Here is a 57,671-nt window from a genome sequence, read left to right on the forward strand (position 1 = left end):
TCATTCGATTCAGAGCCTTCATCAAAAAACGCAGAAACAAAATCAAAGAAGAAAACCCACATGATGAACCCAAAAATCCTGAAACAGTGAAGATTCTAGAAGATGTTATGAAACAAAGGAGAGGAGAATGATATTTGTATATATTATTATTAGTTTTAGCATCATATTCATACTACTTTCAATTCCTATCATCAATTTCATTTTTTTCTATATGGATAATCAATTCTCAAGAGTGGATAAAATTGTATTTATAGTTATTTTTATTGTCGGCTTATTTATTATTATTGTTGAAAAGATATATGATTATTATACGAGTGTCTATTCTATTTTATTCCATTATATTGTGTTATATTATGTCTATATAAAAATTAGATATGGATTTAAAAATATAAATCTCAATGAGATAAGCTTGATGATTTATATGAGTGCTTTTTTATTTTTTTTATGTTTTATTTGGATTCTACGCCTAGATGATGGTTCTCAGTTTATGTCTAATTACTACTTTTATACACCCTTCATAGTTTATTATTTACTATTTTCCATCAACATAATCATTCGAGCTAGAGCCTTCATCAACAAACGCAGAAACAAAATCAAAGAAGAAAACCCACATGATGAAGTCAAAAAACCTAGCTAGTATCTCTCCTAATATTGATTTAAAAATAAAAGAAAATCCTCTAGATTCAAACATTCATAGAACCTCTCCTAGTAATGATGCCTCTAAAGAAGTGAAGATTCCTACTAAATAAGAAGAATCCATCTTTGATAATCTGATTGGTCAAAAGACTATGGTTCACAATCTAAGCAGGAGAGAGCTTTTTGTGTATGACAAAAATATTTTTAAATCCCCTAAAGTGGAGATCTTTTTTCCATATCTTGGCATGATCGCGATATTCACATCCAAGCAGGAGGCAATTTTTTCGATACTCTGGTAGATGATAGGGAGTTTTTGTTTAAGTATTTATTTTAGATAAGTTGTTATTAGATTCACATATGTACTAACAGGCAATTTATAGAAGAATGGAGTAGCGAGAGTGAGCTAATAAGACTGTATATTTATTTAATTTCATATTTATTTCAGGGGATTTTATAGGATTAGGGATAAATCCCTAATAACTTTTAATGGCCTTTTTTAATATCTAAGGCAAATCTTCCTGAACCTAAAAAGATGATCGCCACAGCCCCAAAAAGATACCAAGCTTGAGGTTCAATAATCCATCCACCCATTTGATTGATTCCAAATATATTCCCGCCTGTAACCACAAAAATCGCTACTAGCATATTCAAAATAAGTATCACAGAAGCAATCCTAACTTGAAAACCAATGATAAGCATAATAGGTGCTAAAATCTCTCCTATATAAACACCATAAACAGCAGATCCTGGCATTCCCATAGCCTCAATCATACTCCTAACACCATCAACTCCATAGACCGCTTTATAAATGCCGTGAAATATCATCATTCCTCCAACATTTAACCTGAGTATCAATTTTCCTATATCTGAGAACATTTTTTATCCTTTAGTATTTCATATCTAGATATAGCATTATAGCGAGAAATATATCGGGGATATTAACAAAGGAGAATTTTTATGCTGTGTTCTATGGGGATATGCAAATGGAATTATCTTTATCTTTCATTCACAATAAAGGTACCTACAGAACAAACCTTGCCTTCAAATAAAATTTCATCACTCTGCATATCTAAATTTAATTTTTCTCCACTAGGAGGAACAAGAGTGCATTTCTTGGCAACACTATGATGAATATGTGCCATTGCAAAAACCGCTGCCATTCCTGTTCCACAAGCTAAAGTTATATCCTCTACCCCTCTTTCATAGGTACTAAGATAAATCTTTTGAGAATCTTCAATATAGGCTATATTCACATTTGCATCATATTTGTTACGTAAATCACAAAGCGTTTGATTTTTAATCTTTGGAAGCTGATTTGAGCTTGTAATAAAATGAACTAAATGAGGCACTCCTGTATCAATAAAATACCATTTACCTGGATAAATAGCACTTTCTATGTTGAACTCATCTATGATGGTATACTTTCCTAGATTGGTTTGAATATTGGCAAATTTTCCAATACCATCAGATTCTATAGTGCCTTTGAAATGAGCTTTTATCTCTCCTGCATCTGTAAGAAAAGTATGGCAAAGAGGTGCAAGAGAATTCTCATAAGCATAATAACACACGCACCTACTAGCATTTCCGCACATTTTTGCCCTGCTCCCATCAGAATTATAAAATTCCCACCGATACGCATATTTTAAATCAGGCAATACAACCACAAGACCATCTGCACCAATCCCATTATGCCTATCGCAAAGTTTTTTTGCTAACTGAGATCTATCTTTATGCTCAAAAGCACTGAATATCAAAAAATCATTCCCACTCGCACAATATTTGTGTAATATCATCATTTTCCTTCGCCAGATAGATAATCAACATAGATTTTAGCACAAAATTAAAATGGTTAAAGCAATCAAGGTATAATTGGCCACAAAAACAATAAAAGGATTTTTAAATGAATGCGGTATTAAAACTAGAAGCAAAGTATAACAAGATTGCAAACGAAAAAATGATGGAATGTCTTAAAAAATGCAATCAAGATGTTTTTGAAAAAGATATGGGATTGTATTTTAATTCCATAGCAGGTACTTTTGAACACGCTTTGGCACTAGGGGCTCATATATGCGGACGATATACTTCAAAAGAGCTTGATGGAAGGCTGATTGAATCTATAATGGATTGCGATGCACACATGCAACTCAAATCAGGATACAAGACAATGGAAAAAATGTTTGAATACAGATCTAAAGTAGATGAGTTTATGATTGCTTTTATTGAAAATAAATCCGATTTTACACAAATTGAAACACTAGAATTTCCAGGTGTAAAATTTGAAAAGCCCACTTATCAAATCATTCTTTCGTTTTTCACTCACGAGGTTCATCACAGAGGTCAGATTGCAGCAGCTCTTGATATGCTTAAAATCGAAAATGATTTTAATGGGATGTTGATAATTTAGTGCGTCCGATATACTTTTTTTGGATTGTCTTTGCTATCAGTCTTTATTGGATGGGGTATTTATACCAAGATTTTTTGATGAATCTTTTGATAGCCGCACTTTTGTGTGTGGCTAGTTATTGGCTCAAACATTTTTTTGAAAACTATATCAAAAGTAATTTTCTTACATCCATGTTATGCGTGTTGGTGCTTTTAGCATTTTTTATTTTACCGCTATACTTTGTGGTTCATCAAAGCATTGATTTTTTACGTCATTTAGAGCCTGATAGCTTCACAATCTTGATTGAAAAATTAAGAAATTTTACCTCTGGGATTTTTTCAAATTTTCCAACTTTAGATAAAAATGTAAATAAATTTTTCGCAAGTATCTCTGTGGATTCAGTGATGACTTACGCACTCACATTCAGTAGCTACATTGGAAAGTACAGCCTGAATTTTATTATGAACGCTGGTTTTATTGTGGTGTTCTTGTTTTTCTTTTTCTACTATGGCCACAAAATGTATGCCTATGTTGTCAAACTTTTGCCTTTTGAAAAATCTGAAAGTCAGGCAGTTTTTGAAGAGATAAATGGTGTTTTGCATATTGTATTTTTGACCTCAATTATCAATGTTTTGCTTCAAGGACTTGCTTTTGGGGTAGCGGTGATGTGGTTTGGATATGATGGATTCTTGCTTGGCATACTCTATGGACTGACTTCTTTGATACCCATAATAGGTGGAGCTCTCTTATGGATACCTATAATGGGTTATGAGATATACTTGGGCAATATAGGAGGTGGGGTATTTATAGGGCTTTATTCACTCATCTTCATAAGTTTTATCATTGATAATATCATCAAGCCTATCATTATCGGCATCATCAAACAAAAAATTTTAAAAACCCCTATCCAAATCAGTGAAATCTTGATTTTCTTTTCAATTTTAGCTGGTATTTCTACCTTTGGATTCTGGGGAATTGTTGTAGGGCCGACGATAACAGCATTTTTCATTGCACTCCTAAGGCTATATCAAGACAATTTTTCTTACAAGACTTAAAATCAAATCCTTCTTCATAACAAAAACCTTCGCTTTGATTTGATAATTTTATGTAGTTTTATGAAGAAATATTTTACAATTCTTGCATCTCTTCAAGAACACTTATTGAAAAAATGGAGAAATCAATGAAATTCTTAGAAAAATATTTTCAGCTCAAACAAAATCATACAACACTTAAAACAGAAGCTTTAGCAGGATTCACAATATTTCTAACAATGCTCTATATTATTCCTGTGGGTTCGCAAATTCTTTCTGAAGCAGGTATGCCAAAAAATGAGCTTATTACTGTAGTCTCGTTAGTGACAGCACTAGCAACATTACTCACAGGATTATGGGCGAATACTCCCGTTGCTATGAGTGTAGGAATGGGTCTAGTTGCGTACTTCACCTATGGTCTTGTTCAGGGAATGGGGCTGAGCTGGGAACAAGCGTTGGGAGCTGTATTTTTATCAGGAATCATTTTTATGATTATTTCTTTTACACGTATCAGGGTTTGGATCATGCAAAGCATTCCTAAAGATCTAAGATTTGCTTTATGTGCTGGTCTTGGAGCATTTATTGCAGCCATAGGATTGAAATCTTTAGGATTTATCACTATCACCTCATCAGGATTAATGACACTAGGAAATATTTCCTCGCCTCATATTCTAATTGGTATTTTTGGAGTTGTGGTGATGCTATTATTACACACACTCAAGATTCAAGGAGCTTTTATTATTGGAATATTGCTTTGTTCAGCAATATCTTGGATATTGGGCGATTCTTCATTGCCATCTAATATCTTTTCCTCTCCATCTTCTATTTCAGGTATTGCTATGAAATTTGATCTAATAGGAATAATGAACGTTGCACTCATACCTGCAATCATCGCATTACTTATCACCGATTTGTTTGATTCCTTGGGTACACTTGCAGGTGTGGGGGCAAAAGCAAAGATGTTTCAAGATGTCAGCGGAAAAGATAAAAAACTTGAAAAAACTCTTCAAGCTGATGCTATAGCTACAACCGCAGGAGCAATGTTTGGAGTCTCTACAACAACAGCTTTTTTAGAAAGCTCTGCAGGAGTTGCAATAGGTGGTAGAACTGGACTCACTGCTGTTTTTACGGCAATATTTTTTGCTCTCACTTTGTTTTTGTTGCCGGTATTTAGTGCTATTCCTGATTATGCGATTTATCCAACCTTGATTGTAGTAGGTGCATTGATGTTTTCAGAAATCAGGCATATCAATTTTTCTGATCTACCTGTCTGTATAGCAAGTTTTTTTACGATTATTTTAATGCCACTGAGCTCTTCTATCACTACAGGATTGGCAAGTGGATTCATTATTTATGTTCTGATGTGTGCGTTCAAAAGGCAATGGCAAAGAATCAATACAGGAGTGATAATCCTATTTGTCATCAGCTTGATACCTTTTATATTTCAGAGTTAAGATTTTATTGTATAAAATTGAAGGTTAGCAACCTTCTTTATTTTCAAATCACCTTGTGCATAAAGCTCTTTTAACAGCAATAAAGTCTGGGGCTCAAAAATACTTTCACACTCATCTAAACTTATAGGCCTTCTAGAAATAAACTCTAAAATCTCATCCTTAGAATATTTTTGATTCATTTGAGTGGGAGAACTTTTTCTATGAGGTAAAGAAACAAACATTTCTTTAAATTCTTTAGCTATCTCAGAAAGCTTATCATAACTAATTGCCTCTACATTGTAAGCAGGGGGTCTATCCACACTCCCTAAATCAATCCTACTCACATTGATATCCTTCAGAAATTCCACGATGGCATTGATATTTTTAGGCTTATCATTGATTCCATCTACAAGCAATACTTCAGCGACCAATTCGCCTTTATATTTGGAAGAAAAATCCTTAATGCCAGCCAATAAATCCTTTAAACTGATATTTTTATGAGGTCTATCAACACGTTTAAAGCTCTCTTCATCTGCCCCATCTAAAGAAAATTTCACTATATCAAACAATGCTAAAGCATCTTGCACACTAGGAACTCCAAACCTAGATCCGTTGCTTAAGATCAGAGTAGAAACTCCTTTTGGAATAAAAGGTTTGATAGTCTTCATAAAATCATACAAAAATGGATAAAGAGTGGGTTCTCCATTTGCTGTGATTGTCAAAACATCAATTTGAGGATTCTCTAAAAGTGCCAAATGGACGCTCTTGATAAGATCCTCTAATGTGATAATTTTTTCCATCTTTTCTTGTGCTTTTTGTCCAAGTAATTCACAATAAAGACAATCAAAATTGCACTGTTTCCCGCTAGGAGATAAATCAACACCTAAAGAGATACCAAATCTCCTAGAGATAACAGGCCCAAATACCACTTTGTTTATCAATTCACTTCAACTTTATGTTTGCACTTGATGCATTCGTGAATATGTTTGCCTCTATAAGTTCTATCACTCATCATATACCCGCATTCAGGGCATTTTACATCAATTGGCTCGTGATTGCAGATAAATTTACACTTCGGATAATTTCCACAACCATAAAAAGATCCTCTACGACTTCTTCTAAGCAATATATCTCCGCCACATTCAGGGCATTTTACATCTAAAGCCTTAGGAGCATTGGAAGAATTTTTTAAAGATTTAGTATTCTTGCAATCAGGATACCCGCTACAAGCTATAAATTCACCATTTTTCCCAAATTTTTTCACCATGGGTTTCCCGCATTTTTCACAAACTTCAGATATTTCTTCAGTGTCATTATTGCTTTCATCTGGTTTAATATACTTGCACTTAGGATACCCACTACAAGCTATAAATTCACCATATCTCCCACTTCTTTTTACAAGTTCTTTTCCGCATTTTGGACAAAACTCTCCTGTGGGAATAACTACTTTTTGAGAAGTAATATTGAGTTTGCCTTGAGAGATTTTTTCTATAAAAGGCTCATAGAATTCCCATAATACCTTTTGCCAATCCTCTTTGCTTTGAGCTATCTCATCTAGTTTATTTTCTAAAGAAGCACTGAATTTACAATCCACAATTTCATTAAAATGCTCCTCTAGCATCTCAATCACTTTAAACGCACTTTCTTGAGGAATGATTTGTTTTTTCTCAACAGTAATATATTCACGATTTTGCAAAAGAGATACCGTAGGAGCATAGGTACTAGGCCTACCAATACCCAAGCCTTCTAAGGTTTTTATCAATGAAGCCTCAGAATATCTAGCTGGAGGTTCTGTAGTATGCTTATTATTTTGAATGGATTCTAAAGTTATATTTGAGCCCACTTTGAGTTCAGGAAGCAACTTGTCCTTATCTTCATCGCCTAAAAGTTTATAATATCCATCAAAAATAAGCTTTCGACCATTTGCTTTGAATTCACCTTTACCACAAACAAAAACAATGCTCTGAGTTTCAAAAATTGCATCTTCCATCTGTGAAGCTAAAAAACGATTATAGATAAGAGTGTAAAGTTTATGCTCTTCGGGTTTGAGATAAGATTTTGCAAGTTCTGGTGTGAAAAAAATATCTGTGGGACGAATAGCTTCGTGAGCTTCTTGAGCAGATTTATTCTTGGTGCTGTACTGTTTTGGTTTTGAAGGGATATATTTTTCTCCAAAGTCTTTGAGTATTTTCTCACGAGCAGAGTCTTGAGCTTCTTTAGCAATATTGAGACTATCTGTTCTCATATAAGTGATAATACCCATTGCTCCATTATTGGTTTGAACGCCTTCATAAAGTCTTTGAGCAATACTCATGGTTCTTGTGGGAGAATAACCCAAAACATTTGAAGCACTTTGCTGCAAGGTAGAAGTCATAAAAGGAGGAGGAGTGGCAGATTTTTTTGGCTTTTTGGCAATTTCACCCACCTTATAAGGAGTATCTTTGAGAGCCTTTAGCATTTTTTCAGCAAGGGCTTTATCTGTAATACTTTGTTTTTTTATTTTATTGCCCTCATAAACACTCAATTCTGCTTGTATTCCATTTCCGAAAACAGCATCAATATTGTAATAATCAATAGGCACAAATGCTCTAATTTCCCTCTCTCTATCTAAAATAATCTTTAAAGCAGCACTCTGCACTCTACCAGCACTGAGTCCTCTACTTATTTTACTTGAAATAAGCCCACTTAGCTTGAAACCCACTATCCTATCTAAAAGCCTACGTGCTTGTTGTGCATTAACCCTATCCATGTCAATTTTTCTTGGAGATTTTAAAGCATTCTGTATGGCTGTTTTGGTTATTTCATGAAAAATAATACGCGGAAAAGTATCCACATCTTTACCAATAGCCTGAGTGATATGAAACCCTATTGCCTCACCCTCTCTATCTTCATCGGTAGCGATATAGGTAACTTTTGCTTTTTTTGCCAAAGCTTTAATCTTTTCTACAATCTCTTTATGATCTTTATCAATTTTATATTCAGGAATAAAACTCTCTTCTTCTATTTTTATCCCAAAACTAGATTTTGGAAGATCTCTTATGTGACCTTTTGAAGCAATGACCTCAAAACCACTGTCTAAAAAATTTTTGATGGTTTTTGCTTTAGCTGGGGATTCTACGATGATTAGATCTTTCATTGTTACTCTTTAATTAACTTGATGTTTTTGGCAATTTTAACACATTTTTGTTTTTTTGCTAGAAAATAATTTTGGAACATCTATTGCTTGTAATGACCAAAACAAATGCAAAGGATGCGATTATGAGTTTTAGGATAAATACAAACATAGCAGCACTTACCGCACACGCAGTAGGCATACAGAACAATAGAGACTTGGCGGGTTCTCTAGAAAAGCTTAGCTCTGGGCTTCGTATCAATAAAGCCGCTGATGATTCTTCTGGTATGGCTATTGCTGATAGTCTTAGAAGTCAAAGCGAGAGCTTAGGACAAGCGGTCAAAAACGCAAATGACGCTATTGGTATGATACAAGTGGCTGATAAAGCAATGGATGAACAAATTAAGATCTTAGATACTATCAAAACCAAAGCGATCCAAGCTGCTCAAGATGGTCAGACTCTAGAGTCTAGAAAAGCACTGCAAAGCGATATTCAAAGGCTATTAGAAGAACTAGATAACATCGCTAATACTACAAGCTTTAATGGCCAACAAATGCTATCTGGAAGTTTCTCAAACAAGGAATTTCAGATCGGGGCATATTCTAATACAACTGTAAAAGCCTCTATTGGACCAACAAGCTCAGATAAGATAGGGCACATTAGGATGGAAACCTCTTCATTTGATGGAATTGGTATGCAAGCTTCTGCAGCAGGGGGCAATCTTACTGAGGTTGCTCTGAATTTTAGGCAAGTTGATGGCGTTAATGACTATCAAATAGAAACCGCTAAAATTTCAACATCTGCAGGAACTGGTATTGGTGCATTAAGTGAAATTATCAATAGATTTTCAAACAAACTTGGTGTGAGGGCTTCTTATAATGTTATGGCCACAGGTGGTGTACCCGTACAATCAGGAACTATCAGGGGTCTTGTTATCAATGGTGTATCAATTGGAACCATCAATGATGTTCGTAAAAATGATGCTGATGGTAGATTAATGAATGCGGTCAATTCTGTTAAAGATCAAACAGGCGTGGAGGCATTTTTAGATATCACAGGCAGGATGAATTTGAAATCCAACGATGGAAGGGCTATATCTATTCACGCAAATAGTGCAAGTGGTCAAGTTTTTGGTGGAGGAAATTTTGCTGGTATTTCAGGATTCAATCACGCAATCGTAGGAAGATTAACACTCATAAGAACCGATGCTAGAGATATTATCATTAGTGGGGTAAATTTCAGTCACATTGGTATGCATTCCGCACAAGGTGTATCAGAATATACAGTGAATCTAAGAGCAATTCGAGGAGTATTTGATGCAAATGTTACTTCTGCTTCTGGGGCTAATGCCAATATTGCTCAAGCAGATCTCAACTGGAGAGGAATGGGAGCTGGGGTCACAAGCATCAAAGGAGCAATGGTTGTAATGGATATGGCAGATTCTGCTAGAACTCAGCTTGATAAAGTTCGTGCGGACATAGGATCTGTTCAAATCCAACTCGTCGCAACCATCAATAACATTTCTGTGACCCAAGTCAATGTAAAAGCAGCTGAATCTCAGATCAGAGATGTGGATTTTGCACAAGAATCTGCAAATTTCTCAAAATACAATATTTTGGCACAAAGTGGAAGTTTTGCAATGGCACAAGCTAACGCTGTACAGCAAAATGTCCTAAGACTTCTTCAATAATTCCTCTTAAAGGGGAATTATCCCCTCTATTTTTCAAGGTTATCTATGCAAAATATTTATGAAAAAAATTTTAATGCTATAAAAATCAAAGATCCTCTTTTGGCAATTTCTTTAGCAAACATCAAACCCAATGAAAGATTTGATGTTTTTATGGACAAAGATCCTGCGAATTTTAATATCATAGAAAAAAATTCTAGCACACCATTGTTTTTAGGAAAACCCCTTGAAGAGACGATGAAAAAAGTGAATGATTTTTCTAGTTATGTGCATTACCCATATTTATATTTTTATGGATTGGGAAATGGTGTATTTTATCGATTACTCTTAGGAAATCCCCAACTTAAGCGTATTGTCGTTATTGAACCTGAGATTGAGATATTATTTATTGTTTTCAATCTAGTTGATTTTACAGAAGAGATTTTGAGCGATAAGATTATATTTCTATACTCTAAATTTTGCACCTACCATATGATCAATTCGCTTTTTGAAATGGATAAAAAATCCAAGATTTATTCAAAAGTCTATGACTTGCACATTTTCAACTCTTATTATGAAGCCCACCAAGATGAAATACTCAAACTCAATCAATTCTTTATCAAAGCAATTGAACACGCCGTGATTAGCATAGGAAATGATACAAGAGATGCTATTATAGGTATCAAACAACACATACAAAATCTTCCTGATGTGTTGCGTTCTCCTACACTCATCAATCTGGTGCAAAATCTTAAAAATCAAGATACTGCTATCATTGTCTCCACAGGTCCTAGCCTTAATAAGCAACTTGAAATACTCAAAAGCATCGCACCTTTTGTTAGCATCTTCTGCATTGATGCTTCTTTTCCTATTCTTTATAAAAATGGTATCAAACCTGATGTTGTACTTTCACTTGAACGTGTTGAAGCAACAGCTCGTTTTTATTATGACACTCCAGAAGAAGCCCAAGAAGGAGTTGTATTTGCCATCACTTCAATTGTAAATAAAAGACTCAAAGAATCTATCACTAAAGGGACTAAACAATTTAGTTTTCGTCCCTTTGGCTACACTAATTTATTTGGTTTTCACGAGTATGGGTATTTGGGAATTGGTATGAGTGCAGCAAATATGGCCTATGAACTGATTGTCCATTCAAGATTTAAAAGATGCATTATCATTGGTCAAGATCTTGCTTTTGGAAATGATGGAAGCTCTCATGCCAAAAATGCCTTGTATGGAAGCAATGAAATCAAACCAAAACCTGAAAGTGAAAAAATATTCATAGAAAAATATGGTGGAGGAGGGAAGGTAGAGACAACAAAGGTTTGGAAATTATTTTTAGAGTTTTTTGAAAAAGATATTGCTCAAACTCCCTATAAACTTGAGGTTATCAATGCAACACAAGGAGGGGCGAGGATACATGGAGCCCTTGAGATGAGTTTTCAAGAAGCTATAAAACTAATAGACACGACCACTCCTAAAAAACCAATCAAACTAGTTTATCCAGAAAAAAGCCTAAGTGATAAAAATATCAAAATAGCCAGAGATAAATGTGAAGACATCATCAAATATGGCACTAAACAAAAAGCTAGAGTTGAAAAATTATTTCTAAAAGTAGCCAAATATACCGAAGAACTTGAGAGACTCAATAATGAGAATAAATTAGAAAAAATAAACTTCAAAAAACTAACCAAACTTTTAGATGAAATTGATGAGGTAAAAAAATTATTTGATGAAAAAAAATTTAATGACTACTTTGTGGATGCGATTCAATCTTATATCTTTCATCAAGAACTTGATATTGCAAAACTTCTTGTCAAAGATGTAAAAGATAAACTAGAAACTCAAGCTAAACAGATTGAATGGATCTATTTGCATAAATATTGGCTTTTCAGTCTTGCAGGGGGCATGGATTGTGTGATTGAGATCGTTAAAGAAGCACTAACGGACTGGGAAGAATAATCCCATCCATCAATTTGATAACCGTTATATGTTTAAATTCAGATCAGTTGCTTTAAAGCTGTTTCGATCGGAAGTTTATTGTCAGGCTCCACAACTCTTTCTCCAACCTCCTTACCATCTTTATAGAATATTAGAGTAGGAATTCTCCTCACCCCTAACTCCTCTTTGAGTTCTTCTTCAGCATCAATATTTATTTTGTAAATTCTTACTTTGCCTTCATAATCTTTTGAAAGTACTTCCATAATAGGTTCTATCTTTCGGCAATCTGGACACCAATTTGCTCCAAAATCTACTATAACTGCTCCTTGAGCAATTTCTTTTTCAAACCTTGTTCTATCAATAAGTTCTATCATTTTTTTATCCTTTTATGTTAAAAATTTTACCAAGAAAAAACCACCGAAAATTAGAGTAACGAATAATATCAACGCTAAGGTAAATGCTTTACCTCCAGAACTAAGGAACTTTTTCAAATCAACCTGAAGCCCTAGTGCTACCATCGCAAAGACTAAAGAAAGATTACAAATATAATGCAACACTTCCATAATATTTTTAAATACATCAGCAGAAATCACACCTAGAGCCAATCTAGGAAGATAAGAATTCACAATCACTAAAGCCAAAAAACCAAAAGCAAACCAAGGGATATGGAGTTTCCTGCGCCCGCCTGCCCTTGTATTGTGACTGATGATATAAGGAACGATGAGTAGCAAGGGCACAAGCAAAATCACCCTAATCATTTTGATGGTCACAGCAACACTCTGAGCCTCTGGAGAAATAGAACTTGATGCACCCACTACATTTGCAACTTCATGCACGGTTGCACCAATATAAATACCTTCTTGAGTATGATCTAAGGGTATGATGCCAATGTTATAGAGTATTGGATATAAAAACATTGCAATCAATCCAAATATAACGACTGTACCGACAGCAACCACTCCTTTATAAGGTTCTGATTTTATAGAAGATTCTAGTGCCAAAACAGCAGCAGCACCACAAACAGCACTTCCTCCACTCACAAGCATAGAAATCTCTTTATCTAGGCCTAAAAACCTCACACCAATATAGGTTCCTAAAGAAAAAATAATGATGACAACAACTAATGAAATGATAATACCATGTATGCCCACACTCAATATTTCAGTTAAAGTAACATTGAATCCATACAAAATAATCCCAAATCGAAGCAATTTCTTGGCACTAAAATTCACTCCATATTCAACAGATTTTCTAGTTCTCCTAAATATAGAAGAAGCAAAAGCCCCTATAATAACACCAATAAGAAGAGGAGAGAAATGTATCGCCTTGAGCAAGTCAATATTAGCAAAATAAAGGGAGGCAAAAGATATTGCCCCAACCAAAACAAGTCCATTAAAATAGCTACTTGTTATCATAGATCTTTTTAAATCTGACATTTTCTACCTTTAAAATAGATAACAATAACAGGCATTGTACTCAAACTAATAAAAAATAAACTTGAATCGAAAAAGTTTAATTGATTACTTCTTTAGATCTTTTACATCTTTTTTGGCATTTTTATCTAAATGAGATTGAAGCGTTTGGTAATTCTCACAAGAATCTTTATTTCCTAAATCACAAGCCTTTTTAAAATAATCCATCCCTTTGTTTATATCTTGATGAATCACCTTTCCTTCAGCATACAAAAATCCTAGATTTGAACAAGACAAACCTATACCAAGCTCACAAGCACGTTCAGAATAAGTGATAGTGTTCTGAATATCCCTATATTTACTAAAATACAAATCACTCGCATTAAAACATCCTGCACCATTCCCAAGATCACAGGCCTTTTGACACATTGGTAATGCCTTATCTCCTTGTGCATCATCTTTATAGAACGCACACGCATCTAAACAGCCATAAGCATTATTCAAATCACACGCTTTGGCAAATAACCCTGCAGATTTATCAAGATCTTGATCCACACCTTCGGCATTTTTATACATCACGCCTTCGCTATAACAAGCTTGAGAAAAACCTTTATCGCAAGAATTTTGAAAATTCTTCATCGCTTTTTTATAATCTTTTTTATCCCTATCAATCACTCCCATATTATAACAACCTGTTGGATTATCACCATTGCAGGACTTCTCAAATAAATCCTTAGCCGCTCCTAAATCTTTTTTAATATCTTGCCCTAGTGCATATTTAACACCTAAATTAGCACAACTCTCTAAATCACCCTCACCGCAGTTTAATTTCAAATTTGATATTTCCTGAGTATCTCCCTTTTCAGGCTTGATCGGATCTCCACAGCCATAAAAAAATACTCCTAAAACAAGCAGATTAAAAAATAATTTCTTCATATTTTTCCTTCTAGAATAAAGTTAATTAAAGACGTGATTATATATTGTTTTTACTGATAAAAGAATCTATTTTTCCTATTTTGCCCATAAATTGATGTAATTGTTTATATTCATCTTTATTTAGGAATCTAATCTTCCCTACTGGCAATGCATTGAGATTAATCCAGCCATAGCGAATGCGTCTTAAATCCATCACATCTGCTTTGAAGTGAGCAAAAAATCTTCGGAGTTCTCGATTTTTTCCCTCCATAATAGTAACCTTTAGTTTTGAAAAATGGATATCATTTTTTCCTATTTCATATCTAATAAATGGGGCAAAAGTCATTGAATAAATTTTACTTTTCTGATGTGCTCCAGTACTAGCATTCTCAATATGGATGCCTTCATTCATAGCTCTTATCATTTCTTCAGTAATTTTTCCATTTATCTTGATGATATATTCACGTTCAAGGTCGCTTTCCATTAAAGATTGAGCAACTTTTTTATTATCAGTGAGCAACAAAACTCCTTCAGAAGCAAAATCAAGTCTTCCGATAGGTACAAAATGCATATATTTTCCACCCAATGTATCATAAACAACTCGCCTACCTCTGTCATCTTTTTTGCTTACAAGTTCACCTTTGGGTTTATGATACACGATGACTGTGTATAGTTCCTCATCTTTAGGCTTGACATACTTACCATCAATGAAAACTCTCTGTCCTTCAAGCAAGACACTTTTAGTGTTTGCTTTGGTTTTTTCAATATTTACTCTTCCTTGCTCTATGAGAATATCAGCTTCTCTGCGAGAATATTTTGCATTATGTGAAATAAATTGATTGAGTCTCATTACATATCCATCCATTCAAATTCTTGTAAAATCTGCTTGATAGAAGTATCCACCTTAAATTTAGTAACCATCTTATAAAATTTTCCATCAATATAAGAATTTTTTTTATCTTTTAACATCACTGTTAGCTCCCTTTCGCCTGGATATTTTTGTGCTTCTGCTCCTAATTTTTCAAAAAAACTTGGCTGTATGCTTGTATCTAATACTATAGCCAAAGGACAAGGATAGAGATCATCTAGAGATTGTACTCTGGCTTCCATTAGATCCTGACGGTGATATAAGTCATTGACAGTTTCTCCTAGTAGTCCTGCTTCCCATTCCTCATTAGTAACATCTCTATACTTGAGTTTGACTTTTTTTGTTTGATTTGTTGCATTTTGCAAATCCATAATCTCCCACAATCTAAGCTCTATTTTTCCATCTCTTTCCTCAATTTTACATTTAAATGCAAGAGGAACAGATGTATCAAATTCTTCTAGTTCTTTTAGGTTTTTCTCAAACAACATCAAATTGATACTACTGTGCATATCTAGTATTTTTGCATATCCATAGGGTTTCCCACTTTTTTTGCTAATTTTTTTCTCAATATCGAGCACCTTGCCCACTATCATGGCATTTGAACCAATCTCTAGCAAATCTAACTCTGTGCTTTTAGCAACGCCTTTTATAGCCTTGATCTGATCTTTAAATTCTTCAAGTGGATTAGCAGAGACATAAAACCCTAAGCACTCATACTCATAATCTAGCAAGGTTTTCATATCATATTCAGGAATTTCTTCAAAATCAAGTGTGATGGTCTCATCTTGCTGCTCATTCCCAAAGAGAGAATCCTTCATCATTTCTCTAACTTTATCCCTATTTCTGCCTGCATCACATATCTTATCAATATTCTCTAGCATACTAGCTCTGCTGTATCCTAGATTATCTAAACTTCCAGATTTAATGAGTGGCTCTAAGATTCTTTTAGTGAATTTACTAGAATCAACTCTTGAAATAAAATCTTCTAAACTTTTGAATTCCCCTTGAGATTCCCTTAGCTCGATAATATTTTTCAAAGGTCCTTCTCCCGCACCTTTTATGGCTCCTAATCCAAAAATAATCCTCTTTTGCGATCCATTTTTATCGCTAAAATCCTCTACCCCAAAATCAAGTCCAGATTTATTCACATGTGGAGGGACAAGCTCTATTCCCATTGCTTTAATTTCATCAATATAATTGGCCACTGATTCGATTTTATTAGATTCACTTGTAAGCATTGCTGCCATAAACTCGTGCTCATAATAAGTTTTTAAATAAGCTGTTTGAAAGGTAATCATCGCATAAGCAGCAGAATGCGATTTATTAAACCCATATCCTGCGAATTTAACGATCAAGTCCCATAATTCTTGTGCTTTTAATTTATCAAATCCTTTTTTTTCTGCCCCTGCGACAAATTTTATTTTGTTATCTGCCATGATCTGAGCGTCTTTTTTACCCATTGCTCGACGAATCAAATCAGCCTCACCAAGCGAGAATCCACCGATGGTTTGGACAATCTGCATTACCTGTTCTTGATAGACGATAGTCCCATAGGTAGGTTTTAAGATAGGCTCTAATTCAGGGAACATATAAGAGATAGGTTCAAATCCGTGTTTTCTGTTTGCAAAATCATCAACCATTCCTGATTCCATAGGGCCTGGACGTCCTAAAGCGATGATCGCGACAATATCTTCAAAAGAAGAAGGCTGAAGCCTTTTATTGAGTCCTTGAAACATTCCAGATTCTATCTGAAATACTCCTAATGTATTCCCACTCTGAATGGTCTTATAAACATCTGGGTCGTTTTCATCAATACTCAAAAAATCAATATTTTTGTTATATCTTTTAGAGATGAGCTTGAGTGCATCATCTATCACGGTTAAAGTCTTCAATCCCAAGAAATCAAACTTTATCAAATCAACAGGTTCAAGATATTTCATTGAATATTGCGTTACAATCGCTCCATCCATCTTATCGCTTGTGTATAAGGGAACCTTATTCCAAAGCTCTTCATCACTATCTACCACAAGTGCGGCTGCGTGTTTTCCAGCATTTCGATTGAGTCCTTCTAGCATTAAAGAAAAATCCCAAACTTTCTTGGCAAGTGGATTGGTTTGAGTGAGTTCTTTGATTTTAGGTTCTAGATCCCAAGCCCCATTTGTATGTTGTCCATCTTTTTCATATCCTGCAAGTGTGATACCTAATTTATCAGGAATGAGTTTTGCCATTTCATCAGCTTCTTTATAAGGCATATTCAAGACTCTTGCAACATCCCTTACCACACCTTTGGCGAGCATTTTACCAAAGGTAATCACTTGAGCTACATTATACTTTCCATATTTTTCTATCATATACTCAATAATCTCGCCTCTTCGCCTTTGACAAAAATCAGTATCAATATCGGGCATTGATATACGTTCAGGGTTTAGAAATCTCTCAAATAGTAAATCATACTTCAAAGGATCAATATCGGTAATCTTCAGACAAAAAGCCACCAAACTCCCTGCAGCACTCCCTCTTCCTGGCCCTACAGGAATACCATTTTGCTTAGCGTATTTGATAAAATCCCACACAATCAGCATATAGCCTGGAAATTTCATATCATTGATAACTTTGATTTCCCTCTCTAGCCTATCTTTATAAATTTGATGCTTTTCTTCAGGGATGATTTTGAGTCTTTCTTCTAGGCCTTTTCTAGATTTGTGAGCAAAATAACTCGCATCATCAGACATACTAAGCCCTTCTAAACTAGCATATTCTTGTGTAAATTTGAATCTAGGTGGTGTGGGAGGATTATTTTTTTCATCTTTGAGATCAATTTCAAGATTGCATTTATCAGCTATTTCTTGAGTGTTTTGCAAAGCTTCTGGAATATCAGCAAATAGCCTTCCCATCTCTTGAGGGGATTTGATATAAAACTCTTTGACTGAATGCTTGAGTCTATCTTTGTCATCAAGAGTTTTTCCCATTGCTACACACATAGCTACCTCTTGGGCACTCGCATCTTCTTGATTGGTATAGTGAGTATCATTAGTGGCAATAAGTTTGATACCTGTTTGCAAGGATATATTTATCAATGCCTCATCAATAAATGCCTGATCAGCAATGCCATGTCTCATGATCTCAATATAAAAATCATCTCCAAAAATATCTTGATATTCCAAAGCAACATCTTTGGCAACTTCATAGCCCTTAGCACCAAATTTTATATTTCTAGGATTATTTGTATTTAACTGCCAACTCACTTCTCCTTGCAAACATGCTGAAGAACAAATAAGCCCTCTTGATCGCTCACGCAACATTTTTTTGTTGATTCTAGGATAATAATAAAAGCCCTCTATGAATGCCATCGAGCTCAAATACATTAAATTCTTATAGCCTTCTTCATTCTTTGCATACAGGCATAGATGAAAACGTTGTTTGGAATCCTTATTCTTCAAATCATCATTATTGTGCAAATAAGCTTCAATCCCAATAATAGGCTTGATGCCTTCTTTTTTCATCGTAGTGTAAAAATCAATGGCTCCAAACATATTTCCATGATCGGTCATGCTCACGCTCTTCATCCCAAGCTCTTTGATTTTTTTAGCAAGTATCTTGATTTTATTAGCCCCGTCCAGCAAGGAATATTCGGTATGTAGATGCAGATGTGTATAACTCATATTTTTTCCTTTTTAGGTTCCAAAAATAATGATATTTTTTGATGCAAATTATAATGACAACTTCATTTATTCTACCTGATATGAATTTGACAAGCTCCATAAATAATCAATAATAAACAAACAAAAACTTTAATATTTTTGATTATTTGGATTCAAAAGTATTTACTTAAGAAATTTTTAATTAGTTTTATTCTCAAAAAGGGTATAATAAGGAGAATCAAACTAAACAAACTAACGATAGGAGAAAAAATGAAAAAAGTAATACTTTTAGGGAGTGTTGTTGCATTTTGTGCCATTAGTGTATTTGGGGCAACCAATCAAGAGCTTATTTTAAAAGCAAAACAAGCGGGGTTAAAGCCTATTCCTACTGGAAAAAATTTGAGGGATTATCAAGTAAAAAAAGCCAAAGAAATTGATTTGGCTACAGGCTATAGTCCTAAAATGAGTGATGCACAAATAGAGCTTGGGAAAAAACTTTATTTTGACCCTAGGATCTCAAGCTCAAATCTAATTTCTTGTAACACTTGTCATAATCTAGCATTAGGTGGTGTGGATGTTGTTCCAGTGGCTATTGGGGAAAAGTGGCAGAAAAATCCTCATCATTTGAACTCTCCCACTGTATTTAATTCTGTTTTCAATGCGGTTCAATTTTGGGATGGTAGAGCACATCATCTAGGAGATCAAGCCCAAGGTCCTATACAAAATCCTGTAGAGATGGGAGCACAACCGAGTCTAGTGGTTCAAAAAATCACTTCCATTCCCGCTTATGTAGATGAATTTAAAAAAGCTTATGGAAATAAAGTAAAAATTGATTTCAAGCTCATCGCAGATACAATTGCAATGTATGAAATGACTCTAGTAACCCCAAGCCGTTATGATGATTTTATAAATGGCAATCCAAAAGCTTTAAGCAAAGCTGAACAAGAGGGGTTAAATATTTTTATTGATAAAGGATGCATAGCTTGTCATAACGGAATCAATCTTGGAGGCACGATGCAACCATTTGGCGTTATAAAACCTTATGAATTCGCAAATGTAGGTGATTTTAAAGGTGATGCTAATGGTATGGTAAAAGTTCCTACCCTCAGAAATATCACTGAGACAATGCCCTATTTTCACAATGGCCAATATTGGGATGTCAAAGACGCGATAAAAGAAATGGGAGCGATTCAGTTAGGAATAAACATCACTGATGCAGAAGCGAAAAAGATAGAAACATTTTTTGGATCTTTAACTGGGAAAAAACCTGTTATTATCTATCCTGTCCTAGCTCCAGTAACTAATAAAACTCCAAAACCAACATTTTAATACATCATTCTGATTGTGCTTAGCACAATCAGAACCTAATCATTGAATAATTTCAAATATTGAGCCCTTAGCTCGATAAATTGTATTGATATATTGAACTTGATTCTCATTAATAAGCTCGGAGAAAAATTTATTTATTTTGGGATCTTTGAAGTTAAAAAACATTTCCACACCAATAGCGGTAGAATAATTTACCCAATCATACCTCAGGTCACTACTAAGTAAAGAACCATATTCTATAAGTTTTTGATTTGTATTCCCAATGGCATTGATAATATAAAGGTTTTGCCTATCTTTAGGCAAAACCAACATCAACAAGGAGGGATTATAATTAATTTGAGTAGAGAGCACTTTAAGAGGTTTTTTCTTTGAAAATCCAAGTTGAGAAAGCATCAATCCACTTTTGACAACAGGAGTGTTTAACACAATCACGCTATCTTGCAAAAAATCCTCCTGAGTATTGAGATTCTTCGCAAAAGTAGCTGCTTCCTTAGAAGAGATGATGCTTTTATAAGCAATATTTGGATCCATATCATCTAAAATTTCACTCAAACTCAGTCCTACAGGGCTATCATCATCATACTCTACAATCGGATTGCTTCCTGCAAGAGTCACGATGATCTGCATTTGAGCCTTATAATCAATTCCTCCAAAATAAAGATTGGAAGGCAATCTGTTTGAATTAACAAGTTGATTTTTGTTGATAGTGGGGATATAGGTAGGAATACTCACATAAGTACTTTCAATAAAATTCTCCACTCCAGCTTGAGTGAGTAGTGCGATCACAAATTCATATTTTTGCTGCTCAATTTTATTATAAGCATCACTCAAATCAGATGAACTCTCCCCACCGCTATCAAAAACTTTAAAATCAAAATCTCCTCCACGAGTCATCAAATACGCCAGTATTGTGTCAATACTTGCTACAGAATAACGTCCTACGATTTTTTTGGGTATCAGTAATGCAATCTTTATTTGAGAATTCTTCACATCTTGATACATAGAACTCTGCATAAAAGAGTCGATTTCAGAAAGAGCTACCGCCAGATTAGCTCGAAGCCCTATATTATGAGTGTCATTTTTAAATTTTGCTACGAATGAAAAAATCTTTCCATCAGCATAAAACTTTTCTAGACATTTTTCATTGCATCTATCAGTATTATTATCTACAACCTCCTGTTTTGGGAGTGGAAGAGGTGAAATAATATAGCTCTTAGCAAAAATAAACTCTTCAAAGATAAGCAATAAAAACAAAATAATCCATTTTTTCATAACATTCCTTTTGCAAGTAAAAAATGCCTCATCGCTTCTTTTTTTAAGGACGGATTTTTAAGCAATTCATTCAAAGAATAAGTAGCTAGATAGTTTCTGCTTTGTTTAGATAGAATTCTACCTTTATGTTGATTAAAATCTGCTCCAAGCAAATGCCTCAAAACAAAATCTCCCATTAAAAGAATTACTCTGACTGAATCTGATGTGATCTGCTGATTCAAATATTGCTTACAAGTAAAAGCGTGATTATCGGAAATATTTAATTGATTTTGATTGCATTTCACTAAAGACAAAACTCCATATTCTGAAGGATCTAGCATAAAAACATTGGAAATAATATCTTGAAGCATTTTTGAACTTCTATTTTCTGTAAAACGATTGAAGGCATCTGTTAATGGAAGTTCTGAGATAAATACTATTTTTGGTTTTGAAGGCATGATACCAAAGCTAGGCTTAGAGCTTTTGGCACGTTCGCACAAAGCACAATGAGCGATGGTATCTTGAAGTGAAACCATAGGGACACTAAGCGTGTTATCAGATGACTGGACATTGATATTATCTGTATATCTCCCTCCAAACATCTTTTGATAATACAAAAACCTGAGATAAAGGATTTTTTGATCTTGAGACATTAAAACCAACAAACTCCTTCTAGGCTTTATTTTTATTCATATGAGGATTTATCATATTTTGTGGCTTGAATATATCATCAAGCTGTTCTTTACTGAGCAGACCTCTCTCTAAAGTAATATCATAGACACTCTTACCTGTATTGAGACATTCCTTTGCAATGGAAGCAGAATTCTCATAGCCGATATAAGGATTGAGTGCAGTCACAATACCCACACTATTTAACACAAAATTTTTGCATATATCTTCATTTGCAGTGATTCCATCAATACATTTATGTGCAAGAGTTAGCATCGCACGATTGAGCATCACAATAGAATTGAACAGGCTATAAGCAATGACAGGCTCAAATACATTTAGTTGCAATTGCCCTCCTTCTGCTGCCATTGTAACAGTGATATCATTCCCAATCACCGCAAAACAAACTTGATTGACCGCTTCAGGAATCACAGGATTGACTTTGCCAGGCATGATAGAACTTCCTGGTTGCATTTTTGGTAAATTAATCTCATTCAAACCCGCTCTTGGCCCTGAACTCAAAAGTCTTAAATCATTGCAAACTTTAGATAGTTTTACAGACACTCTCTTGAGCACACCACTTATCTGAACATATGCACCCGTGCTTTGGGTGGCTTCTATGAGATCAGTTGCGGTTATAAAAGGCCTACCTGTGACTTCTTGGATTTTTTCTTCTACGATTCTTTTATAATCAGGATGTGAATTTATCCCTGTACCAATAGCTGTTCCACCTAAATTGATAATACGTATCAAATTTCTAGCATCTAACACACGTTCAATATCTTTATTTATCATAGACTCAAAAGTTTTGAATTCCTGACCCAAAGTCATTGGTACAGCATCTTGTAGCTGAGTTCTTCCCATCTTAAGTATATCTTTAAATTCTTCAGCTTTTCTAGCATAAGACTCCTTCAAAATACGCATGGACTCTGTAAGACCACTCAATCTTTCATAAAGAGCTATTCTGAGTGCTGTAGGATAGGCATCATTAGTAGATTGGGATAAATTCACATGATCATTTGGATGGCAATATTGATATTCGCCTTTTTTATGCCCCATCAACTCAAGTGCAATATTTGCAATGACCTCATTGGCATTCATATTTGTGCTCGTTCCCGCACCGCCTTGAATCATATCTACCACAAATTGATCGTGATATTTTCCAGCAATGATAAAATCACAAGCCTTACAAATAGCATCTTTTATGCTTGAATCTAATAAACCTAACTGATGATTTGCCAAAGCGGCCGCTTTTTTGACTTGTGCAAGAGCATTCACAAAAACAGGAAAATCAGAAAGCTTCTCGTTGGTGATATTAAAATTTTCCATCGCCCTAAAGGTCTGAATTCCATAATAAACATCATCGTTAATTTCTAATTCACCGATAAAGTCATGTTCTTTTCTTGTAGACATTTTTTCTCCTAAATATTAAAAATCTTAATTACTGAAATATTCTAGATTATAGTGAAACAAATCTAATAAAAATTTTATTTTTCTTTTAATCTCTCAATCCTTGCACCTAATGCATAAAATTTCTCCTCTAATCGCTCATATCCCCTATCAAGATGATATATCCGATGAACTTGAGTGTTACCTTCTGCAACAAGTCCTGCTAAAATTAGAGCTGAAGATGCACGTAAATCTGTTGCCATCACATCAGCTCCAATAAGCTTCTCCCCTCCAGTAATCTTGGCAACATTCCCACGCAAAGAAATATTTGCACCCAATCGTTGCAATTCGCTCACGTGCATAAAGCGATTCTCAAACAATCTTTCTTCAATAAAACTACTTCCTTCGCACACAGAAGCAAGAGCCATAAACTGTGCCTGCATATCTGTTGGAAATCCTGGATATTCAGTTGTGATAATCTCAAAAGCATTGCGTTTAGAACTAGGTAAGATTTTCAGGGTATTTGATGTTGCCTGTATTGTAAAACCTATTTCTTGAAGTTTTCCAATAATCGCTTCCAAATGATTAGGAATAACGTTTTTAAGGGTGATAGATGAGTTTGTTATCGCTCCTGCACACAAATATGTACCTGCTTCAATCCGATCTGCGATCACATCAATTTCTTTAAAATCCAATAGCTCACCAGCACTTCCCCTAACACAAAGTTCATTGCTCCCAATACCATCTATCTCTACTCCTGCTTTTTGTAAAATCTCACAAAGCTGTAAAATTTCAGGCTCTTTTGCAGCATTCACAATGCGTGTAACACCCTTAGCTAATGATGCAGCCATTAAAACATTTTCTGTACCTGTAACGGTTATTTTATCAAACACTATATCGCTTCCTTTAAGTCCAGAAGGTGCTTTTGCGATAATATATCCCCCTTGTATGGAAATCTCTGCTCCCATTTTTTCCATTGCCTTGATATGTAAATCCACAGGCCTAGCACCAATAGCACAACCACCAGGCAAACTCACCTCACATTTTCTAAATCTGCTTAATAATGGCCCCAATACCAAAATGGAAGCCCTCATTTTACGGACAATATCATATATGGCCTTAGTGTGTATGATTCTATCAGATGAAATCAAAAGCTCATTGGGTGAAATCCACTTTGTTTCTGAACCCAAATGCTCTAATAGCTTTGCCAAAGTTTTGACATCTGCGACATCAGGAAGATTTTTTATTCTCAGTGGATTTTTACACAACAAAGCACTAGCCAAAATAGGTAATGCTGAATTTTTTGCTCCAGATATGGTTACTTCACCCCTCAAAGAACATCCCCCTACAATTTTCAAATAATCCATTTCTAACCTTTCTTTCTAGTTTTAAGCACACCGCTTATCATATCTGCGATTTGTTTTTCATTTCCAGAATTTGCATTTTCAAGTTCTTGTCTTAATTCTGAAACTTCATCAATATCAAGAAACTTTGAATGAGCTATCTTTTCTACCAAGGCAAACCAAAATTTAGAATCTTTCTCATCTGTTGGAATAACAGCAAAATTTTTGAGAAATTTTCTCAAAAATGCATCAAATCCTTGCTTGGTTTTAATTGTGCTCAATAAGATCTGGATAGTTTGAAGTGTGGGCTCTTGGATTGAAATTGGTTTTTGAGAAAATAACCAAACCATTCCAATGGCCAAAATAGGGAAAGCAAACAGCACCCCCATAACCCAAAAAAAGATATAAAACCAAATATCATACATCGTTCAAACCCTAAGAATACAAGTATTGATAAAAATCGTTCGTTGCTTTAATAAACCCATCAATACTTCCACAATCATAACGTTTGCCATCAAATTTATATGCAATCACCTTACCCGCCTTTGCTTGTTGCAACAATGCATCAGTAATCTGTATCTCACCTTTTTTACCTGGCTTAGTTACTCTTAAAATATCAAAAATATCTGGAGTTAAAATATATCTACCAATAATGGCAAGATTAGAAGGAGTCTCCTCTTTGCTAGGTTTTTCAATCATATCAGAAACCCTATAAATCCCCTCCTCAATCTCTTCGCCTTTCATGATCCCATATTTATGAACTTCTTGTAAAGAAACCTCTTCAATAGCAATGATAGAACACTGATATTTTTCATAAATATCCATCATCTGCGAAAGTACGCCCTTACCTGCTGGATTAGAGCACAAATCATCTGCTAAAATAACAGCAAATGCTTCCTTTCCTATCAGAGTTTCTCCAGTGAGTATGGCGTGTCCAAGTCCTTTCATTTCATTTTGACGAGTGTAAGAAAAAGTACATTTTTTGATAATAGATCTTATTTCCTCTAGTTGAGATTCTTTATCTGTTCCTTTGATTTGATGCTCCAATTCATAACTGATATCAAAATGATCTTCAATGCTTCTTTTTCCTCGCCCTGTTACAATAGACATTGTATTACAACCTGCTTCTAAAGCTTCTTGCACTCCATATTGAATCAAAGGTTTATTCACAATTGGTAGCATTTCTTTTGGCATTGCTTTTGTAGCAGGTAAAAATCTAGTCCCATAACCAGCAGCTGGAAAAAGGCATTTGCTAATCATTTTTTATCCTTTGTATAAATAATCGTCTGTGTGAGGAATTTTTCTAGATCTAGTTTATGTCCTAAAAGCTCTTGATAAATCACATAATTTGCCAAAACCTTCATCCCATAAAATCGAGATTCTTCATAAGGTATAAGCTCCATACTAATCCAAGGTTCATACTTTCTACCCTTCAAAAACAATTCTTTTTTTTCTAGCAATCTTCTCAAAAATCCCGGTCCGCCATTATAAGCATAAGAAACAAAAAGAGGATGGACAAACTCTTCTTTAAGGTGATTGAGATAATAATTTCCAAATTTCAAAGAAATTTGAGGATTAAACATATCAAATAAATTCGCATCTTTGATATTCATCTCTTTTGCAAAAGGAAGCACATTAAAAGGCATAATTTGCATAATCCCCAACGCATAAGATCGTGAAATGAGTGCTGGAAGCAAATGGCTTTCTTGTCTAGCGATTGAATAAACCATCGCCTTTTCATCATCATTTTTCCAATCAATAAGATCTTCATAAGGCCTAATAAAATAATTTATCTTGTACTTATTGAGACGATTCAAAAAATACACCAAGTGAGGAAGAGTTTTTTCATATTTGAAGTACTCTAAGATTTTCTTGTATTCTTCATCATCAGAAATCGCAAAAACATTATCCTTAAGTATCTGCCATTCAAAAGGGTCAGAAACGTTAAAATCTGGATTTTTTTTGCTAATATTTTTGAAATCTGAGACAATATTATATTTTGGGACAAAACCTAATTTTTGATTGGCAAAAATAGAAAAAATATCCACAAATTCACTTTGAGAAAGCTCCTCTAAAAAAAGTTTATTTCCACTGAGTAAATATTGCCAAAACAAAGCTCTATCTCTCATAAATGGATCAACAGCTGCATTTTTAGAACGTGCAAAATACACAAGTGCTCTTGCTTCTCTTTTTTGCAAAACCTCATTTATTCCTAAAAGAAAAAATGTATTTGTATCTGAACTTTTAATATCAGCTTTTGCTAAAGCATCTTTAAATTTATTAAATCTTGAATCCAATATGATGTTATGGAGTGTCTTATTGAAAACAGGACTATTCTCATTGGCAAGTTTCTCTAGCTTCTTCACAGAAATAGCGTTATCAAAAATCTTGAGCTTTTGAGAATAGCTTAGACCATTAAAAATGATGCCAAAATTTTTAGCTGAAATTTCAAACATAGCACTTAAAATATCCTTGGAAGAAAGTGCCTTGATTTGAATTAATAAATCAGGATAAGAAGGAGAGATCTTTTGGATAATCATTTCCAAATCTAAAGCAGAAATTTTTGGCACATCAGAAAGTTTAAGACCATATGCGATACATTCTGAATCTTGCGTTTTAAGTTCTTCAAAAGTTAAATTTTTACAAAAAATATCTTTAGGCATTTCTGTGGCAATACCCTTATCCTGCATTGCCTTTTGAATTCTTGGAGTTTTATTAAAAACAAGTTCATATGCTGTAATGGCGTCTTTTATGGAGGTTTTTTTATCAGAAATAAACTGCCATATGTAAAAATCTCTTGCCACTCCCTGAGGTTTAGATTCTAAAAATTTTAACGTAATATCACTTTTGGCTATGCCAATTGAACATATCAAAAATAGCCCAAGAAGAATTTTTTTTGTCACTGAAAAAACTTTTGAGAATAAGTCCATAAAGATTTCACCAATACCATATCAATAAACTGCAATACAAGAATAACAAACAGGGGTGTAAAATCAATTCCGTTATACAAAAGCCGGATTTTGCTCTTAATTTTTACAAAAAGTGGGTTTGTGAGCTTATTGAGAATGATGACTATAGCGTTGTTAGGATCAGGACGAACCCAACTTATGAGGGTTGCGATGACAACCACCCAAGTGTAAAAAAAAATCAGAGTATGCAAAATAGTTGCTATTGCATTTAAAATATTTCCTAAAATCATTGTTTATCCTTTATATGCAATATCTCTTTTAGATAAAATCGAATATAGGGGTACAGTACGCTCAAATCAAGCCCATGAGATTGCCCTGTTAATAGAATTCTAAGGGGTTTAAAAAATTTCTTTCCTTTTAGATTGCTCAGGCTCATAGCTTCATTTTTAAAAGATTCATAATCATTGAGTGCTTTTGAATCCACCTCAACCATGCCTATCAAAACCTTGAACAACTCCTGGCATTCAAATTCAAAATTCTCATTTTCATAATGTTTGGCTATATCTTTTGGCTTAAAGATCAAGTCAATCTTTTCTCTGATCTCATTAAGAGTGCTTGCCTCCTCTAAATGAAGCTTCCCTATAGCTCCAATACTCATATCTTTACTTTGCAATAGGAGTGCAAATTCACTTTCATTGAGTCTTTTAAGATGTTCACGATTAAGATAGCGCAAACGTTTGATATCAAATTTTACGGGGGATTTTGCTATATTGGTTATATCAAACCACTCTATAGCTTCAGATAAAGTAAAAATTTCTGTAGGAGTTTTGTTCCCCATTGAGATAAGATAATTCATAATCGCTTGAGGTAAAAAACCTTGTTCTAAAAGCCAAGAAACACTTGAAGCACTGTCTCTTTTGCTCATTTTTCCACCACTTTCTCCCAAAATAATGGGCAAATGAGCATAGCCAATCTTTTTATCATACCCCAAAGACTTCTGTATCAATATCTGCTTGGGAGTATTGCTAACGTGATCTTCACCTCGAACAATAAAATCAATATTATAAATCATATCATCGCACGCACAAGCGAAATTATAAGTAGGTACGCCATCTTCGCGCAAAATCACAAAGCTATCAATCTCGGCAGGAGCAAACTCCAAATGTCCTTTTATCTCATCATCAAAGCGAACAAATCCTTCTGCTCCCTTTAACCTTACCACGGGTTTAGCACTAGGTCTTTTTTCTAGTTCTGCCCAAGAATCATCGTATCTAAAGGCGATTTTTTTACTGATGGCTTCCTGTTTTTTTTCTTCTAAAAATTCTTTGGTGCAGTAACAATAAAATGCTTTGCCTTCTCTTATCAGATATTCTGCAAAACTATGATGATGTTTGAAATTATGACTTTGATAAACTAACTCATCCCATAAAAGTCCAAAAAGATTCAAAATTGCCAAAATTTCCTTATCTTTACCTTCGATATTTCTAGATAAATCAGTATCCTCAATACGGATAAGGAATTTTTCATTCTTTTGTTTGGCAATGATATAATTAAAAACTGCTGCCCGAAGATTACCAATATGCATATCACCAGTAGGAGAAGGAGCAAAACGAAGCATCAAGAACCTTTTGGTTTATTTTTATATGATTTTAGCAAAATACTACCAAAGTTAGAGCATTTTCAAAAAATCTTTGGCATCAAAATTATCATAACTAGAGGTACTTGAAAGATCTGAATCAAAAATCTGTTGCCCTGATGCCTTCAATGCCACAAGCTTAAGACAATCAGCGATCTCTGCTTTTTTATCTTCAAGATAAGAGCATACATTTTCATAGCCACCATTCTCAAGAAAATCTAAAGGATTGAAAATTTCAATAACAATCTCTTGTGTATCTACAAAAATACTCAGAGTGTTTCCAAACAAGGGTGTTCCCATAAACGAACATTTTTCCACAATTTCACTGATTTCTTTAAATACAATCCCCTCTAAAGACTTAAAATCCCCATCTTTAAATTCATCATCTATAAGGATTACTTGGATTTGAACAAGCAATTTTGAAAGTGCATTATCTAAAATCTGCAATGCCCCTATGAACTCATTTGCACTCTTCATATCCTCACCAAATTTATGTATCTTACGCTCTTTATTAAAACAATTTCCCGATAAATTCAACTTATGAGAATCATCTATCCCGTTTAAATGCTTTTTGAATGTGTCCAATAAATCTTTATCAACCATTTTTTGCCCTTTATAGCAGAATTACGAAAATAAAAAGCACATTTTGTTCCACTGCTTTAGGTATAATGTTCCCAAAAATCATAGTCCAAAAAAAGGAAACTTTTGAAAAAACTCCTCATTTTAAGTATATTATTCGCCTTCGCACTGAGCAAACCTCTCGCTCCGATTGATTTTGATCTTATCAAACAAGAAACAAATCCAAAGTCTCCTACTGTTTTGCTAATGGGAGGCATACAAGGTGATGAGCCTGGTGGATTTAATGCCACAAATATGTTTTTAATGCACTATAAAATCACTGATGGGAATGTTTGGGTTGTGCCTGTTTTGAATAAACATTCTATGCTAATGAATCATAGAGGTCTTTATGATGATATGAATCGCAAATTCAAAAAGCTTTCAGATTCTGATCCAGAATTTTTTATCATCAAACATATTGAAGATCTCATCACTTCTAAGGAAGTGAATGCCATCTTGCATCTACATGATGGAAGCGGTTTTTATCGACCTAGATACGAAAGTACTCTATTTAATCCCAACAGATGGGGAAATTGCTCAATCATTGATCAGCAAATTTTAGAAAATGTAGAATTTGGGGATCTTGATAATATTGTAAATAAGATGACTTCTCATATTAATGAAAACCTACTTGATAGTAGCCATCAATATCATGTTCGTGATACTCATACCGCCAAAGGTGATAAGGAAATGGAGAAAGCATTGACTTATTTTGCCATCAGGCACGGAAAACCTGCATTTGCAAATGAAGCTAGCAAAGAACTTTCACTTGAAAAAAGAGTGTATTATCATCTGTTAGCAATTGAAGGATTGCTTGACCAAATAGGCATAAAATATGAGAAGGATTTTAAACTCACTCCAAATAATATCTATCGTCTCATCAACGATAAAACCCTTGATGTTAAAATTGATAACTCTATCATCTTGCCAGTTTATGGATTGCGTCCTATATTGAATTATTTTCCAATCCCAAAAGATAAGCAAATCACAACTATTCCGATAAGTTCAAAAGCCCACATCATAGGCTTACTACCTAGGAACAATCAAATATGGCTAAAATATGGAAATAAACTAATGACTCGAATCAATCCCGATTATATGGAATTTGATAATTCTCTCAAAAATATACAAATCAAAGTAGATGGGGAGTTAAAAGACATTCAAATTCCAAGCATTATAGAGGTTAAAGAAAATTTTGAAATACTTCCTATTGAAGGCTATCGCGTGAATATTATTGGCTATGTCATCCCAAATGATCAGTCAAAAAAACCAAATGAAACAGGTATATTGATACATCACAAAGAGTGTATTTCTAGATTTTCTATTGACAAAGCGGGGAAAATTTTTCGAGCTGAAATCTATAAAGATGATAAATTTAGTGGAATGGTATTGATTAAATTCTTATAAAATAGAACTTATTTATAAAGAAAGAGCACATAAACGTGCTCAATGGATATTTTTAGAACCTAAAGGGACTTTCAACAACCTTTTTTCTATCTACAATGTAAGGAATCAGAGCCATATGCCTAGCTCTCTTGATAGCCACCTCAACTCGCTCTTGCCATTTTTTAGTGTTGCCAGTGAGCCTTCTTGGCATAATTTTATATCTCTCAGATAAAGAATGTTTTAACATTTCAATATCTTTATAATCAATAAAATCAATCTTCGCTTCTGTGTACTTACAGTATCTTTTTGAATATTTTTTTCTTTCCATTATTTTCTCCTAAAATGGTATTTCATCATCATCTATATTAATCTCAGGAATATTTTGCTCATATTTTTGTGCATTCATTCCACCTTGTGCGAACTGTCTAGATGCGTTACTTCCCTGCATATCATGGGCTGAATCTGACTGATTTTGTGCTGGTTCATAACTTTGGTATCCATCATCTTGAGAACTAGAAGACTTGCTATCAAGCATTTGCATAGATTCTGCGGTGATGGTATGTTTGCTTTTTTTGTTTCCGCTCTGATCTGTCCAACTCTCAAGAGTCAATCGTCCTTCAATAAGAATCTTAGATCCTTTTCTTAAGTACTGATTTGCGACTTCAGCTGCCCTACCAAAGAGTTTTACATCCACAAAACAAACTTCTTCGCCTTGTGAACCATCTTGCTTTTTATACCTTCGATTACTCGCAAGTCCAATAGTCGCAAGTGCGGAACCACTAGGAAGGTATCTTAGCTCCACATCACGTGTCAGATTCCCTATTATAATAACCTTATTATACATTGTGGCTGCCTTTTATCTAAACCTCAATCTTGAGTAGCTGAGGATTCTATGTGGGATTGCGTTTGAGATTTCTCTCTGAGAGGTTTTGAATCTGATTTTGCATCAGGTTTTTTATTGGCTTTATCAACCAATGCCTGCCAAGTTTTTTGCTCTTTTTTGCTTTCATATTTGATAACAATAAATCTCAATATATCTTCGTTGATACGATACAATCTTTCAAGCTCCAAAATCAAGGAAGGATTAGCTTGAAAATAAATCACAAAATAATAACCTCTACTGCTTTTTTTGATCTCATAAGCAAGATTTCTCATCCCCATATCAATACAAGTAGTAATGACTCCGCCATTCTTAGTAATGACCTCTTTGTAAAAATCAATCTTTGACTTGATTTCTTCTTCTACCAAAGTAGGCTTAACGATAAACATCGTTTCGTAGTGTTTCATTGTCTTCTCCTTATGGTTTTCGCCCTTTTGTTAAATCTTATACAAGATTCAAAAGAGCAAGGTACTTTTTAAAAAAGGCTTGAATTTTACCTTATATATACTTGTAGTTTTATTAAAACATTCAAACTGAAATTTTTTTGGCCCCTCATACTCACATTACGCCATTTTCTGAATAACTCAAAAATCTTCTGATATCCTTCTTCTTTTATTCTTATCGCCCTAGAGGCAAGTTTATCCACGATGGCTTGGGGAGGAGCAAAACCAAGTATATCTTTAGCATTTGGAGAGCCATTGCTTTTTATATAAGCAAAAAATAAAAATAACTGATAAAAATACCTTTCCATTTCTCGCAAGATTTCAATATCATCAAGCCCCTCTTCTTGGATTTTCCACAAAAGAGATAAGGCATCTTTTTTATCAAAAATTGCATTATAAAGCTCATCAATACCAACACTCCCAAGTCCATAGGAAAGTTTGTGAATATCTTCGATAGTAATAGGTTTATCAAAAATCGTGAATTTTTCTAATTCGTTATAAGCAATACTCAAATCATTATTTTGTAAATTCAAAATTACTCCAAGTAGCCTATCTTCGATATCTAAATTTAACTCATTTGCACGTTCTCTTAATAAAGCAATGCAATCATAAAAATTCGGGTCAAAAAACCTTACATCAATCACACCTTCGCCCTTAAAAGCTGAAGCAAAAGTTCTAAAATCTTGTGCATACTCAGCACTTGTCTTAGAATCTGAACGATAAAATTCAATAATCAGAGAATTGTTTGCATTCATAGAAATTGCATTTAAAAAACTATCTATTTCTTTTTTGGGAAGTTTTTTATCTAGTTTTAATACAACCAAGCTCTCATCTGAGAACAAAGAACTTTGACCCAATATATCCATTACTGATCTAAAATCATAATCACTGTAATAAAAAGTGGTTTTGTTAGATTTATCAGTGATTTTTTTAGCAATCTTAGCAGAATAATAAGAAATCAAAAAATTTGACTCACCATAAAGCAACGTTGCTTTAGGAGATGATTTTTTTAATAACGTATCTAAATCTTTTCTATACATCTTCTACTCATTTTTACTTGGTTTTATGAAGGATTTTTGCAAAAATCTTACCACTTGGGATATGTGCATCTAAAATCCGTATTTTAACTTCATCAAATTTTTCTATATCATCTGGCAAAGCATCCAAAGTGATTCTAGCTCCATAGATGAGCTCAATTGCATTTGCCAAGGGAGGATAAGATTCATCAGAGATAATCGAGGTTAAACTCGTGCCTATATGATCTAATGCCCAACGAGCATATTTGCGATCTTTAAAATCTGTTTCTATTTTAAAAACCTGTCTTTCTTGATCGTTTAAAAGCATACAAGAAGGTTTCATATGACCGAGCAAATACGCAAGTTTTTTATTTGAATTGCCATCATCTGAGAGTATCTGTTTTAAGATTCGGTGCAAAAGTAAATCGCTATATCTACGAATAGGAGAAGTAAAATGTGTGTATTCCTCAAATCCTAATCCAAAATGTCCAATATTATATGGGGAATAACTCGCCTGAGATTGAGATCTGATAATCATTTTATCGACTTGTTTTCGATGATTTTTCTTTGTGGCTTGTTTTTGAATGGTGGTGATTATATGGTGAAGATTTTCTTGATTATAAGATAAAGAGGGAATATCATACCCTAAGATCTTCAAATCAAACAATAATTCACTTATTCGATCTTGGGCAGGTGCATTATGAACTCGATAGACCCCATCATCGCCTAAATGTTTATTTAAAAATCTAGCTGATTCTTTATTAGCCAACAACATAGCTTCTTCAACTATCATATGCGAATCAGTCTGTGAGGTTATTTTTATCTCAGTAAGCATTCCATCAGCATTGAGTTCCATTTTAATTTCATCATTGAAAAATTCATAACCTTTCTTGAGTCTTTTTGAACGAAGTTTTTTTGCAAGAGGATAAAAGCCTAGAATGCTTGTTTTTACATCTTTATTCATAGGTATTTTTTCTTCATTTAAAAGCCTATCAACACTCCCATAACTAATATTTTGATGGTTATTAATAAGACCTTCAAAAAGTTCTGAATCAATCACTTCAAAAGTACGTCTATGAAGCCTCAAACGCCATATAAAAGCGAGTCTATCTTTTCCTTGTTTTAAAGAACATATGTTTTCACTCAAATTTCTAGGCAACATAGGATAACTTTTATGCGGAAAATACACACTAAAACCCCTACGTTTTGCCTCCATATCTAAAGTAGATTCAGGGCTTACATATTCACTCACATCAGCGATTGCAACATATAAAGTATGGTTAGAAATATCAAAATAAATCGCATCATCGTGGTCTTTAGCATCATCAGGATCGATTGTGCAAAATGGCAAATGTCTCAAATCTTTACGTTCAGGATACATATAAGCATCAACTTCTTGACCAAAACTTTCAGCTAACACGCTCGCTTCATTATTAAAATCAACATCGCGATTATAGAGTGCTAAAGAGATTTTTTCATCAATTTGTGGATCATCCATAGGACCTAAAATCTCTTTGATTTGCCTAGAGTGCATCTCCACACTAAGCACGCAATGTTTTGGAAGCTCACGCAAAGATTTTTGAGAAACGGCGAGTTTGATTGGCTTAGCATAGGGATTTTTAAGTTCAAGTGCAATGATTTCACCTTTTTTTTTCTCTAAATAACAAAGAATCCCCATATTTTCTGTATACAGGCATATAACAATCTTTGCCCTCAACCTGCCTTTTATTCTTGTTATTTTGGCCAAAACAATATCATTTTGAGAAATAGATCTTGATAGCCCATCTATGACTAAATCTTTTTGATAAATGGATTCAAAGCTTCGCAGAAAACCTCTGCCTCCCCTAGAAATATCCACGCTTCCGATAATGAATCCTTCTTTGAGCTGATAAATTCCCTGTTTTTGCTCCACAAAAGACTTATGCCTAAGCTCATCATAAATTTTCTGGTATTTTCTAGGGATACTCCTAAGCCCATTAGCAAGACCAAATAAAAATTCTTTCATTTATAAAACAGACTTCATTTGCTTTCTAATTTCATGAGTAGAAATTTTATGATCACAAAAAAGATATGATGCCAAAACTCCCTGTTCAATCAGCATATCCTTTCCATCTTTGATAAAAATACCCAAACTCTTTGCTAATTTTAAAAATGGAGTTTGAATTCCATATATCAAATCATAAGCCATTTTTGAAGATTCCAAAGTTTTTCTAAGATTATCTTCACTTAATGGAAGACTCTCATCTTTTAATCCTGAAGGCGTCGCATTGATAACAACATCAAAAGACATAGGTAAAAAATCTTGTATCAAAGAACACTTAAAGCCATCTGATAAAAAAGGCTCTAAGCGTTCTTTGGATCGATTTATTATGAATACTTCTATGCCTTTTTCTCTAAGAATATATGCAAGTGCTTTTGCACTCCCACCTGCACCTATCAAAAGAGCTGATTTAAAATTATTGATAGAGATCGTATGATAAAATCCATCAGCATCTGTATTATAGCCGATTAGTTTTTCACCTTCTAGCACCAAAGTATTCACTGATTTTACAACTGAAGCGATACCTCTAACCTCATCGCTTTGATTGAATGCATTTTCTTTAAAGGGGATTGTGATATTGGCTCCACAAAGTCCTAAGTCAAAAAAGATTCTCCGCAAATTTGAACCATCTTGCAATAAATATCGTCCATAAAAACCTGAAAAACCAATCTCTTTAGCAAATTTATAAAACACAGAATTGTGTATGAGGGGGGATTTAGAATGGAAAATAGGATTTCCAAAAACACAGAATTGTTTCATTGATTGGCATCATTACTCTGCTTGGTCAATAGATCAAGCAATACCCAACCCTGATCTATGTTTCCCCAACCATCTTGGATGTCCTTTACAACTACAGATTCTCCTGAAGTAAGCTTACCAACTACTTTTGATGATACAGTAGGCGCAGAACGTATATTGACCACCTTAGAAACATCATAAACACCCAAAAGAGGATTTTTTTTGGATGATTTTTTAGATTCAAAAGGTTCTAATAACCTCGCATAAACCCAACCATTTTTGAGTCTTGCCCAACCATCTTGAATAAATTGCACTTCTATATTCTGTTTATAATTCAACTTACCCACAACTTCAGAAGTGGTATCTGGATATTTTCTGATATTCAAAACCTTGCCCAAAACAACATAAACATCAGAGTGTCTTACGTCTTGATTTGCACTTTGAACAATTTGCATTTCGTTAGAAACCTTATCTGATGGGATATATGATGGAACAGGTTTAGAGCTCTGATCTAGATTCCCTTCATCAGAAATGGATTTTTTATCAAGCAACCCATCATCGTGGGCATCACTAGGAACAGAAGAGTGCTGAAGTCTGTTTTCTTCCTCTTTGTAATTCATCTCGGGCTGGGATAAAATAGCAGTACTGAAACCTTCAGGAACAGAATCTTCTTTTTGCTTATTGGTACCCACAAAAATAACATAATACAACCCAAAACCAAAAAACAAGGCTAAGACAGGAATTGTATATAGTTTAAACAAGGATTTGATATTCATTCTCTAGCCCATTCCTACTTTTATTCAAATCAACCTCACGCCAGTAAAGTCTTTTACGACCTCACCTATTTGATATGCATCGGTATTTTTGAGGACATAGTCGACATTATTCTTAGGTGTAACAAGAACCATCCCAACACCCATGTTGAATACTCTATAAATCTCATCTTCATCAAGATTTGCTTTTAGTATATCAAAAATTGGCAATGTTTTTATAAGTCCTTTATCTATCTGTGCCCCCAATCCTTCAGGCAAAACCCTAGGTAAATTTTCAACTATTCCACCGCCTGTAATATGAGCAAGAGCACTAATATGATTTTTTATCTTTTTATAATCATCTACATAGATTCTCGTGGGAGTGAGCAAGGTTTCAATCAAAGGCTTACCACAAAAATCATCCTCAAACTTCATTTTAAGGTTTTCAAACAAAAATTTACGAATAAGCGAATACCCGTTGCTATGTATCCCACTACTTCTAAGTGCTAAGAGCACATCCCCTTGTTTGACTTGAGATTGTCTTTTTAAATCTAACTTCTCTGCAATTCCTACTGCAAAACCCGCCAAGTCAAAATCCCTACCATGATACATTCCAGGCATTTCCGCAGTTTCCCCTCCAATAAGCGAACACTGTGCCATTTCGCAACCTTTGGCAATACCTTGAACCACCCTCAAGGCTCTAGATTTATCTAATTTTGCACTTGCGTAATAATCTAAAAAGAACATTGGAGTAGCAAAATTGCAAATCAAATCATTCACGCACATTGCAACCAAATCAATACCCACGCCTTCAAGCCTATCTGAATCAATTGCCAAACGAAGCTTTGTCCCTACACCATCAGTAGCAGCCAAAATAACGGGTTCTTTAAATCCACCTGGAAGTTCATATGCTCCAGCAAAAGATCCAATTCCTCCAATGACATTTTTATCAAACGTTGCTTTTACATAGGGTTTAATATTATCCACAAAAGCATTGCCTTCATCAATATCCACTCCAGAATCTTTGTAGGTCATTGATTGCATTTGTTTCCTTATTTTTTTAGCGTAACTGTATGAATTTTATCACAAAAACAATGTTTAAGCAAATTCTAACAAAAACAAAGAAATCCTATTTTAATTCAGGCTTGTTTTTCTGAATCTTTTTGAGGATTTTTTGATTTTGAGGATCAGAAAAAATCGCTGCTGCCGAGCTTTCAAGCGAATCTTTTTCATCTTTTTGTTCGGGGAAAACTGAACTCACCTCATTGCGGGAAAACAATATAACATTGTCGTCTTTTTTGTCTTTAACGATGAGTTGAATGATTCCTTCTACTTTTACATTTACAAAACTCCCGATATTGTCTTTTCCAAAACCAGCCTCAAATTCGACACTCAAAGGAGTTAGCACGAGACTATTAAAGCTATAACCCGCTAAAACAAATAATACAAAAGGTCCAAATCTTGAAAAAATTTCTTCTGGCAATTCTGGAGTAAAACTCACTTTAGAAAGTTCGCAAAATATAGAAAAATTAATCTCATTCTCAATCAAAAACTTAATATTCTCAACACAATGCCTATTATTTAGTTGGTTGTATTTACTAAGCACACTCATAGATCAGATATCCTCTCAAACTCTTCTAACATTTTCTTTACTTCTTCTATGCCGATCTTCCAAAATTCTTCATCCTCTATGTCAAAACCAAACCTTGCAACAAGTTCCTTGGGGCTTTCACTCCCTCCAAGACTTAAAAAATCTATATATACCTGCACAAAATCTTTATTTTTCTGACTTTTATATAGTCCAAACAATGCCAAAACAAGCAATTGTCCATAACTATATGAATAACAATAAAAAGGCGAATGAATAAAATGAGGGATATAACTCCACCATCTATCATAATTTTTTGTTAACTTGATGCTTGAATCAAACATTTTTTGGTTTTCTTCACGCCAAATTCTATCAAAATCTAAAGCCTTGAGCTCTCCTTCTATATCGTGAATCTTGCGTTCAAAATTTGTCATCACAACCTGCCTGAAAAGAGTGGAAAAAATATCCTCTAATTTCCCTGCATAGATACTACACAATTCTTCAGATGAGAGATTATCCTTAAGATCATCAAACAAGAGCATCTCGGCAAACACTGAAGCTGTTTCGGCTGTAGTTAAGGGGGTGTCCATATTCAAACAACCTATTTTTTTACTGAGTTCTTGATGAATCATATGCCCAAATTCATGGGCTATCGTGAATGCATCACGCCTATTGCCTGTAAAATTAAGCAATACGTAAGGATGAGAAGTAGGCACACTTCCGTGACTGAAAGCTCCACCACGTTTCCCATCTTTGGGATGAGAATCAACCCAACCATTCTCTAAGGCAGTTTTAGCAATTTCATAAAATTTTCGAGAAAATCTTTTAAATGCCCTAAGGACTGAATGCGTAGCTTCTTGATAATTTTGGATATTTTCTTTATCTTTTAAAATAGGGGCATATCTATCATAATCTTTCAAAGAAAAGCCCAAGATCTTAGATTTTATCTTGTAATACTGGTGTACAAATGAAAAATTTGCATTCACTGTATCTATCATGGTATCCACGCTTTTTTGAGTGATTTGATTATCAATATGCCTAAAAGATTCTTTTTTCTCATACGATCTAAGTTTGGTTTGAATACTCAAATCCTTCCGTACCATATTCAATATGTATGTTAGTAAAAAACTAGATTTTTCAAGTTCTTTGCTAAAGCGTTTTTGAGCCTTTTTTCTGACATTTCTATCGCTATGATGCAATAAAGCTAAAATCTCCTCTTCATTTAAAAGCTCATTTTCATAAGAAATCTTCAAAGAAGAAAGATGCTCATCAAACAATCTTGAGAAAGCCCCAACCCCTACTGGAGAAGTATTCAAAAGCACCTTTTCCTCTGGCAGAGTGAGCTGGTGGATCTTTTTGTCTAAAAGGTTTTGGAGATAATAACGGTATTTTTGAGCACCCTTGATAAAATCTTTTTGTTTTTGTTCTTCTAATTGGCAAAATTCAAGCTCAAAAAATACAATATTCTCTTCAATGTCATTGGCTAAAAGCTCATATTTGGCATAAAAATCACCTTTTTTTGTATCTGTTGCAAATATCAAAAATACATAAGTCATTACTCTTGAGATACCTTCAACAATGCCTTCATATTCAATAATAGCACGTTGAAATTCTGCTGGTGTTAAACTAACCAAGTGATTAAAATATGTTTTTTCATAATCCTTTGCTCTTTTCTTGAGTTTAGGAATATAGTTTTCAAGTTCTCTAACGCTCTGAAAAAGTGAGCTTAAATCCCATTTATGTTCAAGAGTGCGACTCATTTTTATCCTTCTTTCTTAAAAAAAATATCTTTAGGGTTTTGAAAAATCAGAAAATGCATAAGAAGCAAGCAGGACAGCAATTTCTGTTTTACTATTAATACTATTGACTTTGAGTTTTTCTAGCTCTTCTTCCTCTGCTTTGCAATCAACTTTAGCGATAATATTTGCATTAGGGGCTAGGTCTAAAATTCTATCACAAATCACTTTGATAATGCTTGTATTATCTATGGTAATAATAATACATTTAGCAAAATCTAGTTTGAGTTTTTCCAAAAAATTCTCCTGTGTGATATTTCCAAAAATCACATTATCCTTTGCTTTTTCACCAATCTCAACTTGCCTGATATTATAATCCACTGCAAGATATCTCGCTTTATGCTCCTTTAGTATATTAACTACCTCAACTCCATAAGTTCCATAACCAACAACCACAATATGATTTTCCAATGGAATAGGAATCTGAACTGATTCATCTTTTTTAAGTCCATAGTTAATATTTTTTTTCAATAAATAACTCGAAATAGGATTTAGATATTTCAAGATAAAAGGAGTGATCATCATAGAAAAAATAACCATCAAAATTAAAAATTGATGAATGTCTCCAGGAAGAATATTTACGATTCCCCTATTTTGTAAATAGCCTATGAAGCCACTAGGATCAAAAATAAAAAGATTATTAGAGCTTGCATTCAAAAACACCGCAAAAGAAAATTCGCCTATCTGAGAGAGAGAAAGTGCAGTCTTTATAGAACTTTGAGAACTCCTAAAAATCTTTAATACCCAATAAATCAAGAGCACTTTAAATCCCATAACAAAAAAAAGCAAAAGCATAATAGCAAAAAACTCACTGAATAAAAATCTTAAATCTATCTGCATGCCAACTGTCACAAAAAATAAGCCTAAAAATATGTCTCTAAAGTGTTCTAAATCTGCTTGCACCTGATATTTGTAACGTGATTTTGAAATAACCATTCCCCCAATAAAAGCCCCCAAAGACATTGAGAACCCAAAATAATGACTGATGGCGGCTGCTCCAAAGACAATGAGTAAAACAGTCCCCATAAACAACTCGTGAAGTTTGCTATTTGCAGCGAGATTTAAAATCCTTGCAGCAAAATGCCTACCTGGCAATAAGAGAATCCCTAAGACAATAACCCCTGATATAAATGTCCTAACTAGCATACTTCCTAAGCCTGTATCTTCATTGCTCAGTATTGCCAAAATTAGCAATATGGGTATCACGGCAATATCTTGCATAATCAAAATGCCCACCACGCTTCTTCCTGTAACTGTGTTGAGCTGCTTATTTTCCTCAAAAAATTTCAACACAATAGCCGTAGATGAAAGCGAAAGAGCCATCGCAATAACTAATGAAAGAACCGAAGAGAGTCCAAAAATAAAATAACTCAATACAAAAAATAAAACACTAGTGAGTGCGACTTGCAAGATACCAAATATAAGCACTTCTTGCTTCATGGCACGAAGCCTATCAAAGCTAAATTCAAGCCCTATCATAAACATCAAAAACACGATTCCAAGTTCTGCAATATCTGAAAGTGTGCTTGATCCCTTAATGCCAAAAAGATACACTATCATAACGCCTGTGAGTATGTATCCAATAATGACAGGAATGTCAATTTTTTTAAGTATTAGATTCATTAATATAGAAATTCCAAGACCCACGACAATGACATAAAATGTATTTTCTATGATATTCTCCTTACTAAAGTTAAGAATTAAAACTTTTACTTTTTTGTTATAATACTACCAGATCAAGGCAATTTTATATTAAGGGATCCAATGGATTGTTCTTTGTTGTATGCGATTACACTCGATAAGCTTGAACAAGGCTTTTTGCAGTCAAAAAATATGATAGAATTCAATCAAAACATTATAGCAAATCTCTCCTCTGAACTCAAAAAAATCCTCCAAGAACACTCCTTAACTAGCAATGAAAAGAGCTGTAAAGAACACGTTAGAAAAGCCATTGCTGATTTCTATCGCAAAAATGGAATGAGCACATTCATACGCTTTGATAAAAATAAAAATATTGAAGTTTCCACAGTGGTAAGGGATCCTCAAAACAACCTTTGTGTATCCTTTTTGAGCCGATGGCTAGAAGAAAATAAAAAGAAATTTCGATCTAAAACCGCAGATACAAACCAAACCCTCTCTCAAGAAGAATTCAATGTAATTATAGAATATGCTAGAATGTGCGTGGATTTTAATAACGAGCTCCTTTTTAGAGATATTGTCAAAAATGCAATTCGTAGAACATTCAATCTGAACTCAAGGGATGGATTATTTTTCACTCAACTTGGAGCATATTTTAAAATTTTTGATTTTAAATTTGTAAAACTAAGTAATGAGATTCGGAGTATCCAAAAAATGAATTCCGCACGACTTCTTGATGATGGAGATAGACTTAAAATCAATGCTTATTTAAAAAAATATGATGTGAACAAAATGATTTTAGAGAGCATAGAATATGTATTGAATGCAAAAACGCATTTGCAAGGAATATCAAATATAAGTTTCTCAAAAAATTTCTTATTTTTTGTAACTCAAGATTTCAGGGCACATTTAGAAAAAATCTTAGATGGAAAGATACCAAGTATTCTGCAAACGTGTTTTGCCGAAGAAAAAATCAGGTCTTATAGAAATATTATTTTTGATAAAGTTGCTGATTTCGTGCTCCAAATGGTCTATAAAGGTTCTAGTGGTGCGAGAGATTTTATCGCATTTTATAATGGACAAACAATAAAAAATGAAGACGGCAAAGAGATTATCATTCCTCTCATAACAGATTCAAAGGGAGAACGCTGGAGTTTAGAAAAAATAGAAAACACCCTAACTCAAAAAAATGAAATCCAATGCAAAATAGACTCCCTAAAGGAAAATCATCAAAAAATCAGAGAAGTGGTGAATTTTATAGAAAAAGGTATTTTAAAAATACAAAAAGAAATTGATGAAAAAAATGAACTTCTTGAAAAAATTGATGCCTCCTACGAAAACAAAAAGAAACAAATCCACAATCTCAAAGCAGACGAAAAAGAAACTATCAGCTTGGAATTGGGAAAATATCTTGAAGAGAAAAAAATCCTACTGATGCAAGTTGAAGAACTAAATTTGCAAATCAATCAAAAAAAATTAAAAAAAATAGAATGCACACAAGAACTCAAAAATATCCAAGATGCGATTGAAACTCAAATAGAAGAAAACCAAATCAGGTTTATTCAGTATGATATGTTGGTGAGTGCTTTATCTGGTGCAATTGGAGGAATAAAACTTGAGCATTAATCATCAATCACGAACCAACAAAGAAAACATAGCACTCCAAACCAAAATGCTCATAGCGGTTATAACAATTGGATTTTTTCTAATCTGTATCACCTCATTTTTAGCCATAAGCGGATTGAAATACGATTATGAAGCAAATTTTCCAGGTCCTATCAAAGAAATACAAAAGCTTAAAAATATTCAGGATTTTTTTATCATCGACATCATGCACTACATCAATCAAAAAACAGATATATCTTCAAATAGAAATCAAATGCTTATTTTATGGAATCAATATAAAGAATATCGCAAACCTACTAGTAATTTTTTTGACTACTTCAAGAAAATTTATGGCAAAATATTTTGGCAAGAAAATTATCTAAAAATTATGCAATACACTGATCTAGAAGAACAAGAAGTGCAAAAAGTAGATAATATTATCAAGACCACCGATGCCCTATTTACTAAACTCTATAACAAAGAATCTAAAAATTACAAAGCAGATATTAAAATTCTCATAGGCCAAAGCGTTCAAATCAACCAACTCATTTCAAATGTTATTGCCTTGCATTTAAAAATTGTTATACTCAAAAACTCCTCAACCAATGTTATCTACAAAATAACCTTATTGCTTTTGATTATTTTTATGTTTGTAGTCATTTTTATGGTCTTATTTTTATCTAATTTAGTTCTGAAGTACATCAAAAGCATTAACGAAAAACTCCAAGAGAGAGTCAATCAAAAAACAAAAGAACTCAAAGAAATCAATAAAAACCTTCAAAAGACCATTGAAAGAGAAGTTGAAGAATCGCGAAAAAAAGATCAGATTATGTACCAACAAGCTCGTCTTGCGTCTATGGGAGAGATGATACAAAATATAGCTCACCAATGGAGACAGCCCTTAAATTCAATGATAATACTTATACAAAGCTTTAAGGTAAAATTCTACAATGGTAAGCTTGATAAAAAATTCATTGAGTCCCAAACAGAAGATGGAATACGAATCGCCAAAAATATGTCAGCAACAATAGAAAATTTTAGAAATTTTTTCCGTCCAAACAGAAATAAAAGTGAATATTCTATCAAAGAAACGATAGAGGACACGATTAAAATACTCAATCCTACTCTGGAGCAAAAAAATATTTCTGTCCATATTGATATGAATGAAGATATTTTATTTTATGGATATGAAAATGTACTCGCTCAAGTTTTTGCAAATCTAATAAAAAACTCTTATGATGCAATGACAGAACGAAACATAGAAAATCGGGAATGTGAATTCTCAATAAAAGTAGAATCTGAATATGTTTATATTGAAGTAAAAGATAATGCACAAGGAATAAAAAACGATTTTATTGATAAAATTTTCGATCCTTATTTCACAACCAAACATAAATCAGTTGGAACTGGAATTGGACTCTATATGACTAAAGAGATAATAGAAAAACAAATGTACGGCACAATTTCAGTCTCCAATTCAAATTGGATAAGTAAATTTTCTGGAAAAAGTTATTATGGGGCTATTTTTTTGATAAAATTACCCGTAAAACAAAATCAACAAAAGGATAAACATGGACAAATATAGCAATCTCAAGAATCTCACCGTTCTTTACGTAGAGGACGATGAAGATACCCAACGCATCACATCAATCGTGCTTGAGGACTATGTGGGTAGATTGATACTCGCTAGAAATGGTCAGGAAGCTCTGAATATTTTCGATACCCACAATATTGATATGATTTTAACTGACATCCTTATGCCAAAACTTAACGGAATTGAGCTCATCAAGGCTATTAGAAAGGGAAAAACCAATCCTCATTGCCCCGTGATTATCACAACTGCACACACTGAAGTTCCATACTTGTTGGATGCTATCAGTTTGAAAGTGGATGGTTATATTTTAAAGCCTCTAGATGTAGATGAGCTTTTGACAACTTTACAGAAGGCAATATTGCCAAAACTTCAAGCACTTGAGCTCGAATCTAAAAACCTTCTTATCAATGCTATTTCTGCATTTATTGGTGGTAAAAAAATAGAAATCATTAAATTCTTACTTGAGAATTGTGACAAAGATCATGTTTATTATGGGTCTTATGAAGATATCATTTCCCACTTGAATGTTTCAAAACCAACCATTGTAAAAACATTCAAGCAACTTATTGAAGTGGGACTTCTTATTAAGATCAAGAACAAGGTCTATAAAATCCACCCTGATGTCACCATAAAAGAGAGCTAATCGCTAAAAATATTGACTTTATATGCAAGGTTTGTATAAAATACAAACCTTGCATCACACAACTTCAAAAAATATCCAAGATCTAATTGCTATGCATTTGATTGAGGGAAACTTTCAAGGATATAAATGACCACAGAACAAAATTCCAATGCCTCAAAAAATAGAACTCATACACCCGTAGATGGTTATAGAATAGAAGAACTTCGAACCAAGCCTATGGAAAAACTTATTGACATAGCCAATAAACTTGAAATAGAAAATCCTCAAGAGTATAAACGTCAAGATCTGATGTTTGAAATATTGAAAACTCAAGTCAGACAAGGCGGGTACATACTCTTTACAGGGATTTTAGAGACAACCAACGAAGGCTATGGGTTTTTAAGAGGCATCGATGAAAATTTTACAGACAGTCAGAATGACACTTATGTGAGTCAATCTCAAATCAGACGTTTTGCCCTTAGAAATGGAGATATTGTAACTGGTCAGGTTCGATCTCCAAAAGATCAAGAAAGATACTATGCTTTATTAAAAATAGAAGCGATCAATTATCTGTCTTTGGAAGAGATAAAAAATCGTCCTCTATTTGACAACCTCACTCCTCTTTTCCCAACAGAACAAATCAAATTAGAATACGAACCCACAAAAGTTACTGGCAGAATGCTTGATCTTTTTAGTCCTATTGGAAAGGGACAAAGAGCCCTTATTGTTGCCCCTCCACGAACAGGAAAAACAGAACTGATGAAAGAACTTGCACATGGCATCACCTATAATCATCCTGAAATAGAGCTGATTGTTTTGCTAGTTGATGAGCGTCCAGAAGAGGTCACAGATATGCAAAGAAGCGTCAAAGGACAAGTGTTTAGCTCAACTTTTGATTTGCCTTCAACCAATCACATTCGAGTTGCAGAACTTGCATTAGAAAGAGCAAAACGCAGGATTGAAATGGGTAAAGATGTAGTTATTTTACTTGATTCTATCACTCGTTTAGCTAGAGCTTATAATGCTGTTACTCCTTCTAGTGGAAAAGTTTTAAGTGGGGGCGTAGATGCCAATGCTTTGCACAAGCCCAAAAGATTTTTTGGAGCGGCTAGAAATATTGAGCAAGGTGGGAGCTTGACAATCATCGCAACAGCACTCATAGAAACTGGATCAAGAATGGATGAAGTTATTTTTGAAGAATTCAAAGGAACGGGAAATAGCGAAATTGTACTAGCTAGGAATATCGCTGATAGAAGAATCTATCCTGCATTTGATATTCTTAAATCAGGAACCCGAAAAGATGAGCTTCTCTTGGGCAAAGATAAGCTAACAAAAATTTGGATGTTACGAAATGTAATGCAACAAATGGATGATATTGAAGCTCTAACCTTTATCTATTCAAAAATGCAAAAAACTAAAGACAATGAAGAATTCCTCAATATGATGAATGAAAAAGAGTAATATTAATTGAAAGCAGGTATATTTGATAGTGGTGTGGGCGGATTAACCGTTCTTAAAAGCATACTAGAAGCCAAAATGTTTGATGAAATCATCTATTATGGAGATACTGCTAGAGTTCCTTATGGGGTAAAAGATAAAGAAACAATTATTAAATTTTCTCTTCAAGCTCTTGAATTTTTTGCTTCTCATCAAATAGATATTCTTATTGTTGCCTGCAATACTGTAAGTGCATATGCTTTAGAGGAGATGCAAAAATCAAGTCCTGTGCCCGTAGTTGGTGTCATAGAACCTGGAGTTTGGGCACTGAAAAATAAAATAACCCATAAAGATGCATCTATTTTGGTTATTGGCACTAAGGCCACCATTGCCTCTTTGCAATATCAAGACAAGCTTAGAGTAAATGGCTACACATCTGTTCAAGGACTTGCTACTGGGCTCTTTGTTCCTATTATTGAAGAGGATATTAAAGATACTAAAGTACTAAAAGCAACAATGAAATATTATTTTTCTCATATCTCAATACCTCCTGAAGCTATCATCTTGGGCTGTACGCACTTCCCATTGATTACCTCATCTATTGATGAATACTTTAACCACCAAAGTATTCTTATCCATTCTGGAGAAGCCATCACTGATTATCTATACAGACACCATCAGATCTGTATGAATGCTATTTTAGGAGAAACAAAATTAAAGCTCTATGCCTCATCTTCTCCCTCTTCTTTGGAATTAATCGCAAATAAATGGCTTAATAGCCCCCAATCTTTTATTGCAGATTAGATTGAAAATTTTAATCATTTATATTAAAATTTAGCATAACCTCTTCAATAATTACTAATTTTATAATTTAGTTGCATTATATTAGAATTTTTTTGATAGAATTTAAAAATTTATTTCAGAAAAAGAGATCAGAAATGATTAAATTCGTTTTAATATTAGGGATATTTATTGCGGCGATATTTCTACTTATTCCAAACAGTGAAATATTAAACAATCTAGGCATTATCACTATAGCCATCTATTTTTTTGCAGGTGTTGGATATCTGTTGCTCATATTATTACTTTGGCTAATTTTTAATATAAAAAAAACACCTATTGAAATACTAGATGAATACATTCACAAAAAGATCTTTATAGCCCGTAAGCAACCAAAGCAAACAGATATTAATGATATTTAAGATTTCAATTCAGCTATAAAGCCTCTATCAAGACCACTGAAGTCCTTATAAAAAGTAGCCTTATACCCATGTTCTTTGAGGAATAAATCTAGAGATCCTCTCTGATCATAGCCTATCTCACACGCTAGAAATCTTACTTTTTTCTCATAAGCAAGTTTTATAATAGATTTTAATAATTCATCTCCTATGACCCCGCCAAATAAAGCGGTTTTTGGTTCATAAAGAACATTTTTTTCAAGCGGATAATCCTGAGCGATATAAGGAGGATTTGAAACTAAAATTTCAAAACTTCCTTCAACTCCATCAAGTAGATTTGTGCGAACAAGTTCTATCCTCTCTTGAAGTCTATTTGAACGGGTACTAAAAAAATCAATATTGGTTTGTGCAACTTCAATAGCCAACATGGAAATATCAGTCGCAGTGATATTTATATCTAAATAAAGGAGGCCTAGAATAACCGAGATGACACCGCTTCCTATACCAATTTCTGCAATATTCTTAATGTGATGTTCTATAATTAAAGGTTTAATTTTTTCTATAAGAATTTCTGTTTCAGGTCTAGGAATCAAAACCCTATTATCTACATAAAAGTTATACCCATAAAAACCAGCACTCTGAGTGATATACTCAATCGGTTCACCTGAGTTCCTTCTAGAAATACATTCTTTAAATATATCAAGCTCACAGGCTTCAATCTCTCTATCTCCCCAAGTATGGAGCCATTCCCTAGTGCAATCCATAGCAAAACTCAAAAGGAGCTCTGATTCAAGTCCAGCACGAATATTTTGATCACAACCCTTATTCAGAAATTCTCTTCTAGCATATGAAAGAGCCTCAAGAACATTCAATTCATTTCTCCATATGATAATCTAAAGCTCTAAGACGCTCTAGTAATGGAGGATGAGTATAATAAAAAAATATGTAAGCAGGATGAGAACAAGGGAAAGATTTATTTTCATTCACTAGCCTTATCAACGCTTCAGCAAGACATCTTTTATTTGTAAGATTGGATCCATATTCATCTGCACGATACTCAGCCTTCCTGCTAAAATATCCAATGATAGGCATTGCCCAAAAAGATACCACAGGAGAAATAAGCAACAAAAATACAATAGTGAGTCCTGAGCTTGGAAAAACACCTAATCCCTCAAACACAGAATCAGGAATACTTCCAGCAACAAAAAATAACACGAACAGGAGTATGCCCATAATGGTGATATTTTTGATGATATCTTTATGCTTAAAATGGCCTAGTTCATGTCCTAAAATAGCAAGAAGACCTTCTTGACTCACTTTTTGAAGCAATGTATCAAACAATACCACACGTTTAGATCTACCCAATCCTCCAAAATAAGCATTCAAACGCCCATCTCTTTTACTAGCATCCATTACAAAAATACCACTACTTTTAAACCCAACTTTCATCATCATTGACTCTATTTTTTTACTCAAAGCCTCATCATTTAATGGGGTAAATTTATTAAAAATAGGGGCTATAAGCGTTGGATAAAGAACATTTGCCAAGATTGCAATTCCAAAAATCAAAAAGAAACCATATAGCCACCAATAATAAAAATTCTGGATAATTTCTATGATAAGAAATACAACAATTCCGCCAATAACTATGAGCATCACAAGACTCTTGAGCAAATCTTTTAAATACAAGCTAAAAGAACTTTTATTAAACCCATACCTTTTATCTAGCACCATCTGGGTATAGTACCCTAGGGGTAGAGAAACTATAAACCCAATTAACAAAAACACCATCACATAAGCTAAAGAAATAATATTTTGGTTCTCTCCCCAATCTCTAGAGAGATCTTGAAGCCAACTCAAACCGACATAAACCCATAATATAAACATTACAGCATCAACGATGCTTGAAATATTTGAGAGCTTGAGCTTAGCCAAAGAATAATTAGCTGCATCTACATAATCATCAGGAGATAAGATAACAGGATCTTTTTTTAAACTGAGTCTTATGTGTTTTGACTGCAAGTAATTTAAAATGATATTTGGAATAGTGTAGAAAAATATATAAATGAACCCTAAAAAATAGAGCATAGAGACCTTTCGTTTTTTAAGATTTAGAAAATTCTACACTAAAAGCATAAATCCATACGAAATTAAATCGCTTTTAACCCCTAATTTATTAATATAATAAAAAAACTCTAAGGCCTAGTAAATGAAAAAAATGAAACAAACTAAATACATTTTTGTGACAGGAGGAGTATTGAGCTCCCTTGGAAAAGGAATTTCATCTTCTTCGATTGCAACACTACTCAAGCATTCTGGATATGATGTTTCTATCGTAAAGATTGATCCTTATATCAATGTGGATCCAGGCACAATGAGTCCATTAGAGCACGGTGAGGTGTTTGTAACTTTTGATGGGGCTGAGACAGATCTTGATATAGGACACTATGAAAGATTTCTCAATACCAACTTCTCTAAACAAAACAATTTCACAACAGGGCAAATTTATCTTTCTGTCATAGAAAATGAAAGACAAGGAAAATATTTGGGTAAAACCATTCAGATTGTTCCTCATATTGTTGATGAAATAAAACACAGAATCAAAAATGCTGGGAAAGGCAGTGATTTTTTAGTCGTAGAACTTGGAGGAACAGTCGGAGATATTGAAGGTATGCCATATCTAGAAGCAATGAGACAGATGAAACACGAACTAGGTAGTGATTTTGTCATCAGTATTCATGTGACATTGATTCCCTTAATAAGAGCCATTGGAGAACTCAAAACCAAGCCGACTCAACACTCTGTACAAGAGCTTCGTCGCATTGGAATCTCTCCGCAGATTATTTTAGCTCGTTGTGAAAAACCGCTCAGCAAGGATTTAAAGAAAAAATTAGCCTTAAGTTGTGATGTGGATGATGATAGCGTGATTGTCGCAGAAGATGCTGAAAGTATTTACAAATGCCCTATCAACTTTTTAAAAGAAGATATTCTTACTCCTGTCGCTAGAAGGTTTAAACTCGGGGAACTCAAACCAAAAATGGATGAATGGGATATGCTAGTAAAAAAAATTATTTCCCCAAAAAATTCCATCATGATTGGTTTTGTGGGAAAATATTTGAGCTTAAAAGAATCTTATAAATCCCTTACTGAAGCACTCACTCACGCTGGAGCAAATACAGATACACGCGTGAATATCAAATGGATAGATAGCGAAAATTTAGATAGCAAAACTCTTTTCGAACTTGAAGATGTAGATGGGATACTTATTCCAGGTGGGTTCGGAGAAAGAGGAGTAGATGGGAAAATGGAGGCCATCAAATATGCTAGAGAAAACAAGATTCCTTTTTTAGGGATTTGTCTTGGAATGCAATTGAGTATCGTTGAATTTGCTAGAAATGTTTTAAATATCAAAGATGCAAATTCAACTGAATTTGATACAAAAACAACAAACCCTTTGATTTATTTGATTGAAGATTTTATTGATCAACAAGGAAATGAGCAAATTCGCACTCACCAATCTCCTATGGGTGGCACAATGAGACTTGGAGAATATGAATGCAAAGTCAAAAAAGGATCCCAACTTGCTAAAGCATACAACAACTCTCTTTTAATAAAAGAAAGGCATCGTCACCGCTATGAAGCCAACCCAAAATATCGAATCTCATTAGAATCAAATGGAATGATAGTGAGCGGAGAATCATCTAGTGGGCTGATTGAAGCCATAGAGATTGAAAAACATCCTTTCTTTGTAGGGGTGCAATTCCATCCAGAATTTACCTCAAGACTCCAAAGTCCTAACCCCATCATACTAGAATTTGTGAAAAAAAGTTTGGAGTTTGCAGGAAAATGACTACCCCGCTTGACAAAAAAGAAATACGGCATTTGTTAGAGAATAGGTTTAAAGATGATCCTTATAACTCCATCAAACAGTTGCCTCACCCTAAAGAATTAAAAGATTCTCAATACGCTGCTAAAATTATTACAAAAGGTATGAAAGAAAACAAAAAAATCCTCATCGTGGGAGATTACGATGTAGATGGAATCACTTCAAGCGTTATAATGATGAAATTCTTTGATATGATTGAATATAAAAATGTAGATTACGTCATTCCCAATCGTTTTACTGATGGCTATGGAATCAGTCAATCCATCATTGAAAGAAATTTAGCTGATATTATCATCACTGTAGATAATGGAGTGAGTGCTTTTGAATGTGGTCAATATTGTTTAAAAATGGGTATCACGTTCATCATCACAGATCATCATATCATTAAAGAAAATCTCCCTCAAGCAGATGCGATTATCAATCCGCAACAAAAAAACTGTTCTTTTCCTCAAAAAGAAATTTGTGGAGCAACTATAGCGTGGTATCTATGCAATGCAATCAAGTTAGAAATGGGAATAGATATTCCAGTTGCAGATTTGCTTGACTTGGTTGCTATCGCAACAATTGCCGATATGATGCCATTAATCAAGATAAACAAACTCCTTGTGAAAGTTGGATTAAAAAAATTCCAAAACTCTCCCTCCCCTTATGCTAACTTACTAAAGACCTTTACCAAAAAAAAATTCATCACCTCTGAAGATGTTGCCTTTTATATCGCACCTTTGATAAATAGTGCAGGCAGAATGGGGGATGGAAAAATAGCAGCAGAATTTCTGCTTAGCCAAAGACAAAATAACGCTAAAGAATTATTTGATAAATTAATTCAACTCAATAAAAAAAGAAAAGTCATTGCACAAGAAATCCTAACTCAAAGCGAAAACTCTTCTCTTATATGTGATAACTGTATCATTTCTTATGGAGAAAATTGGCACGAGGGGGTATTGGGGATTGTGGCAGCAAACCTAGCAAAAAATCACAAAAAACCTGCGATTGTATTGAGTAAAAAAGGAGACATTTTAAAAGGAAGTGCTAGAAGTTATGGGAATATCAATCTTATAGCAACCTTGCAAACCCATAGTCATTTTTTCCTAGAATTTGGAGGACACAACAAGGCAGTGGGATTAAAAATGAAGGAAGAAAATCTTGAAAAATTCTTTCAAGCTATGAGTGAATTCCAAATGCCTGAATGTGCGGAAGAAGAAAATCCAGAGATATTAGGAATGATTGACATCAAAGATATAGATGAAGCCCTTCTTGATATGCTAGAAGAGTTTCAACCTTATGGGCAAGGGAACCCAACCCCTATCTTTATCTCAGAAAATCTTAGAATTTCTTCAAGCACATCCATCAAATCCTTACATCAAAGTCTTGATTTGAGCTCAGATACAAGCACAAAAAAAGCGATAAATTTTTTTGCCAAAACATTTTTTGAACCAAACGAATATGTGGATGTTAGCTTCAATTTACAAAAAGATAATTTTAGCAATGAAGCAGTGATGATATTAAAAACGATCCAAAAATGCCCTTCGTGACTAAAACTTTTCATTTAGATACCTCAAAGAAGGCTTTTTTATTTATTATGGAAGTTTTGGGTTGTTCGCAAAAACAAGCTCAAAAGCATCTTGATAAAAATAGACTCAAGCAAAACCATCTCCCTATTCATAAATCGCAGAGCATCATAGGGGATGTTTCGCTGACCTATTTTAAGCCCACATCTTTAAATTTAGAACCTATTTTTATCACTCCTTATTTTGTTATCTATGATAAACCACCCAATCTTTTAGTACATCCAAAAGGTTATTTTGAACATTTTAGCTTATGTGATGAGATTAAAGCCCGTTTTGGAAAAGAGGCTAATCCCATCCATAGGCTTGATTATGAAACAAGCGGTTTAATTATGGCAAGTATAGATAAAAAATTTGAAGCAGAATTAAAGGGTCTTTTTGAGAATAAAAAAATTTATAAAACCTATAGCGCTATCACAGAAGGAAAAATAAGCTCTCCTCAAATCATAAATCTTCCTATTTGTGTTCCTAATAAAATAACTAAATATCAAGATTTAGGCATCAAATGCAAAATATCAAGCAATGGCAAACCTGCTCTCACAAAAATATTTCCTCTTAATTATAATGAAGAAAAAAATATGACCTTACTAAAAGTAATCCCTATCACAGGCAGAACCCATCAAATTCGCATACATCTTGCAGAAATCGGGCATAAAATTGTAGGAGAACCTCTTTATGGTGTTAGCGAACAAAAAGCTAGAGAGTATTTGAATAATAAATTCTCTACTAGTTCTCCTAGCTTAATGCTCCACGCACAAAGTTTAGATTTTAAATATAAAAATATTTCTTATCATATCAAGAGTCATAAATACCTAGATTTTCCAAATATAAAAAAATAAAATCAATTCCTATTATCTTGTAATTGCCCCTATTTCACCCCAAGTTTTTCATAAAATCTCTTGTGTGAATAAAAAAGGGAGAAATAAATGGATACAAACAACAAAAGGCGAGGATTTCTAACAAAACTGTCTTTGGGAATTGTAGCTGCAGGAATAGGAGTGAAAAAAGCGGAGGCTTTTACTCTTAAAAATCCAGGTAGAGACAATAAAGATCCAAGATACATAGGACAGAAAAACAAACGTTTTGGAATGGTGATTGATTTACGAAAGTGCGTGGGATGTCAAGCTTGCACAGCATCTTGTAAAAGCGAAAATAAAGTTCCCACTAGTCAATATCGAACGTATGTTCCAGAATATGAATTGGGTGCTTTTCCAAATGTGAGAAAAGCTTTTTTACCCCAACTATGCAACCATTGTGAAAACCCAGCTTGCGTGAGTGTTTGCCCAACAGGAGCAACATTTAAAAGAGAAGATGGCATCGTGTTAGTTGATGATAGTGTTTGTTGGGGGTGTGGATATTGTATCAATGCCTGTCCTTATGATAAAAGGTTTTTCAATACAAAAACACAAGTTGCCGATAAATGCACCTTTTGTGCTCATCGCGTTGATAAAGGACTACTCCCAGCATGTGTAGAAACTTGCGTAGGCGGAGCTAGGGTCTTTGGAGATCTCAATAATCCAAATTCTGAAGTTTCAAAACTTCTAAACACTTTTTCAACTTCTGTGATGAAGCAAGATCAAGGAACTAAACCTAGAGTTTTTTATATAGGATTAAATAGTCAAATATCTGATGTGCCTGTAAGTGAAGCGGTATTAGATGATTTGATGAAAAAAATGGACAAGTCTGTAATGCACGAATGGAGTACAGCTTACAAGGAAGGAGAATAAATTATGTATGATATGATTTTAAATACAATCAATACAATCACACCAGCGAGACCTTGGGGGATTGATGTCCCTAATTATTTTTGGTTCACAGGAAGTTCGGCAGCGGCATTTATTATTTCAAGTTTTGCACACGTTTTTGGTATGAAGCAATACAAGCCCATCGCAGGATTTGCTTTACTAGTTGCCTTTGTGCTTTTAGCTGCTGCACCATTAAATCTTATTGATGATTTAAAGCAACCAGGAAGAATCTTTAATTTTTTTATGTACGGATGGGAAAACTTCCCAACTTCTCCTATGAAGTGGGGGGTTTTATTACTGATATCTTATCCTATTTTGATTTTATTTGAAGCTTTAGTGTTGTATCGAGAATATTTCGTTCAATCCTATGAAAAGACCCATAGCGTGTTTTTAAAAAAGATTTACAAAATAGTTGCTTTAGGACGAATGCAATCAGGGATAGCAGCAGAAGAAAAAGATCATAAAATAGGCTTTATTTTGGGTGCAATTGGGATTCCTCTAGCACTGAGTGTGCATGGATATACAGGATATATTTTAGGAGTAACACACGGGATAGCTCTTTGGCATACACCTTTGATGCCAATATTGTTTTTGGCCTCAGCAATGGTCTCTGGAACAGGACTTTTAATAGTTATTTTACCCTTATTTCAGAGATTCTTCACCGACTTTGGAAAAGTTGATCGTGAAATGTTGGCTAGGTTGGTGAATCTTTTATCTTGGTTCATTGTGATTGATTTAGTGATTAGATTCTTTTGGCTCACATTTGCGATACCTTTTAATGGAGAAGAAAAATATTCTCTGATGAGATTCTTTGGAGCAAATTTGTTTGAAATTATCTCAATTGAATATGTTTTATGTTTGTTTGTGCCTATGCTCATTGGTTTTATTCCAAAGCTTCGCAAAAATTTATTTCTATCAATCTTTGGAGCTATTATCTGTGCAATTGGAGTATGGGATTTCAGATGGAATACTGTTATTGGTGGAGAGAGTATAGGGAGAACAACGCCAGGTCTTTTGAATTATTCTCCAAGTTTTTTTGGTCAAGATTCAATTGTTTCAGTGCTTTCAAATTGGGGAGTGTTTATCGCTTTACTCTGTATCATAATGGCGCTATTCCCCTGGGATAAAGAAATGAATAAATACTACAAATAAAAGGTGGAGATTATGAAAAAAAGTAGAAGAAATTTTTTAATCGGGACAGCTGTCGTTACAGGCGTTGCAGGTATAGGTGGGTATAATGAAATGCTTCGCACTGTGGCGTCTTTAAAGGACAAAGGAGAACGTGCCAAAGACCCCGTGTATGGATCTGCTGCAAATGTAGAATCACAAGTAATTGATGGAAACATAGTTTTCAACACAGAATACAAATTAGCTCCAAGTGTGTGCAATGGCTGTACTACATTTTGTGGTATTCGAGTAAAAGTTGATAAAAAAACCAATCAAGTACTCCGAACTTTTGGAAATCCTTATAGTCTTTTATCTTCTGATCCTTGGCTTGCTTATAAAACACCCATAAAAGATAGTTTTGTTTGGACATCTGGTTTTCAAGATTCTGGAATCAATAATCGATCCACTGTT

Annotated in this window: 53 protein-coding genes (1 of these 53 running past the window's edge); 21 read left to right on the top strand and 32 right to left on the bottom strand. The window is 34.0% G+C overall.

What is annotated here, in order from left to right; all coding sequences use genetic code 11:
• Positions 1 to 127: 127 nt before the first annotated feature.
• Together BKH42_RS00005 and BKH42_RS09825 are read left to right on the top strand one after the other, a co-directional pair.
• The gene (locus BKH42_RS00005; RefSeq protein WP_095293558.1) at positions 128 to 637 is read left to right on the top strand and encodes a hypothetical protein; all 510 of its coding nucleotides are present in this window, start codon (positions 128 to 130) and stop codon (positions 635 to 637) included.
• On the top strand, positions 615 to 749 hold the full coding sequence (locus tag BKH42_RS09825; RefSeq protein ID WP_257874202.1) for a hypothetical protein: 135 nt from the start codon (positions 615 to 617) through the stop codon (positions 747 to 749). Before BKH42_RS00005 ends, BKH42_RS09825 begins: the two co-directional genes overlap by 23 nt.
• A gap of 370 nt (positions 750 to 1,119) precedes the next feature.
• Here BKH42_RS09825 and BKH42_RS00010 read toward each other — a convergent pair whose 3' ends face one another.
• Both BKH42_RS00010 and dapF read right to left on the bottom strand, forming a co-directional pair.
• Positions 1,120 to 1,512, bottom strand: coding sequence for a DoxX family protein (locus tag BKH42_RS00010; protein ID WP_095293559.1), 393 nt, complete (start codon positions 1,510 to 1,512; stop codon positions 1,120 to 1,122).
• A 119-nt stretch (positions 1,513 to 1,631) separates the two neighbouring features.
• Positions 1,632 to 2,429 (bottom strand): diaminopimelate epimerase, encoded by a 798-nt coding sequence (gene dapF, locus BKH42_RS00015; protein ID WP_095293560.1) that lies wholly within the window; start codon positions 2,427 to 2,429, stop codon positions 1,632 to 1,634.
• A gap of 107 nt (positions 2,430 to 2,536) precedes the next feature.
• Here dapF and BKH42_RS00020 point away from each other — a divergent pair, with 107 nt between their 5' ends.
• From BKH42_RS00020 to BKH42_RS00030, 3 genes are all read left to right on the top strand, one after another.
• Positions 2,537 to 3,040, top strand: a complete 504-nt coding sequence (locus BKH42_RS00020; RefSeq protein WP_095293561.1) for a DinB family protein — start codon at positions 2,537 to 2,539, stop codon at positions 3,038 to 3,040.
• Positions 3,040 to 4,074, top strand: coding sequence for an AI-2E family transporter (locus BKH42_RS00025; protein ID WP_095293562.1), 1,035 nt, complete (start codon positions 3,040 to 3,042; stop codon positions 4,072 to 4,074). Before BKH42_RS00020 ends, BKH42_RS00025 begins: the two co-directional genes overlap by 1 nt.
• Before the next feature lie 125 nt (positions 4,075 to 4,199).
• On the top strand, positions 4,200 to 5,504 hold the full coding sequence (locus BKH42_RS00030) for an NCS2 family permease (protein WP_095293563.1): 1,305 nt from the start codon (positions 4,200 to 4,202) through the stop codon (positions 5,502 to 5,504).
• Here BKH42_RS00030 and BKH42_RS00035 read toward each other — a convergent pair.
• Complete coding sequence (locus tag BKH42_RS00035) at positions 5,501 to 6,424, bottom strand: radical SAM protein (protein ID WP_095293564.1); 924 nt, start codon at positions 6,422 to 6,424, stop codon at positions 5,501 to 5,503. The genes BKH42_RS00030 and BKH42_RS00035 overlap by 4 nt on opposite strands.
• On the bottom strand, positions 6,421 to 8,619 hold the full coding sequence (gene topA, locus BKH42_RS00040; RefSeq protein WP_095293565.1) for a type I DNA topoisomerase: 2,199 nt from the start codon (positions 8,617 to 8,619) through the stop codon (positions 6,421 to 6,423). Before topA ends, BKH42_RS00035 begins: the two co-directional genes overlap by 4 nt.
• A gap of 122 nt (positions 8,620 to 8,741) precedes the next feature.
• Between topA and BKH42_RS00045 the strand changes: the two genes are divergently transcribed.
• Together BKH42_RS00045 and BKH42_RS00050 are read left to right on the top strand one after the other, a co-directional pair.
• On the top strand, positions 8,742 to 10,286 hold the full coding sequence (locus tag BKH42_RS00045; RefSeq protein ID WP_095293566.1) for a flagellin B: 1,545 nt from the start codon (positions 8,742 to 8,744) through the stop codon (positions 10,284 to 10,286).
• Between the two features lie 45 nt (positions 10,287 to 10,331).
• Complete coding sequence (locus tag BKH42_RS00050; RefSeq protein ID WP_095293567.1) at positions 10,332 to 12,224, top strand: motility associated factor glycosyltransferase family protein; 1,893 nt, start codon at positions 10,332 to 10,334, stop codon at positions 12,222 to 12,224.
• Positions 12,225 to 12,262: 38 nt separating this feature from the next.
• Here the strand turns inward: BKH42_RS00050 and BKH42_RS00055 are convergent, their stop codons facing one another.
• From BKH42_RS00055 to dnaE, 5 genes are all read right to left on the bottom strand, one after another.
• Positions 12,263 to 12,577: a thioredoxin family protein gene (locus BKH42_RS00055; protein WP_095293568.1), complete on the bottom strand. Its 315-nt coding sequence runs from the start codon at positions 12,575 to 12,577 to the stop codon at positions 12,263 to 12,265.
• A 12-nt stretch (positions 12,578 to 12,589) separates the two neighbouring features.
• A complete protein-coding gene (locus tag BKH42_RS00060; RefSeq protein ID WP_180673847.1) occupies positions 12,590 to 13,639 on the bottom strand; it encodes a YeiH family protein in 1,050 nt (349 codons plus the stop codon).
• 84 nt (positions 13,640 to 13,723) lie between these two features.
• On the bottom strand, positions 13,724 to 14,551 hold the full coding sequence (locus BKH42_RS00065) for a tetratricopeptide repeat protein (RefSeq protein WP_095293569.1): 828 nt from the start codon (positions 14,549 to 14,551) through the stop codon (positions 13,724 to 13,726).
• A gap of 37 nt (positions 14,552 to 14,588) precedes the next feature.
• Complete coding sequence (locus BKH42_RS00070) at positions 14,589 to 15,395, bottom strand: pseudouridine synthase (RefSeq protein WP_180673849.1); 807 nt, start codon at positions 15,393 to 15,395, stop codon at positions 14,589 to 14,591.
• Positions 15,380 to 19,060 (bottom strand): DNA polymerase III subunit alpha, encoded by a 3,681-nt coding sequence (dnaE, locus tag BKH42_RS00075; protein ID WP_095293571.1) that lies wholly within the window; start codon positions 19,058 to 19,060, stop codon positions 15,380 to 15,382. The genes BKH42_RS00070 and dnaE overlap by 16 nt, the downstream gene beginning before the upstream one ends.
• A 249-nt stretch (positions 19,061 to 19,309) precedes the next feature.
• On the opposite strand from dnaE, the gene BKH42_RS00080 reads away from it, so the two are divergent.
• Positions 19,310 to 20,368, top strand: a complete 1,059-nt coding sequence (locus BKH42_RS00080; RefSeq protein WP_095293572.1) for a cytochrome-c peroxidase — start codon at positions 19,310 to 19,312, stop codon at positions 20,366 to 20,368.
• A 39-nt stretch (positions 20,369 to 20,407) separates the two neighbouring features.
• Here BKH42_RS00080 and BKH42_RS00085 read toward each other — a convergent pair whose 3' ends face one another.
• From BKH42_RS00085 to BKH42_RS00130, 10 genes are all read right to left on the bottom strand, one after another.
• On the bottom strand, positions 20,408 to 21,640 hold the full coding sequence (locus BKH42_RS00085) for a hypothetical protein (RefSeq protein WP_095293573.1): 1,233 nt from the start codon (positions 21,638 to 21,640) through the stop codon (positions 20,408 to 20,410).
• Complete coding sequence (locus tag BKH42_RS00090) at positions 21,637 to 22,272, bottom strand: uracil-DNA glycosylase family protein (protein ID WP_095293574.1); 636 nt, start codon at positions 22,270 to 22,272, stop codon at positions 21,637 to 21,639. Before BKH42_RS00090 ends, BKH42_RS00085 begins: the two co-directional genes overlap by 4 nt.
• A 19-nt stretch (positions 22,273 to 22,291) precedes the next feature.
• Complete coding sequence (gene aspA, locus BKH42_RS00095; protein ID WP_095293575.1) at positions 22,292 to 23,701, bottom strand: aspartate ammonia-lyase; 1,410 nt, start codon at positions 23,699 to 23,701, stop codon at positions 22,292 to 22,294.
• 74 nt (positions 23,702 to 23,775) lie between these two features.
• Positions 23,776 to 25,044, bottom strand: a complete 1,269-nt coding sequence (gene murA, locus BKH42_RS00100) for a UDP-N-acetylglucosamine 1-carboxyvinyltransferase (RefSeq protein WP_095293576.1) — start codon at positions 25,042 to 25,044, stop codon at positions 23,776 to 23,778.
• Between the two features lie 2 nt (positions 25,045 to 25,046).
• Positions 25,047 to 25,445: a hypothetical protein gene (locus tag BKH42_RS00105; protein ID WP_095293577.1), complete on the bottom strand. Its 399-nt coding sequence runs from the start codon at positions 25,443 to 25,445 to the stop codon at positions 25,047 to 25,049.
• 10 nt (positions 25,446 to 25,455) lie between these two features.
• The gene (galU, locus tag BKH42_RS00110; RefSeq protein ID WP_095293578.1) at positions 25,456 to 26,280 is read right to left on the bottom strand and encodes a UTP--glucose-1-phosphate uridylyltransferase GalU; all 825 of its coding nucleotides are present in this window, start codon (positions 26,278 to 26,280) and stop codon (positions 25,456 to 25,458) included.
• Positions 26,277 to 27,923, bottom strand: a complete 1,647-nt coding sequence (locus BKH42_RS00115; protein WP_257874203.1) for a lytic transglycosylase domain-containing protein — start codon at positions 27,921 to 27,923, stop codon at positions 26,277 to 26,279. Before BKH42_RS00115 ends, galU begins: the two co-directional genes overlap by 4 nt.
• A complete protein-coding gene (locus BKH42_RS00120; protein WP_095293580.1) occupies positions 27,920 to 28,219 on the bottom strand; it encodes a YggT family protein in 300 nt (99 codons plus the stop codon). The genes BKH42_RS00115 and BKH42_RS00120 overlap by 4 nt, the downstream gene beginning before the upstream one ends.
• Positions 28,216 to 29,547, bottom strand: coding sequence for a glutamate--tRNA ligase (gene gltX / locus BKH42_RS00125; RefSeq protein WP_095293581.1), 1,332 nt, complete (start codon positions 29,545 to 29,547; stop codon positions 28,216 to 28,218). Before gltX ends, BKH42_RS00120 begins: the two co-directional genes overlap by 4 nt.
• A 51-nt stretch (positions 29,548 to 29,598) precedes the next feature.
• Positions 29,599 to 30,168 (bottom strand): flagellar FLiS export co-chaperone, encoded by a 570-nt coding sequence (locus tag BKH42_RS00130; RefSeq protein WP_095293582.1) that lies wholly within the window; start codon positions 30,166 to 30,168, stop codon positions 29,599 to 29,601.
• Between the two features lie 102 nt (positions 30,169 to 30,270).
• Between BKH42_RS00130 and BKH42_RS00135 the strand changes: the two genes are divergently transcribed.
• Positions 30,271 to 31,590, top strand: coding sequence for a M99 family carboxypeptidase catalytic domain-containing protein (locus tag BKH42_RS00135; protein WP_257874204.1), 1,320 nt, complete (start codon positions 30,271 to 30,273; stop codon positions 31,588 to 31,590).
• Positions 31,591 to 31,642: 52 nt separating this feature from the next.
• Here BKH42_RS00135 and rpsR read toward each other — a convergent pair whose 3' ends face one another.
• The 11 genes from rpsR to BKH42_RS00190 all read right to left on the bottom strand — a co-directional run bounded on the left by rpsR (position 31,643) and on the right by BKH42_RS00190 (position 42,470).
• Positions 31,643 to 31,897, bottom strand: coding sequence for a 30S ribosomal protein S18 (gene rpsR / locus BKH42_RS00140; RefSeq protein WP_095293583.1), 255 nt, complete (start codon positions 31,895 to 31,897; stop codon positions 31,643 to 31,645).
• A gap of 9 nt (positions 31,898 to 31,906) precedes the next feature.
• Complete coding sequence (locus tag BKH42_RS00145; protein WP_095293584.1) at positions 31,907 to 32,413, bottom strand: single-stranded DNA-binding protein; 507 nt, start codon at positions 32,411 to 32,413, stop codon at positions 31,907 to 31,909.
• 23 nt (positions 32,414 to 32,436) lie between these two features.
• A complete protein-coding gene (gene rpsF / locus BKH42_RS00150; RefSeq protein ID WP_095293585.1) occupies positions 32,437 to 32,856 on the bottom strand; it encodes a 30S ribosomal protein S6 in 420 nt (139 codons plus the stop codon).
• Between the two features lie 86 nt (positions 32,857 to 32,942).
• Entirely contained in the window at positions 32,943 to 33,932 is a 990-nt protein-coding gene (gene holA / locus BKH42_RS00155; RefSeq protein ID WP_095293586.1) for a DNA polymerase III subunit delta, read from the bottom strand.
• 13 nt (positions 33,933 to 33,945) lie between these two features.
• Positions 33,946 to 35,913 carry a ribonuclease R family protein gene (locus BKH42_RS00160; RefSeq protein WP_095293587.1) on the bottom strand — a complete coding sequence of 656 codons (1,968 nt, stop codon included), beginning with the start codon at positions 35,911 to 35,913 and terminating at the stop codon, positions 33,946 to 33,948.
• Positions 35,914 to 36,708 carry a shikimate dehydrogenase gene (locus tag BKH42_RS00165; RefSeq protein ID WP_095293588.1) on the bottom strand — a complete coding sequence of 265 codons (795 nt, stop codon included), beginning with the start codon at positions 36,706 to 36,708 and terminating at the stop codon, positions 35,914 to 35,916.
• Positions 36,705 to 37,463: an SH3 domain-containing protein gene (locus tag BKH42_RS00170; protein ID WP_095293589.1), complete on the bottom strand. Its 759-nt coding sequence runs from the start codon at positions 37,461 to 37,463 to the stop codon at positions 36,705 to 36,707. Before BKH42_RS00170 ends, BKH42_RS00165 begins: the two co-directional genes overlap by 4 nt.
• A gap of 24 nt (positions 37,464 to 37,487) precedes the next feature.
• The gene (gene purM, locus BKH42_RS00175) at positions 37,488 to 38,483 is read right to left on the bottom strand and encodes a phosphoribosylformylglycinamidine cyclo-ligase (RefSeq protein ID WP_095293590.1); all 996 of its coding nucleotides are present in this window, start codon (positions 38,481 to 38,483) and stop codon (positions 37,488 to 37,490) included.
• A gap of 85 nt (positions 38,484 to 38,568) precedes the next feature.
• On the bottom strand, positions 38,569 to 39,051 hold the full coding sequence (locus BKH42_RS00180; RefSeq protein ID WP_257874205.1) for a hypothetical protein: 483 nt from the start codon (positions 39,049 to 39,051) through the stop codon (positions 38,569 to 38,571).
• Positions 39,048 to 40,787, bottom strand: coding sequence for a M3 family oligoendopeptidase (locus BKH42_RS00185; RefSeq protein ID WP_095293591.1), 1,740 nt, complete (start codon positions 40,785 to 40,787; stop codon positions 39,048 to 39,050). The genes BKH42_RS00180 and BKH42_RS00185 overlap by 4 nt, the downstream gene beginning before the upstream one ends.
• Positions 40,788 to 40,817: 30 nt before the next feature.
• Positions 40,818 to 42,470: a cation:proton antiporter gene (locus BKH42_RS00190; protein ID WP_095293592.1), complete on the bottom strand. Its 1,653-nt coding sequence runs from the start codon at positions 42,468 to 42,470 to the stop codon at positions 40,818 to 40,820.
• Between the two features lie 117 nt (positions 42,471 to 42,587).
• Here BKH42_RS00190 and BKH42_RS00195 point away from each other — a divergent pair, with 117 nt between their 5' ends.
• The 6 genes from BKH42_RS00195 to BKH42_RS00220 all read left to right on the top strand — a co-directional run bounded on the left by BKH42_RS00195 (position 42,588) and on the right by BKH42_RS00220 (position 48,921).
• Positions 42,588 to 44,087 (top strand): hypothetical protein, encoded by a 1,500-nt coding sequence (locus tag BKH42_RS00195; protein ID WP_095293593.1) that lies wholly within the window; start codon positions 42,588 to 42,590, stop codon positions 44,085 to 44,087.
• A complete protein-coding gene (locus tag BKH42_RS00200; protein ID WP_095293594.1) occupies positions 44,077 to 45,651 on the top strand; it encodes a HAMP domain-containing sensor histidine kinase in 1,575 nt (524 codons plus the stop codon). Before BKH42_RS00195 ends, BKH42_RS00200 begins: the two co-directional genes overlap by 11 nt.
• Positions 45,638 to 46,303: a response regulator gene (locus BKH42_RS00205; protein ID WP_095293595.1), complete on the top strand. Its 666-nt coding sequence runs from the start codon at positions 45,638 to 45,640 to the stop codon at positions 46,301 to 46,303. Before BKH42_RS00200 ends, BKH42_RS00205 begins: the two co-directional genes overlap by 14 nt.
• A gap of 126 nt (positions 46,304 to 46,429) precedes the next feature.
• Positions 46,430 to 47,743, top strand: a complete 1,314-nt coding sequence (rho, locus tag BKH42_RS00210; protein WP_095293596.1) for a transcription termination factor Rho — start codon at positions 46,430 to 46,432, stop codon at positions 47,741 to 47,743.
• 6 nt (positions 47,744 to 47,749) lie between these two features.
• Positions 47,750 to 48,523, top strand: coding sequence for a glutamate racemase (gene murI, locus BKH42_RS00215; RefSeq protein ID WP_095293597.1), 774 nt, complete (start codon positions 47,750 to 47,752; stop codon positions 48,521 to 48,523).
• A gap of 134 nt (positions 48,524 to 48,657) precedes the next feature.
• On the top strand, positions 48,658 to 48,921 hold the full coding sequence (locus tag BKH42_RS00220) for a hypothetical protein (protein WP_095293598.1): 264 nt from the start codon (positions 48,658 to 48,660) through the stop codon (positions 48,919 to 48,921).
• On the opposite strand, the gene BKH42_RS00225 is transcribed toward BKH42_RS00220, so the two are convergent.
• Both BKH42_RS00225 and BKH42_RS00230 read right to left on the bottom strand, forming a co-directional pair.
• On the bottom strand, positions 48,918 to 49,769 hold the full coding sequence (locus BKH42_RS00225) for a HemK/PrmC family methyltransferase (protein WP_095293599.1): 852 nt from the start codon (positions 49,767 to 49,769) through the stop codon (positions 48,918 to 48,920). The two genes, BKH42_RS00220 and BKH42_RS00225, sit on opposite strands and share 4 nt — an antisense overlap.
• Position 49,770: 1 nt before the next feature.
• A complete protein-coding gene (locus BKH42_RS00230; RefSeq protein WP_095293600.1) occupies positions 49,771 to 50,985 on the bottom strand; it encodes a M48 family metallopeptidase in 1,215 nt (404 codons plus the stop codon).
• Positions 50,986 to 51,106: 121 nt separating this feature from the next.
• On the opposite strand from BKH42_RS00230, the gene pyrG reads away from it, so the two are divergent.
• From pyrG to BKH42_RS00260, 6 genes are all read left to right on the top strand, one after another.
• A complete protein-coding gene (pyrG, locus tag BKH42_RS00235) occupies positions 51,107 to 52,747 on the top strand; it encodes a CTP synthase (glutamine hydrolyzing) (RefSeq protein ID WP_095293601.1) in 1,641 nt (546 codons plus the stop codon).
• Positions 52,744 to 54,315 carry a single-stranded-DNA-specific exonuclease RecJ gene (gene recJ, locus BKH42_RS00240; RefSeq protein WP_095293602.1) on the top strand — a complete coding sequence of 524 codons (1,572 nt, stop codon included), beginning with the start codon at positions 52,744 to 52,746 and terminating at the stop codon, positions 54,313 to 54,315. The genes pyrG and recJ overlap by 4 nt, the downstream gene beginning before the upstream one ends.
• Entirely contained in the window at positions 54,303 to 55,187 is an 885-nt protein-coding gene (locus BKH42_RS00245) for an RluA family pseudouridine synthase (RefSeq protein WP_095293603.1), read from the top strand. The genes recJ and BKH42_RS00245 overlap by 13 nt, the downstream gene beginning before the upstream one ends.
• A gap of 87 nt (positions 55,188 to 55,274) precedes the next feature.
• Positions 55,275 to 56,075 (top strand): sulfate reduction electron transfer complex DsrMKJOP subunit DsrO, encoded by an 801-nt coding sequence (dsrO, locus tag BKH42_RS00250; RefSeq protein ID WP_095293604.1) that lies wholly within the window; start codon positions 55,275 to 55,277, stop codon positions 56,073 to 56,075.
• Positions 56,076 to 56,078: 3 nt separating this feature from the next.
• Entirely contained in the window at positions 56,079 to 57,245 is a 1,167-nt protein-coding gene (gene nrfD, locus BKH42_RS00255; protein WP_095293605.1) for an NrfD/PsrC family molybdoenzyme membrane anchor subunit, read from the top strand.
• 12 nt (positions 57,246 to 57,257) lie between these two features.
• Positions 57,258 to 57,671, top strand: partial view of a molybdopterin-dependent oxidoreductase gene (locus tag BKH42_RS00260; protein ID WP_095293606.1) — the start only. Its footprint extends 2,607 nt past the window's final position; only the first 414 of its 3,021 coding nucleotides appear in the window; its start codon is at positions 57,258 to 57,260; its stop codon lies off the right edge, out of view.

Origin of the sequence: Helicobacter sp. 13S00482-2 (assembly GCF_002272795.1) — a bacterium.
Taxonomy (GTDB): Bacteria; Campylobacterota; Campylobacteria; order Campylobacterales; family Helicobacteraceae; genus Helicobacter_J.

Bases quoted from the DNA above. Each gene is read 5' to 3' on its own strand.
- BKH42_RS00005 (WP_095293558.1), top strand. From the start codon at position 128: ATGATATTTGTATATATTATTATTAGTTTTAGCATCATATTCATACTA.
- BKH42_RS09825 (WP_257874202.1), top strand. From the start codon at position 615: ATGAAGTCAAAAAACCTAGCTAGTATCTCTCCTAATATTGATTTAAAA.
- BKH42_RS00010 (WP_095293559.1), bottom strand. From the start codon at position 1,512: ATGTTCTCAGATATAGGAAAATTGATACTCAGGTTAAATGTTGGAGGA.
- dapF (WP_095293560.1), bottom strand. From the start codon at position 2,429: ATGATATTACACAAATATTGTGCGAGTGGGAATGATTTTTTGATATTC.
- BKH42_RS00020 (WP_095293561.1), top strand. From the start codon at position 2,537: ATGAATGCGGTATTAAAACTAGAAGCAAAGTATAACAAGATTGCAAAC.
- BKH42_RS00030 (WP_095293563.1), top strand. From the start codon at position 4,200: ATGAAATTCTTAGAAAAATATTTTCAGCTCAAACAAAATCATACAACA.
- topA (WP_095293565.1), bottom strand. From the start codon at position 8,619: ATGAAAGATCTAATCATCGTAGAATCCCCAGCTAAAGCAAAAACCATC.
- BKH42_RS00045 (WP_095293566.1), top strand. From the start codon at position 8,742: ATGAGTTTTAGGATAAATACAAACATAGCAGCACTTACCGCACACGCA.
- BKH42_RS00050 (WP_095293567.1), top strand. From the start codon at position 10,332: ATGCAAAATATTTATGAAAAAAATTTTAATGCTATAAAAATCAAAGAT.
- BKH42_RS00055 (WP_095293568.1), bottom strand. From the start codon at position 12,577: ATGATAGAACTTATTGATAGAACAAGGTTTGAAAAAGAAATTGCTCAA.
- BKH42_RS00060 (WP_180673847.1), bottom strand. From the start codon at position 13,639: ATGTCAGATTTAAAAAGATCTATGATAACAAGTAGCTATTTTAATGGA.
- BKH42_RS00065 (WP_095293569.1), bottom strand. From the start codon at position 14,551: ATGAAGAAATTATTTTTTAATCTGCTTGTTTTAGGAGTATTTTTTTAT.
- BKH42_RS00070 (WP_180673849.1), bottom strand. From the start codon at position 15,395: ATGGATGGATATGTAATGAGACTCAATCAATTTATTTCACATAATGCA.
- dnaE (WP_095293571.1), bottom strand. From the start codon at position 19,060: ATGAGTTATACACATCTGCATCTACATACCGAATATTCCTTGCTGGAC.
- BKH42_RS00080 (WP_095293572.1), top strand. From the start codon at position 19,310: ATGAAAAAAGTAATACTTTTAGGGAGTGTTGTTGCATTTTGTGCCATT.
- BKH42_RS00085 (WP_095293573.1), bottom strand. From the start codon at position 21,640: ATGAAAAAATGGATTATTTTGTTTTTATTGCTTATCTTTGAAGAGTTT.
- BKH42_RS00090 (WP_095293574.1), bottom strand. From the start codon at position 22,272: ATGTCTCAAGATCAAAAAATCCTTTATCTCAGGTTTTTGTATTATCAA.
- aspA (WP_095293575.1), bottom strand. From the start codon at position 23,701: ATGTCTACAAGAAAAGAACATGACTTTATCGGTGAATTAGAAATTAAC.
- murA (WP_095293576.1), bottom strand. From the start codon at position 25,044: ATGGATTATTTGAAAATTGTAGGGGGATGTTCTTTGAGGGGTGAAGTA.
- BKH42_RS00105 (WP_095293577.1), bottom strand. From the start codon at position 25,445: ATGTATGATATTTGGTTTTATATCTTTTTTTGGGTTATGGGGGTGCTG.
- galU (WP_095293578.1), bottom strand. From the start codon at position 26,280: ATGATTAGCAAATGCCTTTTTCCAGCTGCTGGTTATGGGACTAGATTT.
- BKH42_RS00120 (WP_095293580.1), bottom strand. From the start codon at position 28,219: ATGATTTTAGGAAATATTTTAAATGCAATAGCAACTATTTTGCATACT.
- gltX (WP_095293581.1), bottom strand. From the start codon at position 29,547: ATGCTTCGTTTTGCTCCTTCTCCTACTGGTGATATGCATATTGGTAAT.
- BKH42_RS00130 (WP_095293582.1), bottom strand. From the start codon at position 30,168: ATGGTTGATAAAGATTTATTGGACACATTCAAAAAGCATTTAAACGGG.
- rpsR (WP_095293583.1), bottom strand. From the start codon at position 31,897: ATGGAAAGAAAAAAATATTCAAAAAGATACTGTAAGTACACAGAAGCG.
- BKH42_RS00145 (WP_095293584.1), bottom strand. From the start codon at position 32,413: ATGTATAATAAGGTTATTATAATAGGGAATCTGACACGTGATGTGGAG.
- rpsF (WP_095293585.1), bottom strand. From the start codon at position 32,856: ATGAAACACTACGAAACGATGTTTATCGTTAAGCCTACTTTGGTAGAA.
- holA (WP_095293586.1), bottom strand. From the start codon at position 33,932: ATGTATAGAAAAGATTTAGATACGTTATTAAAAAAATCATCTCCTAAA.
- BKH42_RS00160 (WP_095293587.1), bottom strand. From the start codon at position 35,913: ATGAAAGAATTTTTATTTGGTCTTGCTAATGGGCTTAGGAGTATCCCT.
- BKH42_RS00165 (WP_095293588.1), bottom strand. From the start codon at position 36,708: ATGAAACAATTCTGTGTTTTTGGAAATCCTATTTTCCATTCTAAATCC.
- BKH42_RS00170 (WP_095293589.1), bottom strand. From the start codon at position 37,463: ATGAATATCAAATCCTTGTTTAAACTATATACAATTCCTGTCTTAGCC.
- purM (WP_095293590.1), bottom strand. From the start codon at position 38,483: ATGCAATCAATGACCTACAAAGATTCTGGAGTGGATATTGATGAAGGC.
- BKH42_RS00180 (WP_257874205.1), bottom strand. From the start codon at position 39,051: ATGAGTGTGCTTAGTAAATACAACCAACTAAATAATAGGCATTGTGTT.
- BKH42_RS00185 (WP_095293591.1), bottom strand. From the start codon at position 40,787: ATGAGTCGCACTCTTGAACATAAATGGGATTTAAGCTCACTTTTTCAG.
- BKH42_RS00195 (WP_095293593.1), top strand. From the start codon at position 42,588: ATGGATTGTTCTTTGTTGTATGCGATTACACTCGATAAGCTTGAACAA.
- BKH42_RS00205 (WP_095293595.1), top strand. From the start codon at position 45,638: ATGGACAAATATAGCAATCTCAAGAATCTCACCGTTCTTTACGTAGAG.
- rho (WP_095293596.1), top strand. From the start codon at position 46,430: ATGACCACAGAACAAAATTCCAATGCCTCAAAAAATAGAACTCATACA.
- BKH42_RS00220 (WP_095293598.1), top strand. From the start codon at position 48,658: ATGATTAAATTCGTTTTAATATTAGGGATATTTATTGCGGCGATATTT.
- BKH42_RS00230 (WP_095293600.1), bottom strand. From the start codon at position 50,985: ATGCTCTATTTTTTAGGGTTCATTTATATATTTTTCTACACTATTCCA.
- pyrG (WP_095293601.1), top strand. From the start codon at position 51,107: ATGAAAAAAATGAAACAAACTAAATACATTTTTGTGACAGGAGGAGTA.
- recJ (WP_095293602.1), top strand. From the start codon at position 52,744: ATGACTACCCCGCTTGACAAAAAAGAAATACGGCATTTGTTAGAGAAT.
- BKH42_RS00245 (WP_095293603.1), top strand. From the start codon at position 54,303: ATGCCCTTCGTGACTAAAACTTTTCATTTAGATACCTCAAAGAAGGCT.
- dsrO (WP_095293604.1), top strand. From the start codon at position 55,275: ATGGATACAAACAACAAAAGGCGAGGATTTCTAACAAAACTGTCTTTG.
- nrfD (WP_095293605.1), top strand. From the start codon at position 56,079: ATGTATGATATGATTTTAAATACAATCAATACAATCACACCAGCGAGA.